We start from the raw sequence: 57,671 nt of genomic DNA, 5'->3' as shown, positions 1-57,671 counted from the left end.
ATTACCGTGCCAAACGAAAGCAAGGTGTTTCGATCGGTATTGCTATTGCACGTTCGTTTGCGAGTATTGTGGCGCATGCCGTCGTTGTTGATAAGCAAAAAGTTGGCGTTAAGATTAAACATGTGTATTCTGTGATTGATTGCGGATTCCCATTGAATCCGGATAATATCAAAGCGCAAGTAGAAAGTAATATCGTATATGGTTTATCCGCCGCGGTTTGTAATCAAATTACTCGGACGCACGGGAAAACAGATCAAAGCAATTTTCATGAGTACACCGTTTTGCGTCAAGGTGAAATTCCGGCCTCAACGATTTTCGTGATGCCAAGTCAGGATGAACCGGGCGGGGTAGGAGAACCGGGTTTGCCTCCAATCGCGCCGGCATTATGTAATGCAGTTTTCCTAGCAACGGGTAAACGCGTTCGTACGTTGCCATTTGATTTAAGTTCGATTTAAATGGTAGGTATTATTCTGGCTGCAGGGGCCTCATCTCGATTAGGGGAAGCGAAACAATTATTGGTTTATCAGGGCCAAAGCCTGTTAGAGCGATCTATCCGCTTGGCATTTTCTGTGTGTCAAGAAGTTTTAGTTTGTCTTGGGGCTGAGGTGGATCAATCCATTCAGATTGTGGAGAATTTGAAAAATGAATTTCCCTCTTTGTCGTATGTTCAGGTAGAAGATTGGGAAAAGGGGATGGGAGAGACGCTAGCGGTAGGATTGAAAGCAGTTGATATGAATCGTGATGTATTAGTTTTATTATGCGACTTGCCTTTTCTGACGAATGCGCATTTAAGGAACTTGACTTCGTTGGCAAATCCCAACAGAGCTATTGTCGCGTCATTTCAAGGAGTTAATTCGCCTCCCGTTTTAATTCCCAAGGCATTACGACCTTTATTCACGCATTGGAGTGGAGATCAAGGTTTGGGTAAATTTTGGCGCCAAAATCCCATGTTATGTGAAATCGTTCACTTCTCCGATAAGTTCAGGGATGTCGATGTTCCGGAGGATCGGAAATATTGGGGGATATGAGGATTAGTCGTTGGACGTTAGACGTTAGACTGTAGAGACGCGATACCTCGCGATTATTTTATAGCCCTAGGCTTCAGCCTAGGGTTTTGGGGTTATTTTATAGCCCTAGGCTTCAGCCTAGGGTTTGGGGGTTATAAATGTTCATTGCGTCCCTACATTTTTGATTTTTACCGATTATTTTTTTCGGCTCTCTTCGCGAAATTTATTACCTTTGTCGCTTCTTGCGTCGATGCAACAACATTTCTTAATTAACATATAAGCGTGGAATCTAACGAAAGCCTACCAACCGTAGAAACAGCCAAAAAATTGGGATTATTGCCTGAAGAATATGATCGTATTCAGGAGATTTTAGGTCGTAAACCGAATTTTACGGAGTTGTCTATTTTCTCTGTCATGTGGTCTGAACACTGCAGTTACAAAAACTCGATTGTTTGGTTGAAGACTTTACCAAAAGATTCACCACGTATGTTGGCTAAAGCCGGCGAAGAAAACGCAGGTTTAGTGGACTTAGGTGATGGTTTAGGTTGCGCTTTCAAAATTGAATCTCACAATCACCCTTCGGCATTAGAACCCTATCAAGGTGCGGCAACAGGAGTAGGTGGTATCAACCGTGATATTTTCACGATGGGCGCACGGCCGATCGCACAGTTGAATTCTTTGCGTTTTGGTAACATCGATTTGGCCAAAACGAAATGGTTGGTTAAAGGAGTTGTGAAGGGTATTGGGGATTATGGGAATGCTTTTGGTATCCCAACAGTGGGTGGCGAGGTGCAATTTGATGATTGCTACAACGTAAATCCTTTGGTCAATGCCTTTTCTGCAGGTATTTTAAAAGTAGGAACGCAAGCTTCCGCTATCTCTTATGGTGTAGGTAACCCGGTGTTTATCGTGGGGTCTGCGACTGGAAAAGACGGAATTGGTGGTGCAAGTTTTGCATCAGAAGATATTACAGCTAAATCATCGGAGAAATTACCAGCGGTTCAAGTTGGGGATCCTTTCCAAGAGAAATTATTATTAGAAGCTTCATTGGAAATCATCGAAGCGGGTTGTGTGATTGGTATTCAAGACATGGGTGCGGCAGGTATTATCTGTTCCACTTCTGAAATGTCTGCCAAAGGAGAGCACGGAATGATCATCGATCTTTCGAAAGTTCCTACACGCCAGGCGAACATGAAGCCATTTGAGATATTATTATCGGAGTCGCAAGAACGTATGTTGATCGTCGTAGAAAAAGGACGTGAAGCGGAGGCGAAGAAGATTTTCGATAAGTGGGATTTGAATTGTGAGCAAATTGGTACAGTAACAGATACCAAACGTTTGGAATTCTATCAAGATGGCGTTTTAGTAGCCGATGTTCCTGCGGATGATTTGGTATTGGGCGGAGGCGCACCGGTATATCACCGCGAATACAAGGAGCCTGCTTACTTCCAAGAGTTCAAGAAATTTGATATTAATTCAGTACAAGATATTCCAGCGGCAGAATTGCCAAAGGCTTTCGATTTCTTAATGAATCACCCGAACATCGCTTCGAAGAAGTGGGTGGCGGAGCAATATGATTCATCAATCGGTCGGGCGAATCGCAACACGAATGCGCCTTCGGATGCAGGTGTTGTAAAAGTACATGGTTCAGACAAGTCGATCGTGATTACGGTAGATTGTAATTCTCGCTATGTAAACGCAGATCCGGAAGAGGGTTGTGCAATGGCAGTTGCGGAGGCGGCGCGTAACATTGTTTGTTCGGGTGGTACGCCGGTGGCAATTACCAACTGCCTTAATTTTGGTAATCCATACGTTCCAGAAGTATACTGGCAATTCGTAGGAGCGATCAAAGGAATGAAAAAGGCTTGTGAGGCGTTTGAAACGCCGGTAACAGGTGGTAACGTGAGTTTCTACAATCAATCATCAGATGAAGGTCCGGTATTCCCAACGCCTACAATCGGTATGTTGGGTATCTTGGAGAAACCAGAAAACAAGATGACCTTGGATTTCAAGGCTGAAGGAGATTTAGTGTATTTGGTAGGAGAGTCTGTCAATGACATCGCTTCTTCTGAGTTCTTATATTCTTACCGCAAAGTGAAGGCTTCGCCAGCTCCGCATTTTGATTTGCCTACAGAGCAATTGGTTCAAAAAGGTATTTTGGGCTTAATCGAAGGTAAATTAATTCAATCAGCGCATGATGTGTCTGACGGTGGTGTCTTGGTTACGTTAGCTGAATCTGCTTTCCCACGTGGTTTAGGTTTCGAGGTGAAATCTGATTCAGGCATTCGTCAAGATGCGATGTGGTTTGGTGAGGCACAATCACGTGTGATTGTATCTGTTGCTCCAGCGAAGCAAGCTGCTTTCGAAGCACATTTAGCTGGTTTAGGTGTTAAGTCGACCCAATTAGGTACGGTTAAGGGTACAGATATGGTAGTTGATGGTCAGGTTGTAAGTTCTTTGGCGAAAGCTTCTGGTTCTTATTTCACGGCTTTAGAAACTGCCTTAACAAAATAATTCAAGATGAGCCGCTATGCACTGCAATTCGCTTATGATGGCGGCTCATTTCATGGATATCAGATCCAACCGAATGCACACAGCGTGCAGGCGGAATTAGAGGAAAAATTAAGTCTTTTATTGGGGGAAACAGTTGCGATCACAGGAAGCGGTCGGACCGATACAGGTGTACATGCTTCGCATCAAATCGCCCATTTTGATACATCGGTCTCTATCGATGATAATCTTATCTACCGCTTAAATCGCATGCTTTCGCCCGCTTTAACGGCACAAGCCATCTATGCGGTGGCAGATGATTTTCACGCCCGTTTTGATGCAACTTCGCGTACGTATGAATACCGAATCACGCGGCATAAGGATCCATTTTTGCGTGATTTTGCGTATTGGTATGAGGCGGATTTGGATCTGAAGGCCATGAATGAAGCGGCTCAATTACTCTTGTCTCACACGGATTTCCAGTGTTTTTCCAAAGTAAAAACGGAAGTAAATACCTTTGAATGCACCATTATGCGTGCTTTTTGGGAAGAGCAAGGGGATCATTTAATCTTTACAATTGAGGGTAATCGTTTCCTACGCGGGATGGTGCGTGCGGTCGTTGGGACGCTGATGGAAATCGGGATGGGGAAATGGACGGCGGCCGATTTACAGCGCATATTAGCCTCTAAAAGCCGACAAGAAGCTGGTCGGGCGGTGCCTGCCCATGGTTTGCATCTCGTGAAAGTGACTTATCCGGAGGCTAGTTTTGGTGCCAGATGTTCATAATGACATCCATTAAGCTAGCTGCCGATTTAATCTGAATGCTTTTGGGTTTGTAGTTCAAGCCTTTTAAGTTGTATTTCGAAATCCAAATTTCTTTGAAACCCAATTTCTCTGCCTCAGCGATGCGTTGATCGATGCGCGTTACGGAACGTAATTCGCCACCTAGGCCCACTTCCGCCGCGAAGCATTTGGAGGAATCAATGATTTTGTCTTCATAAGAGGAAACGACAGAAAGACAGGTTGCCAAATCCAAAGCGGGATCATCTACTCGAATTCCACCGGTAATATTCAAGAATACATCTTGTGAACTCAGTTTATATCCGCCACGCTTTTCAATCACAGCGAGTAGCATATTTAAGCGTTTCCCGTCGTATCCATTGGCGGTCCGTTGGGCCGTTCCGTAGGATGTGGTCGAAACTAATGATTGAATTTCAACCAATAGAGGGCGGTTACCTTCCATCAATGTCCCGATCGCGACGCCCGAAGCCGGTTCGTCTCGCTGGGATAATAGGATTTCAGATGGATTCGTTACGGCGCGTAAGCCGGAGCCCAGCATTTCGTAAATGCCTAATTCTGACGTGCTTCCAAAACGATTCTTTGTCGTGCGTAGGATACGGTAGATCATGTGTCGGTCACCTTCAAACTGCAATACGGTATCCACCAAGTGTTCGAGGACTTTCGGTCCGGCGATAGATCCTTCTTTGGTGATATGGCCAACTAGAAAAATAGGGGTGTTCGATTCTTTGGCAAAACGCATTAATTCCAAGGCACATTCGCGAATCTGTGATACTGACCCTGGGCCGGATTCGATTTGATCAGAGAAAAGTGTCTGAATGGAATCGACAATGATTAGCTCGGGTTCAAGATCCACCAAATGCTTGAAAATCGCCTGGGTATTCGTTTCCGTCAAGATATATAAGCTATCTGATTTTTTTTCCAGCCGGTCGGCGCGCAGTTTAATCTGTTGTTCAGATTCCTCACCTGTCACATAAAGGACTTTTGTTTCCGTTAAAGACAAAGCCACTTGCAACAACAAGGTTGATTTCCCGATGCCCGGTTCTCCGCCGATTAACACGAGGCTTCCCGGAACGATGCCGCCACCTAGGACCCGACTGAATTCCGTATCATTGCAGGCGATTTTTGGTAGGCTTTCGAAGTCTACGTCTTGTAATAATTTCGGTTGGGGTTTGCTTCTTGCCTGTGACGGGCTTTTCCAAACTTCCGCTGGGTGGGAGCTTACCTCGACTAATTCTTCAACAAAGGTATTCCACTCATTGCAAGATGGACACTTGCCTAACCATTTAGGCGCTTGATGCCCACAAGATTGACAGAAAAAGGAAGTTTTAGCTTTAGCCACAGGTACATTTTATTAAGCTTCAAAAATACGCTTTTCGTTTGTTTTTTCTTTTTTTTCGGTTGAAAAAGGATAATTTTACTGTTTCATTGTAAAATCCCTCAGAATCTATGCGCAAGCTTTTTCGTTTTATTCTCCTCGTTGGATGTTTGAGTAGTATCACCTCAGGTGTTTCGGCTCAATTTTTAATGCCCGCACGTAAGATCACAGGAAACTTTTTCCGACTAGGAATTAAGGGTGGTGTAACCATGGCGTCTTTAAAAACGGATAACTTGACCTATAATGGAATGAGTGATTTTGTTGTTGAAAATCTGAATGGGAAATCTGGATACACCGGCGGTGTTTACATGCGTTTGGGAAGAAAGTTATTCGTTGAGCCAGAACTTTTGGTTTCCTATAAAAATGGGTCTTTTGATATTTTAAAGACTATTTCTACTCAACGAGTACAGTTTGATGTGCATTACACAAGTTTGGACGTTCCGATTATGTTGGGCTACCGATTAGGACCTTTGCATGTGATGGCTGGTCCAGTTGCGTCTTACAGCATGAATTCAAATAATACGATTGCTGAGGCCTTAGGTACTAATTTGGGGAGTTTGCAAGCTGCGACAACCAAGGCTTATATTTCATATACGGCGGGAGCTGGAATCGATTTATTAGGTTTAACGCTCGATGTGCGTTATGAAGGAAATGTGACCGATTTGTCTAAGACGGTCCCTTTGCCTCAAGGAGTGAATTTTTCTCAAAAGGCGTCCTTATGGCATGCCACGTTAGGGATCAAAATATTATAATTTTTTATGAACGAACAGATACAAGCGATTCAAGCGGAAGTTGAATCATTTTTGATTAGCAATGAGGCTGAATTAGAGCAATTTCGAATTGCTTATGTGGGAAGAAAAGGCCGTTTGGCGGCATTGTTTGATGGGTTGAAAGATGTTCCTGCGGAGAATCGTCGGGAAGTGGGTCAAGCCTTAAATGCCTTGAAGCAATTGGCGGAAGGAAAGTTTGTTTTGGCACAAGAGGCCTTTGCTGATAGCGATTCATCTGTAAAAGTTCCGGATGATTTGACTTTAATAGATCCTGTCCAACATGGTTCAATGCACCCCTTAACGATTGTTCGTGCACGTATTTTGGAGATTTTTAACCGGATGGGTTTCTCTGTTTCTGACGGTCCTGAAATCGAAACCGATTTTTACAATTTTACAGCCTTGAATTTTCCACCAAATCACCCAGCACGTGAAATGCAGGATACTTTTTTCATCGAAAAAGGGAAGGGTGAAATTCAAGATGATGTCCTATTGCGTACGCATACGTCCAACGTCCAAGTGCGTTTGATGCAATACCAAAAGCCTCCTATTCGTTCGATTATGCCAGGCCGTGTTTTTCGTAATGAAGCTATTTCAGCGCGTGCACACTGCTTGTTTCACCAAGTAGAAGGTCTTTATGTGGATGAAGAGGTAAGTTTCAAGGACTTAAAAGATAGTTTATATCATTTCGCGAAAGAGATGTTTGGAAAGGATACCAAAGTTCGTTTCCGGCCATCTTATTTCCCTTTCACAGAGCCAAGCGCTGAGATGGACATTACGTGTTTGCTTTGCAAAGGCGATGGCTGTAATGTGTGTAAACAAGCGGGTTGGGTGGAAATTGGTGGTGCCGGAATGGTGGATCCCAATGTCCTTGAAAACGTAGGCATTGATTCGAAGAAATATTCAGGATTTGCCTTTGGTATGGGAATTGAGCGGATTACAATGCTTAAATACCAAATCAAAGACCTTCGTTTATTTACGGAAAATGACGTTCGTTTCTTACGCCAATTTAATTAACAAGAATTAACCTGACGGATTGATTCCAATCCCTTTTATTTGAGTTTTAATTTCAAACTATGCAGCATTTTCAACGCAATAATAACCTCGTCGGTTGGATTGTTTTTCTCATTTCACTTGTCACGTATACTTTAACGGTTGAACCTACCGCATCTTTTTGGGATTGTGGGGAATTCATCGCTTGTGCCTACAAATTACAAGTTCCACACCCTCCAGGGGCTCCGCTTTTCTTGTTGATTGGTCGGATGTTTTCATTCCTTGCCTTAGGTGATGTGACGCGTGTGGCCTTCTGGATTAACATGATGTCGGTTGTTTCGAGTGCTTTCACAATCTTGTTCATGCATTGGACGATTGTGATGATTGGTCGGAAAGTCTTGAACAAACCTTTTGCTGAATTATCAAAATCAGAAAGTGGCATCTTATTGCTTTCGGGTGCCGTAGGATCCTTGGTTTACGCTTTTTCAGATACATTCTGGTTCTCAGCTGTGGAAGCAGAGGTGTATGCGATGTCATCATTCTTTACTGCGATAGTCGTTTGGGCTGCGTTTAAATGGGAATTGGTGGAAGATGAGGCAAAGGCGAATCGTTGGATTCTATTCATCGCGTATTTGGTAGGTTTATCGATCGGTGTCCATTTATTGAACTTGGTTACTTTGCCTGCCTTGGCCTTATTGTGGTATTTTAAGAAGGAGGACAAGCCTACTTACAAAGGTGGTTTCATTGCGGTCATGGCTGGTTTATTCATATTAGGAATTATCAATTCGGGTATTATTCCAGGCTTGCCATCGGTGGCATTCTGGTTTGAATTGCAGTTCGTGAACAACTTAGGAATGGGTTATGGTTCTGGGGCAATTTTCTTCTTGATTTGCCTTTTAGCGGCTGTGGTTTTTGGTATACGTTATTCGTATACGCACAGCAAATTGTTGTTGAACATGGCCCTGTTTTCGTTTGTGTTTTTGTTGATTGGGTATTCGACTTATACGGTTGCCTTGGTACGTTCGGGGTATAATCCACCGATCAATGAGAATGATCCGAGTAACATTTTGAACTTCTTGAAATACTTAAAGCGTGAGCAATATGGTTCTCGTTCTTTGTTGTACGGTCCTGTTTATACGGCTCAAATCGAGGATTTTAAGAAAGGGGAGGATGTTTACAAGATGAAGGATGGTAAATATGTGGTTTATACGAATAAGCCGGAATATGTTTATCAGAAGGACCAACAAATGTTATTGCCACGTGTTTGGAGTAATTCAGGATCGCATGTGCAGATGTATCAAGATATGTTGGGCATTCCTGCAGGTCAAAAACCGAGCTTTGGAGATAACCTCCGTTTCATGTTTACGCATCAGTTGGGCAACATGTACACGCGTTACCTATTATGGAACTTTATCGGTCGGGAAAATGACTTAGAAGGTGCCTATGCGATTTCAAATCCTTTTGAGGATACGTCCAAATTGCCCGATGTATTAAAGAACAACAAGGCGCGTAACAATTACTATTATTTGCCAATCATCTTGGTGCTTTTAGGCTTCTATTTGTTGTATCGAAAGGATGAGAAGGACTTTTTGGTGACCATTATGATGTTTGTATTGTCGGGAGTTGCCTTAGCGGTATATTTAAACTCTCCACCGGCAGAGCCTCGTGAGCGTGATTATATTTATGTGGGATCTTTCTATTTCTTAGCGATTTGGGCGGGATTGGGTGTCATGCAATTAGCGGAATGGTTAACGAAATTGATCAAATCGCCGCAGGTTCGTTGGGGTTTATTAGGCGTTTTAAGTTTCTCGGCGCCGGCTATTTTGGCCCAACAAAACTGGGATGATCACGATCGTAGCGGTCGGTACCACCAAATCGATTTTGCGAAGAATCTATTGAATTCTTGTGCACCGAATGCCATTTTGTTTACGGGTGGTGATAATGATACCTTCCCATTGTGGTATGTGCAAGAGGTAGAGGGATTCCGTACAGATGTCCGTGTTTGTAATTTGTCTTTATTAGGGACGGATTGGTACATCGACCAAATGAAGCGCAAGACTTACGAGTCGGAGGCTTTACCGATTGCCTTGAAGAAGGATCAGTTCTTGGAAGGTGTGAATGATCAAATCATGTACAACGAGAGTCCGAACATTGCAGCGATGTCATTGCCTGATTTCTTGGATTTGTTGCATCGTGATAGTCCGTCGATTCAGGCGCAAACGCAAGGTGGTGAAATGATTAATACGTTCCCATCTGATTCTTTAATCATACCGGTGAATGTAGCCCAGGTGGCGAATTCAGCTTGGTTCCCGAAAGAATTTGTAGGCTTTTTGTCAAATCAATTGGCATGGAAATTACCTGCGAAAAACATTTTCAAGGGGGAATTAATCCAATTGGAAATTATCTCGAACAACGCGCAGCAGGGCTGGAAGCGTCCGATTTACTTCGCTTCGACATTGCCAGGTGATCAGTATTTAGGCTTAAAGGAAAGCATGCAGTTGGAAGGTTATGCGTACCGATTAATGCCATTTAAGATTTCGGGTGCCAAAGATGGTTTTGTGAATTCAAAAATCATGGCTGATAACATGTTGAACAAGATGTATTGGCGCGGTTTGAATGATGAAAAAATCTATTACCATGGAGACTTTTACATGGGTATTCCAAGCGTGACATTACGTTTGAGCACGTATCGTTTGGCGGATCAATTGATTCGTGAGGGAAATATTCCATTGGCTAAGAAAGTGCTTAATCACTTGGATCAGGTGATGCCAGATAAAGTTATTCCATACGATCAATTCTCTGCGAGCATGGTGAGTTTGTTGATTGAAGTAGGGGATACATCAAAAGCTTTAGCTGTAGCCAAAACGATGATGGATCGTAATGATAAAGCTTTAGATTATTATTTATCGGGTGGTATTCGTTCGCATGACCGCGATATTCAGATTGCTTTGTATGAGATGAATATTATCGCGGCTTCTTTATCAGAATCAAAGATTCCAGCCAATCAGTATCAGTCGATTGTAGCTAAGTTTGAGAAATGGCAGAACAGGTTGAAGTAAGAGGTGAGAGGTAAGAGTGAAGATGTATTTTATTTAGCCCTGGGAGAAATTCCGGGGCTTTTTTTTTGGCAAACCTTGTAGGATTGCCAAAGTTTGAGGCGAGATATCACCGATTCCCTAGGCTAAAGCCTAGGGTTAAAATCAAAGGGAATAAAAAAGGGGCTCAGAAATTCTGAACCCCCAATTCTTACTTCTTAACTCTTCACTCTTAACTCTTAACTCTTAACTCTTAACTCTTAACTCTTAACTCTTAACTCTTAACTCTTAACTCTTCACTCTTCACTCATCTACGAAAACATATCCCTCACCTTATGAAAGAACCCTTTCTCCGATTTCCCTGGCTGCGGTGCAAAGTTTTCCGAATCACGCAATTTTTCTAATAATTCACGTTCTTCCTTGTTGACTTGTTTAGGCGTCCAGATGTTGACATGAACTAATTGATCACCGATCGAATAGCCATTCAATTCTTTGATACCTTTACCTTTTAAACGTAAGATTTTTCCTCCCTGTGTGCCGGCTTCGAGCGTGATTTTCGCTTTTCCACCGATGGTTGGGACTTCCACCGAAGTTCCCAATGCCGCGTCCACAAAACTCACGTATAAATCGTAAATGACATTGTTTCCATCGCGATGTAATACTTCATGTGCTTCTTCCTCAATGACGATTAACAGGTCGCCCGCTACGCCACCGCGTGGGGGAACGTTTCCTTTGCCCGACATCGACAATTGCATATCGTTCGAAACACCTGCTGGGATTTTGATTGGGATGATTTCCTCTTCTAATACACGTCCCTCTCCGAAACACGCGTCACATTTAGCTCCTACACTCTTACCCTCACCCGAACAAGTAGGGCAGGTAGAGGAAGTGACCATTTGGCCCAACATGGTTTGTTGGACACGTTTTACCTGACCTGATCCCTGGCAAGTGCTACAAGTCTTTAAATCCGTTCCGTTTTTCGAACCATTGCCCGAACAAACTTTACACGCCACATGGCGCTTTACCTTGATTTTCTTTTCTACGCCGTTGGCGATTTCTTCCAAGTTTAATTTCAACTTGATGCGCAAATCGGTTCCTTTCCGCTGACGACGTCCGCCTCGACCTCCTCCACCAAAGAAACTTCCAAATGGACTATCATCCCCGCCGCCGAAAATATCTCCGAACTGAGAGAAAATATCGTCCATGTTCATGCCTTGGCCACCGAATCCACCACCAGCTGCTCCGCCCATGCCCGCATGACCGAAACGATCATACTGCGCCTTCTTTTGGCTATTGCTTAATACCTCGTAGGCTTCCGCCGCTTCTTTGAACTTCTCCTCAGATTCTTTGTCGTCCGGGTTCTTATCCGGATGGTATTTAACGGCCAACTTCCGGTAAGCCTTTTTGATTTCGTCTTCGCTTGCCGACTTTGCTACGCCTAAAACCTCGTAATAATCTCTTTTTTGAGCCATTGTTTGATTAATTTCCTACCACCACTTTTGCAAAGCGAATGACTTTTTCGTTTAATGTATATCCTTTTTCCAATACGTCTAATACCTTGCCTTTATCCTCCTCAGAAGGTGCTGGGTATTGCGTGATGCAATCATGAAAATCGGCATTGAAAACCTCTCCCAAAGCTGGCAATTCTTTCAATCCCTTGCTTTGAAGCGTGTTTAAAATCCCTTTAAATATCAACTGAATTCCTTCTGAAATCTCTCCCTCAGGCGCATTCGCTAAGGCACGCTCGTAATTATCGATGCTAGGCAACAAATCCGTGATTAAACCGGACGCGGCCGTTTGCAATAATTCGATACGTTCTTTGGCTTTATTTTTTCTGAAATTCTCGAAATCTGCATATAAAAGCAGGTATTTCTTTTTCATTTCTTCCAACTCGTCCGGCGCCGCCTGCTCTTCAGATGTTGAATCCGCTGTCTGCGCTTCCGCTGTTGGATCTATCTTCGTTTCGTCTACTTCCGGCTGTTCGTTTTCTTTCTTTTTCATAAGGCAAAATTAATACGGATTTTGGCTAAGCAAATCATAGACCAAAAACTATTTTCTGACAGTTTGGCATTAATTCCCACACCTTCGTAATTTTATGGCACATGAATCAGACAGCTTCGACCCATTCTCAAGTCATTAAGCGATTAGCCCAACAACACGGCTTTGCTTTTTGTGGCATATCAAAGGCTGATTTTTTAGAGGCTGAAGCCCCGAATTTGGAGAACTGGTTAAACCAGCACATGCATGGGGAAATGGGCTATATGGCGAACCATTTCGATAAACGTTTAGATCCTCGTTTGTTGGTTGATGGCGCCCAAACGGTTGTTTCTTTGGTCTATAATTATTTTCCACCTACTCATTTTCAACCTTTGTCGGATTCGTTTAAGGTTTCCAAATACGCTTTTGGTGAAGATTATCACCGCGTAATTAAGGACAAAATGCAGGTGCTTTGGGATGATTTGCAAAATGAATTGGGCGAAATAAATGGGCGGATGTTCGTCGACTCAGCGCCGGTGCTGGAAAAGGCTTGGGCAAAAATGTCAGGCATTGGTTGGGTAGGGAAAAATGCCAACCTGATTATTCCTAAACAGGGGAGTTTCTACTTCATTGCCGAGTTAATCATCGATTTACCTGCTGAACCGGATGGTCCTATTCGGGATTTTTGTGGAACCTGCACGCGCTGCATCGATGCCTGTCCCACGGAAGCGATCACGCCCTATGTGGTCGATGGATCGAAATGCATCTCGTATTTCACGATTGAATTAAAAGAAAACCTACCTATCGAATTAAATAAAGGCTTTGAGGACTGGATTTTTGGTTGTGATATCTGTCAGGATGTTTGTCCATGGAACCGACATGCCAAATCCCATGCAGAGTCGCGTTTTGAGCCTTTGCCTGAAATGCTTGGATTGACCCAACGTGACTGGGAGGATATGTCGGAGGAATTGTTCAAAAACCTATTTCGCTATTCAGCGATCAGTCGGACGAAATTAGGCGGCATTCGCCGCAACATCTCCCACGCAAAAAAAATGAGGCCATGAATATCATGACCCCTTTTTGCAAATTAAACCCTAAAGTGATTTTCTTGGGATGAATTGTAGCGCGAGTTCATGGCTACCCTTATCGTTTTCGTTAATGAGTTGAGCGGCCATTTCGCCCATCCGAATCGGCTGATTCGATAAGACGGAAATGCCTCCCACCAATATTTCTTTGAAATGCGAATCATTGAATGCAATGAGTCCCACTTGCTTTCCTATATCTAACTTGTTTGCTTCTGCGTATTTGATGGCCCGAACCAAATCCCGATCGTCTAGCGTGAAATAAATCACACCTGCACGAACATCTTCCGTTTCGAGGCCATCTAATACTTGGAAATCCAATCCATGGGTTTCGCAGAATTCACTACATCCATTAATCAGCGCCGGGTCGAAATAATCCTCCTCCGAAACAACCAAATTAAATGAATGGTACTTATTAAACAGGTTTAGTTGGTTTTCTAATAAAGCGATTAATTGCTCTTTCGGTTGCGTCACGATACTCGCGTGTGCATGCGAAATGCTATTAAAGTTTTGGTCCAATAAAATCAATCGGTCACCCGAAATCTTCTTTAGACATTTGATATTCTCCTCCTCTTCCTCAATCAAATGCGGCATAATCACATAGTAGTGGTAATTGCCCAATTGCTGAGACATGATCTCCTGAAATTGACTCGTTTTGTATTGATAGGTGTATATGTCGACCATCACGTTTTTCCCCAAGGATTCACAGAAAGAATCAAACACGACTTTGTTGGTATTTGTAATCTTACCTACCAAAAACAAAACTTTGGTTTTCGTTTTGACTTTCGCGTCTGAAATGAAATAACCCTTCCGGAAAATGGAGGTGATAACACCCATTTTGTGCAATTCCGTATAAGCGCGTTCTACGGTATCACGCGATAAATAACATTCTTCCGATGCCTCATTGATCGAAGGCAATCTTTCCCCTGGTTTCAATTCACCCATCTCGATGTCGCGCAACAACGAATTGATGAGTTGTTGGTATTTTGGCAACTTATTGTCGGCATTCTTCGCCGAAAATGAAATAAATGTCTTAACCATTTGCTTACAAGAATTAAACGGATTGCTTCGATGTTCAAAGCTTGACACAAATCTACAGGCTGGTTCATGGAAGAATTGGGACAAATCTTACAAATACATGGATATATCTTGCAAAAGGGGCCAAATGAAATGCTTGTGCAAGGATTTTATTCGGGTTAGCCCACATAAATCCGCAAGGACTCTATGAATATTTTTCTATTTTAGCTATTCGAAATGAAATATCAGCTTATCCGTTTCTTGTTATTGCTTAGTCTGAGCCTTCCAGGTTTCAGTCAGGTAACGCAGCGTTTTGAACGTTTGAGTACGGTTTCCGGGCTATCACAGAGTACGATATATAAAATCATTCAGGACCGACGGGGATTTTTGTGGTTCGCCACAGCGGATGGTTTGAATCGATATGATGGGCATTCCTTTGTTATATATCGGCATGATCCGGGGGATGCGAACGCCTTAAGTGGCAGTGATATTTCGACACTTTTGGAAGATCAAGAAGGAAATTTATGGGTTGCTGCGCGTAGTTCCGGATTGAATAAAATTAATCTAAAGACTGGGAAAATTACACGATTTTCGCATGGGCCGAAAGGCATCGATTTCTCTTCCTTGACGATTTCTTCTTTATTGGCCGTAGGGAAGAATCGGATATATGCCTCTGTCAATGGATTGGGTTTGTTGGTGTTTGATTCACAAAAAAATGTCTTTTTGCCCAAAGAATCTGAACTGAAAAATCCCTTACTCAAAGAAATTGTTAGATTGTACAAGCATTCGAATGGCTCGATTTGGATGGGGACTAGAACGGGCCAATTAATATCTTTTGTAAGCAATCATAATTATATTCCGTTTGATTTTTCCGGAAAAAGCAATGCCACAAATTTTCGGGTTCGTGCATTGTTTGAAGCTCAAAATGGGGATTTGTTAATTGGGACCGAAGGCAAAGGTTTATTCCGATTTAATCCGCAAAACCAGCAATTTCAAAATGTTTTCTACCAGGCAAGCGAACCGCTTAGTCGGCAAAATATCATCACATCGCTAGTACGTGATGCGCTGGGTAATCTTTGGATTGGGACAGATAATGGGGTTTATACATTAACGGGGGAGGATTTTAAACATGCCAAACACATTCCTTCGAATCCGGATCCTGATTTAGGGATTAGTTCGTTTTCTGTCATGAGTATGTTCACAGATTCCAATCGGAATACGTGGATAGGTACCTGGGAAGCTGGTTTGAATATCAGTTTTTTTCAGAAGTCACGCTTTTCTGTGTTACGCTATAAGCCCAATACGTTTCAAGGTTTATTAAGCAATAAAGTCACTTCACTGAGTGCTGGTGAAGATCGGGGTGTGTGGGTCGGGAGTAATGTGGGCTTGTCTTATTTTGAACATAAGGCGGGTAAGGTGGAGCACATGATCAATCAGGCGGTGGTGAATAAGCTTAATGTCACATCCGGATTTGATGTGAATTTACTTCAAGCGATGCCGGATGGTTCTGTTTGGGTATGTGCCTGGGGTAAGGGCTTGTTTCATTTTACTCCGCCGAATGATTTGAAGTCCTATCCATATCGTTTGGATGAAACGGGCATGAAATGGACTAGTTTGTTGATGGATCAAAACCGACTGCTATTGGGTTCGCAGGCCAAAGGGATTTTCGCTTTTGATTTGATAAAAAAGAACTTTTACAATCCTTTTGGCGAATTCAGTTCTCAGGAACTGAAAAACAAAAATATTAATACGATACTAAAGAGTTCGAATAGTCAAATTTGGGTGGGGACAACCATGCATGGGGTGTTTATTTATGATTTAAACAGCCACAAATTGCAGCATTTGGTTCGGACAAATTCGTCAAATAGTTTAAAATACAATCATATTACGTGCATTAAAGAAGATCGCCAACAACGCATTTGGGTACTAACAAATGGGGGGGGATTGCATTTGTATCAAGGGGAAGGAAAAGGGTTTCGGGTATTCACGGTGGCGGATGGTTTAGGGAGCAATACGCTGCGAGGGATGGAGGAAGATAAAAAAGGCGATTTATGGTTTACCACGAATGGGGGAATTTCCAAAATGGATGCCAACACTTTTAAATTCGTTAATTATGATGATGCCGATGGACTTCAAGGAAAGGAATTTATCATTACTGCGCATGCGAAAAATAAACAAGGTTGGTTGTTTTTTGGTGGGGTTAATGGTTTGAACTATTTAAAATCGGATAGCTTACGGATGCGTTTAGACGTTCCAAATGTCTTCCTAACAGGCTTGAAAATATTTAATAAAACGGTTCAGGTGGGCGAGGAGAATTCACCTTTGACGGAGGATTTGCCAGATTTGAAGACCTTGGTTTTGCAACCCGATCAATCCGTATTTAGCTTGGATTTTGTGGCTTTGGAATACCAAAGACCTAAAAACAACCGATATGCCTATTATTTAGAAGGCTTTGATAAGGAATGGAATTTTGTGGGGACGCAACGGACGGCGACATATACCAACTTAAGTCCAGGTTCTTACACCTTCAAGGTGAAGGCTACGAATTCCGATGGCGTCTGGGGTGAAAATCCGGTGGAATTACGGATTGAAGTTTTGCCACCTTGGTATCGTACTTGGTGGGCTTATTTGTTGTATTTTATTGGATTTTCAGCTGTTGTGTATGGTTTCATGCGGGAAATTCAGATCCGTGAAGCCTTTAAAACTGATATACGTTTGAAGGAAATTGAGAAGGAACGTATTCGGGAATTGGAGCAAATTAAGACATCGTTTTTTACGAACATTTCGCATGAGTTGCGAACGCCATTGACGCTCATTATTAGCCCAATAGAGAAGTATTTCTTGAAAAATACAACGATGCCTAAGGAGCAGGTAGGTAGATTGCAATCCATTCATCAGAATGCGCAGAAATTATTACGCTTGATCAATCAATTGCTTGATTTGTCGAAGATTGAGGCTGGGAAACAGCATCCAGTCATTGCGAAACATGACATGATTTCGCAGTTGGTTCATATTTTACAGGGATTTGAGAGTTATGCACAGCAAAAACAGATTACGTTGAAATACAACTTTCCTGTGGAAGCGCTATGGGTATATTACGATTCCGATATCTTAGAAAAGTGTTTGAGTAATCTATTGTCCAACGCCTTTAAACATACGCCGGAAGATGGTAAAATCGGTGTTGAATTGGAATTGGAACAGGTTTTTGTTGGCACGGCATCGCATGTTCGTAAAGTGACTTTGCGGGTAATGGATACCGGTCGGGGTATTTCGGAAGCGCATTTGCCACATGTCTTTGATCGTTTTTATCAAATCCCGGATGCCGTTCAGGTGGTAGGTACAGGAGTCGGTTTATCCTTATGTAAGGAATTGATGTTGTTGCATCGTGGCGATATTCAGGTCAAAAGTAAATTGGGTGAAGGAAGTGCTTTTATCCTGCATTTTCCGGTAGAATTGGAAGCTTTTGATCAGTCTTGGGTGCAAGCGTCCGTCCAACAAAAAGCTCCTGTGCAAGAATTACCTAGCCTATCCGCAATTGAGCAAGAAAAGCCCATCTTATTGGTCGTGGATGACCATGCAGAAATGCGTGAATTCATTGGGGGGATTTTTGACTCCCGTTTCCAGGTTATTTATGCGGATCGGGGCGAGGATGGTTTGGAAAAGGCAAATACTTATTTGCCAGATTTAGTGATTACCGACTGGATGATGCCTGGTATGAGCGGGATTAATTTATGTCGGGCCCTACGTCAAAACGCAAAAACCAATCATATTCCGATCGTAATTTTGACATCGAAAAGCTCTCAAGAAAGCCAAATCGAAGGTATGCAATCTGGTGCGGATGACTTTGTTAGTAAGCCATTTAACGCTGATATCCTTGAAATACGGGTTAATACCTTGTTGGAAGCCAAAGATCGCCTTCGCAAAAATTGGCAGAAACAAATGATCCAACAGGAATTAAGCGAAGGTAAAATGCCTATTTTTGAGGATGCATTTTTGGTGAAAGCAACCCAACTCATCATTGATCATTTAAGTGATCCCGAATTTGATGTCGAAGACCTTGAAAAAGGCCTTGATATGAGTAAAATGCAGTTATATCGGAAGTTGAAAAATCTAACTTCCCTTGCCGGAAACGAGTTTATTCGTTCGATACGTTTGCAACAGGCTAAAGTTTTATTAGAAGCTGGTAGTTTGAATATTTCCGAAGTAGCTTACCAAGTTGGGTTTAATGATCCCGCCTATTTTACACGCGCATTTAAAAAACAATATGGCCGAACGCCAAAATCCTTTATCAACCATGAAAAAAATTAGTGTTCTCGTTCTGATTATTTGTGCCTCTTGGGGCTTTTTAGCGCATAAAACCTTGCAGCAGATTTCGATCTATCAATTACCCGATGAATTGGCTGGCTATTTTTATGCGAATCAGGAATACTTAGTCCAACAATCCATTCGCCCGGATGTAAGACGCAAGGATGATAAACAAGAAGATGCGAAGCATTATTTAGATATGGATGCACCGATTTTTGGTTCTGATTATAAGACATCAATCCCACATGATTTCAACAAAGCCATAGCTAAATATGGCTTGGATAGTTTGCGCAAAGAGGGATTAGTTCCCTGGGAAGTGGTTCGAGTATATGGTCGTTTAGTAGAGGCGTTTAAAACAGGAAAAAGGGATTCAGTATTGTTTTATGCGGCGGATTTAGGTCATTATGTGGCTGATGCACACGTACCTTTGCATACGACGCGTAATCATGATGGGCAGTTGACCGGCCAAAAAGGCATGCATGTACTTTGGGAAAGTTTGGTACCTGAAGCGCAATTACAGGGATATGCCTTGAATCAAGTAGCTGGCGTTCAGTACATTGCTAAGCCTCAGGATTTCATCTTTCAAATTTTATTGGAATCACATGCGATGTTACCAGCTATGTTTGTTGCAGAAAAAGAAGTGCGCGCGTCTTTGGGCGAGGAGGGATCTTTTGAGATGGTGGAAAAATACGGTCGGAAGCAGCGTTATTATACCAAAGCCTTTATTCAAGCCTATGGTGCGAAATTAGGCGCTTCAATTCCGGATCGTATGCTTTTAGCATCTTCGCGTGTTGCCTCGTTTTGGTACTCGGCATGGAAAGATGCGGGTTCGCCGGCCTGGGTGAAACAAGATGTACAGGTGGTGAATGCCTTGAATCAAGAGAAGGTGATTTGGAAGAAAAATGAATTGATTAGCGCGGGACGTTTGATTTCCTTGCAAAATAAACGCGCGGAATAACATGGTTAAGGTTTTGTTGCTTTCGGATACGCATAGCTATTTGGATCCTCGTTTAGATGAACATTTGAAGGAATGTGACCAAATATGGCATGGGGGCGATTGGGGTTCGGTTGAATTAGCCGATAAATTAGCGGCTTACGGAAAGCCCATTGCAGGGGTTTATGGGAACATCGATGACCGGACGATTCGCAACATGTATCCCAAAATCAAGCGTTTTCGGGTGGAGGATGTGACTGTTGCGATGACGCACATCGCAGGCGCCCCTTCAAATTACAAACCGGATGCATTGGAGGTATTTTCCATGGGATTACCCATGATTTTCGTCTGTGGGCATTCGCACATCTTACAAGTTAAACGTGATGCGAAGCGTAATAATATGCTTTTTTTGAATCCAGGGGCGGCGGGCCAACATGGCTTTCACCCGGAACAAACGGCACTCCGATTTAAGATTGATGGTTGCCGGATATTTGACATGGAAGTCATTCAAATGCCGCGGATAAAGGTAAAATTAACGCCTGAGGAAGCAAAACTGCTATGACCCCGGCAGCGTGATTCCACGCCGCTGCGTTCTTCAATTTACGCGTTATTCACTTCAAAAGACTGATAATTTTCAAACACCGAGCCTTTCTGATACGATTTCAGAATCCATCCACCCCCCACAACATCGTTTCCTTCATAGAAAACAGCTGCTTGGCCGGGCGCAATGCCACTTACGGCATCATGGAAGTCGACCTTAATTTTATCAGCAAACTGATGAATAATCGCATCTGTTCCGGCATCTTTATAGCGAACCTTCGTTAAGGTTTCCAATCCTTCTGAAGGAATCTCGGCGTATTTCTGCATATTTAACTGGCCTACCCACATACCCGTCCGATTCAAATCCTCGATTTGACCAATGACCACCTCATTCGTTTCCTTGCGGATTTCAATTACATAAGCTGGGAATCCAAATGCCTTACCCAAGCCTTTTCGTTGGCCTACTGTATAAAATGGATAGCCCTCATGCTTCCCAATAACCTTTCCGGCAACATCCACGAAATTTCCGCCGGCTACTTGTTCCTCCAATTCCGGCAAGCGACGCTTCAAGAACCCACGGTAATCATTGTCGGGGACGAAACAGATTTCATAGCTCTCCGACTTATTTACTAAATCCACAAAACCTCGTTCCGTTGCCATCTCACGAATACGCGCTTTGGTTAATCCACCCAAAGGCAAAATGGTCCGTGCTAAACTCGATTGCGAAACGCCCCAAAGGACATAACTCTGATCTTTTAAAGTGTCTACACCTTTGGAAATTACGTAACGGCCGTTTTCTTGACGAATCTGTGCATAGTGGCCCGTTGCGATGAATTCACAGCCTAATTGGTCGGCGCGACGAAGCAATGCGTCCCATTTGATATGCGTATTGCACATGACGCAGGGGTTGGGTGTCCGACCGTCCACGTATTCTTGCGTGAAATAGTCAATCACTGAATCACCGAATTCCTCACGAATGTCTAATATATAATGTGGGAAGCCCAACGATACCGCAATGTGGCGGGCATCATTGATGGAATCCAAGGAACAACAACCTGTTTCCTTTTTATCACCCCCTGAGCTAGCATAGTCCCAGGTTTTCATGGTCATCCCGATGACCTCATATCCTTGTTCGTGTAACAAAACAGCTGCGACCGAGCTGTCGATTCCGCCGCTCATAGCGACCAATACTCTTCCTTTTGATTCCATATTCTATTACAGGTTCAAGGCCTGCCGAAAATTTCCTGCAAGTTAGGATATATTTTCCTGAAAGCGTAGTTTTGTTCTCGCGTCTAAGCATGAAATAACCCTATGTTAAAAACACAAGTTAAAGTTTCGTCGATTACCAATTTGTCAGATGCGCGCTACTGCGCAGGCATGGGGGTCGATTTATTAGGTTTTCCTATTCAAGAAATTTCCCTCGAAAAATTTACTGAAATTCGAAATTGGTTAGCCGGTGTTGAGATTGTAGGCGAGTTTTCTACGCACGATGCTGAAGAGATTAAGGCCAAAGTAGCTGAATATCAACCTGATTATCTGGAAATCGATACCAAGGTGAATTTAGTCGCGATTCAAGATATTGCGATTCCTAAAATTTTACGCGTAAACATCGATACGGATAATTTGCCAGCCGTTTTTGCAGCATCGGCTCCGTATGTGACGCAATTCTTATTGGTTGGCGATAGTCCAAATTCCTTGGATGGCATGGAAGGTTCCGTGGAGATTTGGTCGGCACAATACCCGATTATTGTGGGGCTTGAAATCCCAGAGGCAGATTTAGATGAATGGATTGATCAAAGTTCCATCAAGGGAATTGGCCTGGTGGCAGGCGATGAAGATCGTCCGGGATTTCGGGATTTTACCGATTTAATGAATATCTTAGAGAAATTAGAAACAGAATAAACGATGTTCCAAAAGATTCAACAGTATTATTCGCTTATTAAATCCAAGCTTAATCAAGGGCTTTTTTTCCTTTGGAGCTTGTTATTAATGGGTGTTCAAAAGCTTTTGGGGCAGAAGCAATATGGCCGTTTAGAGGCTGTTTGCAATCAATCTATTGCTTATTACGATTCCCAACGCGCAAAACTACAAGCTTATTATGATGCGCGTGTCGATAAAAATTCTCCCTATTATAAACCGATTGTCCGCTTATGGCGTATTGCGGGTAAAACGGTTTTGTATGTCTTGGTCTATTTATTTGTGATTGAGACGAATATCTTTTGGTTGACCGGCCAAATGCCAAGTGTCGACGACCTTCAAAATCCAAAATTATCCCAAGCGTCCGAAATTTATTCAGCGGATGGAGTGCTGTTAGGCAAGTATTTCGCGGAGAATCGCACGCCGATTCGTGATTATAAATTGATTTCACCTTATTTAGTAAAGGCCTTGGTCGCAACGGAAGATTCTCGTTTTTACGAGCATACGGGGATTGACTTTCAGGCTTGGGCAGGTGTTGCTGTGGGCATTGTAAAAGGTGGAGATCGTGGGGGTGGGAGTACAATTTCCCAACAACTTGCTAAGAACTTATTCAAAACGCGTACGAAAAAAAGCTTTACGAAAACGGGGCTTTTGGGCTATATTCCGGGTTTGAATAAATTGATTTACAAGACCAAAGAATGGGTTACAGCAATCAAATTAGAGCGTTTTTATACGAAGGATGAGATTATTCTTTGGTATTTGAATACGGTGGATTATGGAAATAATGCCTATGGGATTAAAGTGGCGGCAAAGACCTATTTCAATACCTCACCGGATAGTCTGAATATTCAGGAGGCTGCTATTTTGGTAGGTTTACAGAAAGCAACGACGACTTACAATCCGAAGCGATATGATGGAAAGCCTTTGGCAGAAAATAAGGCTTGGAAGCGTCGGAATGTGGTTTTATCTCAAATGGTTAAAGCGGGATATTTGAAGCAAAATGAATATGATTCTTTAGCTCCATTACCTATCGTTTTACATGAGAACCAAGAATCACCGTACGATGGCACGGGAAATTATTTCAAAGTTGCCGTGGCGAAATTCATTCAGGATTGGGCGAAGGCGAATGACATGGAAATTGATTTGTATCGGGATGGTTTAAAAATCACGACGACAATCGATTCGCGTTTACAAATGCATGCCGAAGAGGCTGTGGAGCAGGGAATGCGTAGCACCCAAAAATCATTTGATAATCACTGGACGGGTCAAAATCCATGGGTGGATGAAACGGGAAAAGAGATTCCAGGTTTCATCGATTCGGTTGCAAAACGGACTGAATATTACAAGGCTTTGGTTCGTCGTTATCCGAATAATCCAGATTCGGTTTGGTATCAAATGAAGCATGTGAAGCGGAAAATGTGGGTTTATTCACGTAATACGCTCGGGGAAGAGGAACAAACTATGAGTGCGATTGATTCGATTAATTATTATAAGCGATTCCTTCAAGCAGGTATGATGACCATGGATCCATACACGGGCCACATTAAAGCCTGGGTGGGCGGTTTGGACTTTAAATACTTCAAATACGATCACGTTAAGCAAAGTAAACGACAAGCTGGATCTACCTTTAAGCCATTTGTTTATACGGCTGCGATAGATGGTCCGCGGGATTTGTCACCATGTTTTACGGTTGAAGATTCGCCTTATTCCTTGGAGATTGAGGAGAATGGGGAGAAAAAGATTTGGTCGCCACACAATGCAGATGGTACCTTTTCGTATAGTTTAATGCCATTGAAGCGGGCATTAGCCAAGTCGGTGAATACAGTCACCGCGCGTTTAACCAATGAATTTGTTGGCCCTGATACCGTTGCTTATTATGCTAAAAAGATGGGGATTAAAAGTCCTTTGAAACCTGTGGCATCCATTGGTTTAGGTTCGATCGACGTATCGCTGTATGAGATGATTGGGGCATATTCAGCTTTTGTGAATGAAGGGATTCATGTGGAGCCAATGATCATAACGGAGATTAAGGATCAAAATGGCAAGGTATTAGTCAACTTTGAGCCACAAGCTGAACGGGTAATCAAAAAGGAATCAGCCCAATTGATGCGCTATATGTTGGAAGGTGTCATTCACGAAGGTGGAACGGCAAGTTCCTTATTGTGGGGTGATGGCGCCGTCTTATTGCCAGAAGGTAATAATCGTTATGCGCATAATTTTGCAGGTAAAACGGGTACGACATCTAATCACTCAGATGGTTGGTTCATCGGAATGACCCAAAACCTCATTTCAGGCGTCTGGGTTGGTGGCGATGATCGCTCGATTCACTTCCGATCGGGTGCATTGGGTGAGGGGTCAAAAACAGCCATGCCAATTTACAAACGCTTTATGATCAAGGTGGTCAATGATCCTTTGTTGGCCATGTACAAACCAACGCCTTTTGATAAATTAGATAAACGCGTGGTGAAGAAAGATTTCGATTGTGGAGGAGGAACGAGCATTTTGCCGGATTCCTTGCAGGTATCGGATTCTGAGTTAGATTCATTGAATGCCTTGATGGGGGAACCTGAAACGCAATCGGATTCGAGTACCTCATCCCCTAATTAGTATGAATAAAGAGCAAATTGAAGCCTATTTCCGTGGTCTACAGGATCGGATTTGTGCGGGAATCGAAGCAGCGGATGGAACAGGTAAATTCCGTGAGGATCTTTGGTCGCGTCCTGAAGGGGGTGGCGGTAGAACCCGACTGATCGAAGGAGGTTCTATCTTAGAAAAAGCGGGTGTGAATTTCTCAGCTGTTTCGGGGCCATTACATCCTAAGATGGTCACGAGTTTGAATGTAACGGAGGAGGTTGAATTCTTCGCAACAGGCGTTTCGATCGTGATGCATCCGATCAATGCTTGGGTTCCGATCATCCACATGAATGTGCGTTATTTTGAATTGAGCAATGGTCAATCGTGGTTTGGTGGTGGCATTGATTTAACGCCTCATATCATTATTCCAGAACAGGCGAAATGGTTTCACCAACAAGTGAAGGCATCATGTGATGGTTTTGGTCCTGATGTTTATGCCAAATACAAGACATGGGCGGATGATTATTTCTTCAACACACACCGCAATGAAACGCGCGGTATTGGGGGAATTTTCTTTGATTATTTGAAAGAAGACAAAGCTAAAACCTTTGATTTTGTGAAGTCGGTAGGAGAATCTTTTGTTCCTATTTACAGCCATTTGATGAAGGAAAACGCATCCAAGGCGGTTTCTGAGCAGGAGCGTAATTTCCAATTATTGCGTCGGGGTCGTTATGTGGAATTCAATCTTGTTCACGATCGCGGGACGAAATTTGGATTGGAAACGAATGGTCGGACGGAATCGATCTTAATGAGCTTGCCACCTTTGGCGGCTTGGGAATATATGTATGATGCCTCGGGGTATCCGGAAGGCCAACAAACCTTAGATTTACTGAAAAAGGGAATTGATTGGTTGGCATAAAAAAAGGTGAGGATTTTGTTCCTCACCTTTTTTGTTTATTTCGATTCTTCCCAGACTATCTCGAGTCCTTTGGGAGTCATGAGGAGCACGCGAGTAGGTGACGGCAATAAAACCAAACGGGCTGCTGCCGCTGGGTCTTCGATCCACTCTACTTCGACACCTTCTTTTTTGCTGATTTCGACTTCTCCGTCCGCTGTTTCTACAAATTTCTTTGCTAAATAGGCCGTAGGCAATAATACATCTGATTCTGGGCAATGTTTCAAGTGAACTTTTTCAAGGATTTCCTCTAATTGGTCACCATATTTCTCATTGAAATCATCTTCTAAATCATGTAGCAATTCCTCTACGTCATCGTAATTTTCGTCGGAATAAGACAATTTACTCAATTTCAATCGTTGCTCTAAAATGGCAATCATCGCCTCGTCAATCGTATTCATGCGGATATGTTAATTTTTTGCTTAGCAAAGATAGGAGTTTTAGTCAAAAGGCGTGGCTCTTTGAAGCCCCGATTTTTGAAAAATATTACCTTGTTGGATATAAAGTCCACTTTCAAAATTATTCGAATACAATTGACCCGTTCCCAAACCTTGCGGTAATGGATTGTCGAACTCCGCTGTAAATTGCGCAATCGCTTGCAGGCCTATGTTTGATTCCAAGGCAGATGTAATCCACCAAGCGATTCCCTGTGCTTCAGCAGCTGCGATCCAAAGCCTTGTTGCGTGGAAACCGCCCAATAAACTAGGTTTTAGAATGATGTAAGGTGGTTTTATTGCGTTGAGTAATTCTTCCCGATTTTCCACACCGATCAACTCCTCATCCAAAGCAATGGGCAAGATGTTTTGGGCACATAAATCATGCATCGCTTCCCATTGGCCAGCGCGAATTGGTTGTTCGATCGAATGTAAGTCAAATTGAGCTAGACGTTCCAATTTTTCAGTAGCTTCTGGAACGGAAAAGGCGCCATTGGCATCTACACGAATGCTTAAATCAGTTGAGTTGTAGCGAGCACGTATTTCTCGAAGTATCTCGATTTCTTGGTCAAAATCGATGGCGCCAATTTTCAGTTTGAGGCAATTATAGCCTGCTGCTAATTTGGCATCAATTTGTTCGCGCATGAACGAAGGATTTCCCATCCAGATTAATCCATTGATAGGTATAGGTGCTTCCTGAGTAGAAAAGAAATTGTTGAAATATTGCCCAAGTCCACCTTGCATCCAATCCAAAATGGCCATTTCTATAGCCATCCGCAAGGAGGGGAATGAGAAGGGGATGTTTTCCAGATACGCTGGAATTTCCGCGATGGTTCGGGGTAATTCAGGTAATTGATTAATAATCTTTTGAAATGAAGCCGAGCAATCTTCTTCAAATTCCGGACTTAAGCCGCGCAGTGGACCTGCTTCTCCGATACCCGTACGTCCATCTTGTTCGATGCGAATAAAGTAACTCGTCTTCTGTGTTAGAACACCTCGTGATGTTCCTGCTTCGAAATGGAAATTGAGTGTATGGGATTTCAATTGAATCATGCCCGCAAGTTATTATTTTCTATTGATTTGTTTATTTAGTAGTTTTAAGGAATGATTAAACGCTTGCTTTTTTATTTATTATCGGAGTTATATGGCCTGATTACTTCCTGCCGGAATTGGTTGTATGATCACAAGTATTTCGAAAGCAAGCATGTAGATCAACCGAAAACTCTCGTTATCGGTAACCTCGCAGTAGGTGGCACAGGAAAGAGCCCATTTGTGGCTTATTTAGTTCAGCATTGGCCGTTTCAGGAACGTTTGGGTGTTTTAAGTCGGGGTTACGGCCGTAAAACCAAAGGCTTTCGTATAGTTGAATCTAGCTCCAAAGCATCTGAAGTGGGTGATGAACCTTTGGCTTATAAACAACTCATGCCGGAAATCACCGTAGCCGTTTGTGAAAAACGAGTTGTGGGGGTAGAAAAATTGCAACAGGATATAGATACCTTGTTTTTAGATGATGCTTTTCAACATCGCGCGATTCAAGGGGATGTGAATTTACTGTGCACGACTTACGATAAGCCTTTTTTTACGGATAAATTAATGCCTTTGGGGAGATTGCGTGAGTCGATTGCGGGCGTTCATCGCGCGCAGGCAATCATCGTAAATCGTTGTCCGGCCACTTTAGCTGAGGCGAAACAAACGGCTTTTGAATCCTTTGGTTTGCCTGTATTTTACACGCGTGTGAGCTATGGAAACCCAATAGGACCTAATTCTTTAGTGATCAAAAAATGGCACCTCGTGGCAGGAATTGCCGATCCGATGCCTTTTTTCAAACAGGCCAAAAGTTTAGGCGATATCGTTAATCAGGAGTCTTACGCTGATCATTATGCCTTTCAAACGGCCGATTTTCAGTATTGGGAATACATCGCGAAGCAATGCCAAGACGATACGGGCATCTTGACGACGCACAAGGATTTTATGCGTTTTCAAGAACATTTGGCGGATTATCCACATTTGGCAGCACACTTATATTACTTACCCATGCAAATGGAATTTGTGTCACATGAAGCGGAATTTTGGACTTGGTTAAAGCAAAGCCTTAAGCGCTAAACATTATTTAATTACCTTTGCGCTGTGAAAATGCGGTCGATTTACCCTCTTATTGTTTTTCTGTTGCTAGCCTTGCAGGGGTTTAGTCAAATTACCAATGGGCAAATGGGTGCTTATGATCCTGCCAATGCCGGTTTCCCGGATCCGAAAACACAGAAGCAAGGTGGCCAACAAACTTCTAATAAATCGGGCAGAGCTGCCTTGGATGATTCGACCAAACAAATCTATGGCCCGCAAACCGTGCATTATTTCTTGGAATCTGATGCTGTAAATAGTGAAGTGGTTCAACGCCGCATTGATACAACGTTGACGCTATTACATCGCTATTTATATCAAGAACGGGATGGCTTTTTATCCACGAATTTAGGAAATCAAGGAACAGCTTATCGGGATATTTTCACCAAGGCTCCTAAGGTTATTGGTACCCAAATGGGCTATAATGCCTATGTGCCTTATGCTTTTCAGGCAGATCAAATCCGTTATTATCAAACTAAATCGCCATTTTCTGAAGTTACCTACAATTTGGGAGCAGGAGGGCAGACCAATCTCAATTTTGCCTTTGCTCGAAACGTGGATTCCTTGTGGAATGTAGGGGTAGAAATCCAACGATTGGTTGCCGATAAGAATTTAACAGATGCCGCGTTTAAATCGGGGGATCAAAGTTTAACCGGCCAGTGGGGCGTTTTATTGCATACCAATTTTACTTCTCGGAATAAGCGGTATCGCTTATTGGGTCACATCAATTATTTTGACCAAGGAACAAATGACCAAGGGGGAATTAAGTTAACGACGGGTCAAACACCTGCCGCCGCATTGAAATACATTGATAACACAGCTTTATTGACAGAATCAAAAACGCAGTCCAACGACCAGTTTCTGAAATTGCACCTTTACCATGAGTTTGTTGGATTTAAAGGTTTGCAATTATTTCAACGTTTAGATGTGGAAACGCGGAAGGTGAAATACAGGGATTTGGCTTTTCAGACGAATTTAGCTTCTGGGTTTTATCCTCGAACTTATATCAATTACATTCAAGCGCCAGCGAGTGATTCGCTTTACAATGAAAATCAATGGCGCTCATATAGCCACCAAACGGGTATTAAGGGGATTTACCGCCAGTTTACCTACCGGGCCCATGTCAAACAGCGCTATTGGTCGGTCTATAATCCCTTAAACACGACGACCTTAGATAAATTAGAAAATTATGTGTGTTTGTGGTTACGCCAACAAGTAGGTAAAAACCTTGATTTTCAGGCAGAAGGGGAGTATTTAATTGGGTCAGATTATTTGATGAAGGCTTCGTTGAGTTCGCCATGGTTTTGGGCAAATTACCAACGAACTTCCGTGAGTCCTACATTGGTAAATCAATGGATGTATAATACATCGTATCGTTGGAAGAATGATTTTGCCAACATTGAGTTCGATCAATTGGCCGGGGGGATTGAGGTTAATACAAAGCATTTTTATTTGAAGCCATCGGTGACTATTCAGCGCATTGGTTCTTGGGTGTATTATGATAGTCTTGCGACGGCAACACAAGCTCGCGAAGCCATTGCCGTTTTTCGTACATCACTTGCTTTGGGGGGTAATTTTGGTCGCTTCGAATGGCAATCGAATGTACACGCAAATACGCAAACGGGGCCTAATGTCATGCGTATGCCGAATTTAGTCGCAAATGCGAATTTAGCCTTGAATGTTCAATACAAGAAATTGCTTTATATGCAGTTTGGGATTGATGTGATAGGGCAGTCGGCGTATTATGGAGATACGTACCAACCGGCCATACAACAATATCACCTACAAAATCGCTATGAATTACCGGCCTTTGTGCAGGTTGATCCTTATGTTTCTTTGCGAATTAATCGGGTTCGTTTGTTCTTCAAAATGGCGAATGCGACGCAAGGATTATTGACCGATAATTATTATTCGGCATATCTGTATCCTGCTATGAGCAGAGGCTTTGCTTATGGGGTAAAGTGGCTTTTATTTGATTAATTTTTGATAAGTTTGTAGGGTATTCAAAAACCTATCAAACATGAAAATGTCGAGTCGCCGTGCATGGTTAAAAGGGATGACATTAGCCGCCCTGGGAACCGTTGCCTATTATGATTTGTCGGCCAAATCCAAACCCATTTCACTTTCATTAAGTCTTGCAGAGGAAGATGTTCTCAATCGCTGGATTGGTGGCATTATCCCTGAATCTTCGGTTCCAGGAGCTGTCAGTTTAGGCGTTCCTACGTTCGTTAAAACGATGTTGAAAGATTGTTATGAGCCCAAAGCTCAGCAAACTTTTCGTGCAGTTTTGGGTCAAATTCCAAGTTTATACAAAGGAGATTGGTCGCAAGCGAGTGGTCCTGCATTGGAAGCGTTCTTGTTTGAATTAGAACAAGGAAAACATGGTGTCGATGCGCAAAAAGCAATGTCGACCTTGAAGGGTTTGACAATTCAAGGCTATGTGACGACTGAATATGTCATGATAAATCATTTAAATTATCAGATGGCGCCCGGATTTTGGAATCCTTGCGTGCCGGTTAACAAATAAGCGATGGAAATTTTAAAACATGCAGAGAAGCGTACCTATGGTGCGATTGTAATCGGTTCGGGAATAGCAGGTGGATGGGCTGCCAAAGAATTTTGTGACAAAGGAATTAAAACCTTGGTGCTGGAAAGAGGCCGCAAGGTGACACATAATGAGGATTATCCTACGACGTTGATGAGTCCATGGGAATTTGAACATCGGGGGCGATTAACCCAAGAAGAAATCGCTGCCAATCCCGTCGTGAGTAAATGCTATGCTTTCCGCGAAGATGCGAAGCATTTCATGGTTAAGGACGCGGAACATCCTTACGAACAAGATAAACCCTTCGATTGGATTCGGGGCTATCAAGTTGGTGGCAAGTCCTTGCTTTGGGCGCGCCAAACCCAACGCTGGTCCCAATTGGATTTTGATGGTCCTGCCCGTGATGGTTTCGCGACGCCATGGCCTATTAATTACAAGGACATTGATCCTTGGTATTCCTACGTCGAACATTTTGCTGGAATTTCAGGAAATAAAGATGGCTTGGATTCTTTGCCAGATGGCGATTTCTTGCCGGCCTATGAATTAACCTGTGTGGAAAAACATTTCCAAACGGAAATGAAAAAGCATTATAACGACCGACATGTGATTGTGGCGCGTTGTGCACATTTGTCGGAGCCACGTGAAATCCACTACCAACAAGGCCGTGGCCGTTGCATGAGTCGGAACTTATGTCAGCGTGGTTGCCCGTATGGAGGTTATTTCAGTTCAAATGCCTCTACTTTGCCTTGGGCAGCGAAAACGGGTAATATGACTTTGCGTCCAGATTCGATTGTGGAATCCATCATTTATGATGAGCAAAAGGCTCGGGCTATTGGTGTTCGAGTGATCGATGCACATACGAATGAAATGGTTGAATATTACGCTAAAGTCATTTTTGTAACAGCCGCAGCTTTGAATACGAATGCTATTTTATTGAATTCGAAATCCCATCGTTTCCCGAATGGTTTAGGGAATGATAGCGGAGTATTAGGGAAATACGTGGCCTTTCATAATTACCGGGCCTCGCTTTCTGCGGAATACGAAGGCTATTTAGATACGAAAACGGAAGGTTCTCGACCTACTTCGGGTTATGTGCCACGTTTCCGTAATTTGTATAAGCAGGAGACGAATTTTTTACGTGGTTATGCGGCGGGCATGAGCGCGGGAAGAGGAACACATGCCGACCAAAATTCGGTGGGTGAGAGTTTGAAACATTCGCTTTTGAATCCGAAATTGAATACTAATTGGTATGCAGGTTCTCACATGATGGGAGAAACCATTCCGAAGGAAAGCAATCAAGTTCGTTTGGACCCCGTGAAAAAAGATGCCCATGGATTGCCAATTATGCATATGGATGTTTCTTACGATGACAATGATGATAAAATGGTACAAGATTTTATCGATCAGTTTTCTGAGATGTATCACAAAGCAGGATTTAAGAATATTCGAACACGAGATACGAAACAAGCACCAGGATTAGATATCCATGAAATGGGTGGCGTTCGTATGGGGGCTGATCCGAAGAATTCGATGTTGAATAAGTGGAATCAATTACACGCGGTGAAAAACGTATTTGTTACTGATGGGGCTTGTATGACTTCAACATCAACGCAAAATCCGTCATTGACTTATATGGCTTTGACGGCGCGTGCGGTGGATTATGCCGTGAAAGAAATGAAAAAGGGGAATTTATAGGTAATGAAGACATTTTTAAGGAAGACGGCCGAGCATTTGTGGGCACAACATAGCATTGAAGAAATGCAGGAGATTGCGGTGGTAATGCCCTCACAGCGTGGTGTACTTTACCTTAAAAAAGAATTAGCCTATTTAAGTGATCGGCCGTTTTTAGCGCCCGACTTCATGACTATTGAGGAATTTGCCCTCAAAATGACGGATTCGACCCTCATTGATCCCATTGAATTATTGTTTGAAGCCTATCATTGCTTTAAAGAAGTAGATCCTTCGGTCGATTTCGACCGATTTATGGGCTGGGGGCAGATGATGTTGAAGGATTTTGATACACTGGACATGTATTTGGTCGAGCCTTATCAGATCTTTTCCTTTCTATCTGAAGTGAAGTCTTTGGAGCGTTGGGGCGCAGAATATGGTGAGGCGGATACTGGGAAATATATTACCCAACATACCAAGGCCTATTTCAAATTGTATGACCATTTATTAGAAGTTTATGGCCGTTTGCAAGCTCGACTAAAAGACCGAGGATTAGCTTATCGAGGCATGGCCTATCGGGATTTAGCAGCTCGATTAGCCGCAAATGGAACTACAGCGAAGCAATACAAAAAAATCTATTTTGTGGGCTTTAATGCCTTGTCCAAAGGGGAGGAGGAGATTATTCGTGCCCTTTTGAAACAAGATGTTGCTGAAACACTTTGGGATGCGGATGAATATTATGTGAAGAATTCATTTCACCGAGCGGGTAATTGGCTTCGTAATTATGTTGATGCGGGATCGAATAAGTATTTAGCAAAATCTAATTTCCAATGGATGGAGCAGCATTTTGCAAAAGATGCGAAAGAAGTCGAAGTTTTAGGCGTTGCTAATCCCAGTGCGCAGGTTTTTGTGGCGATGGAATTGATTCGACAATGGCAGTCAGAAAATGGTGCGGAGGAACAAGTGGCTTTGGTGTTAGGAGATGAAAGTCTTTTGGATCAGGTATTATTGTTTGTGGGGGAATTTAAGGATCGATTGAATATTACGATGGGTTATTCATTGAAGAAAACACCCGTATTTTCATTCATTACCTTATTGGGTGAAATTCATAAACGTTCAGATGCGTCGCGTATTCCTGTGAGTCAATTTCGCAATTTGATGCAACATGCTTTCATGCAATATTACATCGACGGGCGTTCGAAAAAGGCATCTAAAGACTTAAATCGTGCTTGGCAGGCCTTGGCTGGTCAACATGATTTATATGTTTCCATGGAGGCTATTCGTGCATTGGAATCGCTCCCAGCTTTAAAATCCTTGTTATCAGGAACGAGTTTCCCGGAAATTTTAAGTCTAACGTCCGAAGCCTTTGAACAAATATTAAAGGAAATGCCCAAACAAGATTGGGGTGCAGATGCGCAGGCTTTGGTGCAGGCTCGTCGGGTGATTGATAATTTATCTGATGTCATTCATTTAGTGGATGAGGTCTCGATCAAGATTGGTTTTAAGTTGTTGTTGAATTTAGTCCAACAGCAGAAATTGACCTTTGAGGTAGCCGAACAGAAGAATCGGACCTTACATGTGATGGGACTTTTGGAGACGCGGACTTTGGATTTTGATCGGGTGATTGTATTGTCTTTGAATGAGGGGAGTTTGCCAGGTACTCGGAAACGGGAAAGTCTGATTCCGATGGACATTGCGCAGATGAATACCTTTGATTTGCCTACGTTTACCCAAGCGGATGCGGTGACATCATACCACTTTCATCGATTATTACAAAGGCCAAAACAGATCGAATTGATCTATGTTCAACCCTCGGAAAAATCGAGCGTTAAGGAAATGAGTCGGTTTATCAAGCAATTGCGTTTGGATTGGGTGAAACAAAATCCTGCTTTAACGTGGACAGAGCCTTCCGTGAGTTTTGATTTAGCTGAAAATGCACCAACAAATGAAGTTCACCGTATTGAAAAATCGTATGAAGTCATTCAGCAATTGAAAGCCAAATTAGAAACACGCGGATTATCTCCGTCTGCCATGGCCCAATTTGCCAATTGTAGTTTGCAATACTATTATAGCTATGTGTTGGACTTGCGGAAAGAGAAGCAGTATGAGGATGAATTGGGAGCTGATGTGTTTGGTACGTGGGTGCATAAAGTTTTAGAGAATGTAGATAAAGCCATTTTAGCATCGCATGACGGCTGGGTAGACCAGGCGGATGTGGCAGCTCGGATTGAAAGTTTGGATGATTTGTTGAATCAAGCCATGGTAGAAATTCAAGATCGAGAGGGTGTTTTTGAGATGGAAAAAGGTTTCAATTTCGTATTGAAAGAAGTGGCCAAAACCATTTTAACGAGTTATTATCAGTCGGAATCCATTGGGAATACGGGGCGTGTCCAATTGCTTGACACCGAGATGGATCTAAATACCTTGGTTCCCGTGAGTTTTGAAGGAGCTGACTTTTCGGTGAAGTTGAAGGGGCGTGTCGACCGATTGGATCGGGTGGATGGCGTGTATCGCATCATTGATTACAAAACGGGAAAAGTTGAAACAAAGGATTTGACGGTTGGCGACCAGGGATTAGCCGCGGCATTGGTTTCGGAGGATTTGAAGGGCAAATTATTGCAGTTGTGGTTATATAAATTTTTGTTGGCTGATGCGGTTCGTGCGCAAACGAACCCTTTGTTTGCAGGATTAGATTGGAAAAATATATTGATTGAGCCAGGAATAATTTCTTTCCGCAACTTAGGTGCTGGCGTATTATCTGTGCCAAAATTGGGTTTATGGTTTGAAGAAGGTCAAAACATGGAAGGATTCATTTCGGATTCTATGAAATTGATTCAGGCTTGGGTGGACAAGATCTTGGATCGATCGAAGCCCTTTGAGAAAACATCTGATGTGGAATCATGCCAATTTTGCGACTTCAAGGTAATTTGCCATCGGGAGATTTAAGTGTTATTTTTGTGTTTTAAAAGACAAAACATGACATTTCAAGAAATCAACGAACGTATTCATGCACTAGCTTCCCAAAAGGGCGGACAGGGTGTTTCTTTCAAATTTGCATTTCCTTCAGGCATCATTGTGGTTAATTCTGATGGCACAGTGACCAACGAAAACGTGGATGCTGATTGTACGATCGCTTCAACTGAGGAGAATTTCACAGCTTTATTAAAGGGTGAATTAAATCCTATGATGGCCGTGATGACTGGAAAAGTGAAAATTTCTGGAGATATGTCGGTAGCGATGAAGCTTCAAAACTTGCTATAATGTTATTTCAAGACACGATTGTGGCATTGGCAACCCCAGCTGGGGTAGGAGCCATTGGGGTAATCCGCTTGTCGGGTCCTGATGCGATTCCTCTTGTCAATGCTGTATTTAAGCCCAAAGACTTAACGAAACAGGCTTCTCATACGATACATTATGGTCGGATAGAAGATGCCGGTCGGGTATATGACGAGGTGGTGGTGAGTTTATACATTGCCCCGAAGAGTTATACCAAAGAAGATGTGGTCGAGATTTCGTGTCATGGATCTCCGTTTATTCAGGAGAGTATTATTCAATTGTTTGTAGAGAAGGGTGCGCGTTTGGCGCGTGCGGGGGAGTTTACCCAAAGGGCATTCATGCATGGTGCCTTCGATTTGGCGCAAGCGGAAGCGGTGGCAGATGTTATTGCGGCAGATTCAGCGGTGGCACAAGCGGCGGCTTTGCATCAATTGCGCGGGGGCTTTTCGAATGAATTAGCTGCCTTGCGGGAGCAATTGATTCATTTTGCGTCATTGATTGAATTGGAATTGGATTTCGGTGAGGAGGATGTTGAATTTGCGGACCGGAAGGATTTAGAGGATTTGGTGAACCAATTATTGGTGGCTATTCGTCCTTTAGTTGCGAGTTTCCGAGCAGGAAATGCGATTAAAAATGGTGTGGCGACAGTAATTGTGGGTAAACCCAATGCTGGTAAATCCACATTATTGAATGCTTTACTGAACGAAGAACGAGCGATTGTTTCAGATATAGCGGGAACGACGCGTGATAGTTTGGAGGATTCGTGGGTATTGGGTGGGATTAAGTTTCGTCTGATTGATACGGCAGGTTTGCGCGAGACGGAAGATGTGATTGAGGCAATGGGCGTGGAGCGAACGCAGGCTTGGGTGAAGAAGGCTCAGGTGGTGATTTATATGGCGGATGCAACGACGGAAACGGCGGCATCTATTCAGACTGGGGTAGAAGCCTTGGGAGCGATTGATATTCCGGTTATCCAGATTTTAAATAAGAAGGATCAGGTTTCATCTGAAACATTAGATGCCTTTACAAAAGAAATACCTTCGTTGATCTGTCTTTCGGCAAAAAACAAGGTAGGCTTGGCCGATTTAGAAAAAGCATTGCTCGATGTGGTGGGCTTGGATCAGGTGAGTACGGGAGGTACATTGGTAACTAATCTACGTCATTACCAACATTTACTTCAAACGCAAGAGACCTTGGAATCTGTTTTACGAGGATTGCAAACGGGATTGACGGGTGATTTGATTGCGCAGGACCTTCGGTATGCCTTACATGATTTAGGGGAGATTACGGGGCAAATATCGAATGATGATTTGTTGAAGAATATCTTTGGGAAGTTCTGTATCGGGAAATAAATAGGATTCTAATCAAACGAAAAATGCCATCGTCAGCTGAGGATGGCATTTTTTTATTCTTTCATTAATTAAACTAAGGTTTTTTTGTGATTATTTCTATGACGCCATTGGCGCCATTTTTTCCATATTTTTCATTGGCTTTTTCGCCTTTGAGGACATTCATTGACTCTATTGTTTGGGGATTGATTTTATTTAAATCAAGGTCTTTAACAATGGTACCATCTATTACGATTAAAGCTTTGATTTTTTCACTAGGAACAGAAACGAATGCGACACTATCCGCTTTCACAGATATGGGTTTTCCGTTTACTTTAGTTCCGTTAGAGACTTTTTGTGCAGTTACCGTAACCACTTTGCCATTGATCGTACTCTTGAATTCAAAATTGTTGGAATCAACCGAGATGACTTTTACGAATTTTGATGGATTTTCTGGTGGTGATGGTGGGCTTGGAACTGATGCGGGTGGTGGTGGAGGTGGCATGTCGCGTGTGGCAACGGCAAATACTTTCTTACCCGTTTTAGGATCTGAAAATATGGTAGAATCCGGTTGGATACTTACAAGAAAGTCTGTTTTAGCAGCTTTCTTAGCTTTTTTTGCTTGCGCTTGGATTTGAATGCTGCACAAGATTAATGCGCATGCTGCCATAGGTAAAACTGCTACGCGTCTTAAATAGGCAAATTTGGGATTTTTTGAGGTCGTTAATAACATAATTCTACGTTTTAGAGATGAGTAATAAAAGGAATGACTAGGGTTTAAAAATTCGTTTCCATAATGTGCTTGCAGTAGCATTTTGGCAAAATCTTGAATATCGCCGTTTTGAATTGCTTCGCGGTCGGCAATGAATTCATGGATATTTTGGAGCTCTTTGCTAATGAGCCAATGAAAGGGATTGAACCAGGCGATGGATGCGGCCAATTGGCAAAATAACCTATCGTAAGTATGCTTTTGCTTGATATGGGCCAATTCATGTTGGAATATCTTCTGCCCATGTTCACTCGACAATTCAATAGATTGCTTCCAAAACAAGAGATTCAAGAAGGAAAATGGAGCATTTTCTAGGTTGGTCTCTACGATTTCGATTCCCTGATTGGATCTAACGGGATGCGCTCGTTTGATTTGGTAGATTTTATAAATGCCCAAAGCTAAATAGGCCAATAATGTCAACGAGATACCTGCTGCAATAAATAGCCCGATTTGATTCCAATCGGTTTGTTCCACTTTTGGTTGAATTTGGATCGAATTCAGGTAAATCATGGATTGGCTGATGCTGGCTGCTTGTTCTTCGCTCACCGACAAGAAATCAAATTTGACAAATGGGCCGAAAAGACTGAGTAGGAGTGATGCCAACAAGTAAAAGCGGTTGTATTGATGCATCAACGTGTTTTTAAGAAACGCGGTGTAGTATCCAAAACAAATGCCTGAAAGGGCAATTGACTTGAGTGCATAGATGAAAATAGCTGAACTAGTCATTTTGTTTTGCTTTTAGTTGTTCGATTAAGTTCTCTAAATCTTCGATGGACATTTGGTTTTTATCCACTAAAAAGGAAACGACATTAGAGTAAGATCCTTCGAAAAAGGATTCGGTTAGACCAGCCATTCGTTGGCCTGAGTAAACTTCTTTGCTAATCAGCGCGGAATACAAATTGTTCCGATTGGGATTTGAGATTTGAACAAACTCCTTCTCCACAAGAATTTTTAATAGGGTGGCGATGGTGTTGGAATGTGCCTTGGGTTCGGGGAGTAGCTCGATGATGTCTTTCAGAAAACCACCCTCAGGTAGGTTCCAAATAACCTGCATAATTTGTTCTTCCGCTTGCGTGAGTTTTTTCATATTTTTTCTTTTGCTTGGGTCAAATGTATAACTAAAAATTTAGTTACAAAATTATTTTAACTAAATTTTTAGTTAAAAATGCAAGCGAAGAAAATTATGATTGAGAATTTCAGTTTATGGGTTTACTTTTTGATAGACTTCAAATAAAGCATCTACTTGGAGAAATGGCTCGCCATATTTAAGTTTCGCCATTGAAATTTGATTCCGAACATCAAATGTTTTAGCAAGTTTGTATTCTTTTTGCATAAGTTCGGGAATCTCTTTTTTTATTTCGGTAGCTTCTCCAGCTCTTAATACCAACCACTCTGGCTTGAGGTAATTAATTACTGCGGAATATTTTTCAGTTTTGAGTGTTTTCCTGGTTTTTACTACTTCAGGAGATGACATACCAGGAAAATCATAGGTTTTGAGGTTCGAATAAAAGCCAATATATCCCAAACACTCCATAAATACTCGATCCTTGGGTTTCGAATTTGCTTTTAACCAAAGACCGATTTGTTTCCTATTTCCCAATTCAACAATCTTTTGTTGGTATTTAATCATTCGCATTCCCAAATAAAAATTACTAAACATGAAAATACAAATCCCTATTAAACTGGCTATGGATGCATATTTCATGATTTTGAATCGTTCATTCGTAAAAAATGCTTCATATATGTCGTTTGCAATTAGGGTTAATATGATTAAAGATGGTGTTATTACGGAAGGTAAATACCAAGGTGACGGTCCTTGTCCTGATACAATATTTAAGTATAGCACCATGAGTAGGCTTGCAATTGAAAGTGCTCTTGCAATTTTGTTTGTGCCAGGAATTAACCAATAGAAAAGCGTTATAAAACTCAATATTTGAGCAATGGGTTTAAAGAGTCCCCAACCTCCAAAATTAACAGCGTAAGCAGGTAAGAATAGATTAGGGGAGCCATTAAAGTTCCGACAATAATTTATAAATGTGTCAATGAGATAGTCGAAGGAGTAAACTTTTGATTTGGCTATGATGGTATGTGGAATAGGGGTTCCATAATAATTATCCGTAATGATTAACCAGGGGCTAAATAAAAGAAAGGCAAAGCCAATCGCCTTAAAAATGTGAAATAAATTCTGACGCGTAAATCTTGTGCTATTATTAACGTTAAATATTACAAATCCTAAAATGAGTATACTAGCATAAATAAAACCATCAGGTCTGGTGAACATGATTCCTGAAAAGCAAATGGCATATCTCCAAGTTTCTGTAAGTGGGAATGAAATCAGCAAATAGATTAATAGGATTTCAAAAAATACCATGAATGCAGATTCCATGCCATTAATTGAATTATCTACTATGAGGAAGCTAAATGCAAAGAAAAATAATGTTATAAAGTAGAAAAACGTGGGGTATTGCAGCTTTTGGATGATTTTAAATAAAATGATACTCGTTGATGAGAGCACAATTGAGCAAACAATTCGATAAATCCAAATCGTAAAATCGTCTGATTGATTTAAAAATATATACTTGATGAATGCAGGGAAAAGTGTACCGATGGGAGAAGTATATGTCATCGTATATTCACCGATGTTATAAACTAAGCCATTTCCCAAAGCTAGATTTTTGGAAGCGCGATAAGTAATATACCAATCCTCCCAGCGATGATCAGTGACTATTGCAAAAAGTAGGCAGATACTAAATAATAATAAGATCCCGAATATTATGTTTCTATTCATAATTATTTGAAAAATTAAAGCCTTTTGTATAAATAAAATACGGCATCAAAGTCTAAATAAGGTTGGCCATATTTGATTTTAGCATGTGCGACATCAAGTCGCTTATCAAAAATTTTAACCAAGTGATATTGCTTTGATAAAAGATTAGGCACCTGTTTGTTGATATTCTCAATTTCAATAGGTCTAATCGAAATCCAAGTGGGTTTAAGTTCTTGAATCAAAAATCCATATTGATTTGTTTTTAATTTTTTTCTAGTTGCTACCATTTCTGGAGAGGACATTCCTGGAAAATCAAATGTTTTTAGTTCCGAGTAAAATCCAATGTATCCAAGGCATTCCATGAAAATGGTATCATGGGCGCTTTTGTGTTTATTGAGCCAAAGTCCTATTTCTTTTCTATTTCCAAATTCAATAATACGTTGCTGAGCCCGAATCATTCGCATGGCGAAATAGAAATTAGCGCCTAAAATGCCGAGAAACACTATTGGGAATAAATAAAAAGTTCTTGTTGGGATTAGACTTTTCAAATCAGAAAAAATGAAAATCCAAATGATAATCGAAGGGCCAGCAACTGCGGGTAAATACCAGGGAGCAGGACCTTGACCCGATACGATATTTAAATATAAAATCATCGCCAAGGTGGAAAATGAAAGTGATCTAGCAATAGTATTCCCCTTCCAATTAACCCAATAAAACAATGAAACTAGGCTCATTCCGCGTGCAAAAAGTCCAAATAATCCCCATCCACCGAAATTTTCACCATAGGGTGCTAAATAGATATCTGATGATCCTTTGAAGTTTTTGGCATAATTTATAAATGAATTGATAAAATATTCAATGTTATAGGTGCGCGATTTGGCAATGATGGTATGTGGCACTGGAGTACCATAATAGTACCATGTCCATAAAAACCAGGGTGTAAAAATGATAGAAGCAATAAATATGGAATAAAGAAGATTCGTTAAATTTTGCTTTGTTATTTGTGTACTGGGAAGTGTAGAAAAAATGCTAAAGCCTAATAAAATTGCACCTGCATAGATGAAACCATCAGGCCTACTGAACATGATAAAAGCAAAAATTATACCAAGTTTTGTCGGGTAATTTTGGGGTTTTGTAATAAGTAAATAAATTAAATAACATTCAAAAAACACCATAAATGCAGATTCCATCCCATTTATCGTATTATCGATAATGATAAAACTCAATGATAATAATAGGATGCCTAAGAAATAGAATAGTCGATTTAGTTTAAAAAATTCTATAATTCGAAATAATGGAAAAGAGCAGAGGGCAAGAACTATTGAACATATAATTCGATAGGCCCACATTGTTGCATCGTCAGAGTAATCAAGCAATAAATATTTTATCAAAGCGGGTATAAGCGTGCCAATGGGTGAGGTATAAGTCATTACCCTTTCCCCAATGTTGAAAACAAGGCCATTTCCCATTGCTAAATTTTTCGAAGCTCTAAAAGTGATATACCAATCCTCCCAACGATGATCTGTGACAAAAGCAAATACCATGCAAACAGCAAAAAGATAGATACTACCTAGTAGAATTTTACGGTTCATGTTGGTTTTGCTTTTAAAGAAGTTCGATTTATTAACAAAATTAATGATAATAAAATGAATCTAAAATAAAATAGAATTGAGTATTGATATAATATAACCTGTTTTTGATGTATAGCTTTGTATTAGGTAAGTCAATTTAGCATGATTTTTATTTGAAATATTGCTTAGCCTTATTCTTGTAGATGTTGATTTATTACCTACCGATAAAAACTTTGAACTCAAATGAAAATCTAGTCCATATTTGATGTGTCATCCTTATGTTGTAGTATACAATGAGATTATATTTGATTTACATATTCTTTTCAACTGCTAAATCCTTTTTCGATATGAAAAATCTCCATCACTCCAGCTTAATTATAGTGTTTTCATTAACATTATTCGGTTGCACTGAGCATTTTTTAGAGAATTCGGAAATTGCAAAACAGAAAGATCCTGATGTTATTATCGATCAGGTTAATGCGTTAGCTTCTAAGACGACACCAGTTCTTGAAGATGCTTATATTATTGTTTATAAGGATAGCACGGAAGCGACAGATGTTGAAGCTGATGTTAATGAATTGGAGTTAACAGAGAGCGTCAAGACAAAACATGTTTACAATAAAGTATTCAACGGATATTCGGCCATTTTGTCCCCTTCGGCTTTGGAAAAAGTAAAAAAGAATCCTAAAGTTGATTACATTGAAAAAGATCAGATTATTCGTCTTAATACGCAAATATCGAATCCTACTTGGGGCTTAGACCGTATCGATCAGCCTAATTTGCCATTGAGTACTACTTATACTTACTTCTCGTCAGGTGCTGGCGTGGATGCTTACATTATTGATACGGGGATTTTAGTGAATCATACCGATTTCGGAACGAGAGCAGTTGGCGGTTTTTCATCGATTGGAGCTGATACAAATTGGATAGATCAAAATGGGCATGGAACTCACGTGGCAGGAACTGTTGGAGGAGATATTTATGGAGTTGCTAAAGGAGTTAAACTAATTGCAGTCCGTGTTTTAGATGCATCCGGTTCAGGTACTACCTCGGGCGTAATTGCCGGAATCAACTGGGCGATTAATCACCATAAGGCAAATCCTGCTGTTGCTAATATGTCCTTGGGTGGCGGGGCTTCCTCAGCACTCGATTTGGCAGTTTCTAACGCCATCAAAGATGGAATTGTCATGTGTGTGGCAGCCGGAAACAATTCTGCAGATGCTGGAAGATTTTCTCCTGCGCGTGTTACATCTGCTATTACGGTAGGGGCAACGGGAGCTTATCCTTCATTAGGTTTAAATTATGATGCCATGGCTTCCTATTCCAATTATGGTTCGGTAGTTGATATATTTGCACCGGGAACTTCGATTTTATCGGATTGGATAAAGTCAACTAGTTCAACTGCTCTTTCAAGTGGTACATCGATGGCGACTCCCCATGTGACAGGTGTTGCGGCATTATTTTTGGCTCAAAATCCTACTTCTTTACCTTCACAAGTTCAGACGTATATCAAAAGTTCTGCATCGAAAAATAAGATTTCGGGTTTAAAAGGGAACACGGTTAATTCTTTGTTGTATACCAATTACTAATCTCAATTTTCTTCAAAAAATAGATAACTTGCCTGCCTATGCAGGGGAAATTTGTTACTATTCGATTTTTGAATTTTACGGGCTTTCAAGCCAAACGTCATGCTTTTGCTGAAATGGGGCGTTCGCTCGTGCAATGCTGGTCGGCACCTGGTTTATTATTCGCTAAACACTTAGGCACCGGAGCTGGAAATGGGTTTTCTATCCTTCCCAATTTTGGTTTATATGCTTGGTTGGGCGTTTGGGAATCACCCCAAAAAGCTGAGGCGTTTTTTCTTACGGATGCCCGTTGGCTTCAGTTAGCCCAACAATCAAATTCAATTTCCGGTTGGGATGCTATCCCCTTAAAAGGTAAAGGAACCTGGAATGGCAAGCAGCCATTCGATTTTTCGGATTCCATTCCTGCATGGGATGGGCCTGTTGCCGTTATTACACGGGCAAGTATTCGTTGGCATAAATCCTTATTATTCTGGTGGAATGTGCCTTCAGCCAGTAAGCATCTGGAAGGCAAGCAAGGATTAACATATGCCAAAGGCGTAGGGGAGTTTCCACTGCTAGAACAAGCAACTTTTTCTTTATGGGAATCTTCATCCAATTTAGATCAATTTGCCTATCAAAGTAAGGAGCATGCACCGATGATTAAGAAGACGAGGCAGTATGACTGGTATAGCGAGGAGATGTTTGTTAGGATGGGGGTGGTTAATCAGTGGTCAGTGGTCAGTGGTCAGTGGTCTGAAGTCATTGGGCAGTAAAAATTAAAGTCCGAAATAATACTTTTAAAAGAATTACTCCGGACTCTATGACTTTATGGTTTTAATTACAAAAGTTCTGTCGCCAGATATCTGGATTACTGACCACTGACTACAGACCACTGACCACTGACCACTGTTTACCTTATCGCTTCCACCCCCCTAGTCTTCGTTCTTATCCTAATCGCATCTTGTACATCGTAGATGAAGATTTTGCCATCACCTACATTTCCTTCGGAGGCATTATCCAAGATGACATCGATACATTTTTCCAAATTCTCATCACTAACCACACAGATAATCATCACTTTGGGCAATAATATCATCGACTTTTCAGTCCCACGATAAATTTCCGAATAACCTTGTTGGAGCCCAGCCCCACGAACAGGAACAACCGTCATACACGGAATATCAGCATCGATTAAGCCTTTTTGAATAGCTTTTAATTTCGATGGTTTTACTATGGCTTCTACCTTTTTCATATCGTTTTTATTTAGCTATTATTCAAATGTTGTATATGCTTCAACTCCAAATTCCACCGCATCAATACCCGCAGACTCCGCTTTATGACTCAAACGAATTCCCATGGTTTTTTTCAAGGCCATGAAGATTACATAAGTTAGCACAAATGAAAATACAGAAATAACGGTCACACCGATTAACTGCGTGATGAATTGCGCGCTTTCTCCTGTGATGAATAATCCATTCTTTTGAGAGAATAAACCTACAGCTATCGTTCCAAAGAAACCATTCACCCCATGCACAGCTACTGCACCTACGGGATCGTCTACCTTCATTTTGTCTACGACCACAACTGCTATATCAACAATCGTACCAGCGATGAAACCGATGATTAATGCCGAATCAGGACTAACAACATTACATCCAGCGGTAATAGCTACAAGTCCAGCAAGGACACCGTTGATGACCATTGTAATATCAACCTTCTTGTAGCGCATGAAAGTGTAAAGCATTGTTGCGATACCACCTGCTGCTGAAGCTAAGAATGTATTTGTAGCTACGGAACCAATTAAATCCCATTTGCCCACGGCCCCTAAAGTTGATCCTGGATTAAAACCAAACCAGCCAAACCAAAGGATGAATGCACCTACTGCTGATAATGTTAAATTATGACCCGGAATGGCATTCGCAGTTCCGTCTTCGTTGTATTTTCCTAAGCGAGGTCCCAAAACAATGGCTCCCGCTAAAGCTGCAAAGCCTCCCATGGCATGAATAGCTGCAGATCCAGCGAAGTCATTAAAGCCTCGTAAGGCTAGCCAACCGTTTGGATTCCATACCCAATTCGCTGCTAGTGGATACATAACCGCACTAAAAATGGCAACATAGATGGCATAAGACCACATCTTCATCCGCTCGGCGACACCACCTGAAACGATCGAAATGGCTGCAACAGCAAATCCCATTTGGATAAACCAAAAAAGCGAATTGGAAATCGTCAATCCCAAACCTAAGTCACTTTGGATAATTCCCGTATCGAAGGCCCAATAACCGTTGGATTTACCATAGGCAATGCCGAAGCCTACTAAATAAAAGGCGACCCCGCCAAACATAATGTCAATCATGACTTTGGCGATAATACTCACGGCGTTTTTCGAACGGACAAATCCAGCCTCAAGCAAGGCAAATCCTCCTTCCATTTGAAAAATTAGTGCTGCACATAAGGCAACCCAAACCGTATCAATTGCGTGTGTTAATTCCGCTTGCTGAGCAGCAAGGGTAGCAGATTCATTCATGGTTTTGTTATTAGTATATAATGCTTATTAGATGCAAAAGTAAAAAACGATTTGGAATTTATCGCAATTAACTTGAACTTTAATCTATCATATAAACCTATTCAACATGCTTAAAAGAATTAGTTTTTTGGGCCTCACTTGTTTGATGTCCGTGGGTGTTTTCGCTCAAAATCCCTCTATAATCCCCATTCCTTCCAAAGCTGTTTATGGCAAAGGAGCTTACAACTTGAATAAATCCATCATTATCGCTGGACCTAAGAATGAAGCTTTGGCCTCAACTTATGCAAATCTGACTGATAAGTTGACGCGTATTGCAGGCAAAAAAGTTCAATGGTTATACGATCAAAGTTCCGTAGCTTCCTTAGCTGCCATTCGGTTCAAATTGAATGCCAATCCAGACGCTTCCTTAGGAAACGAAGGCTATCAATTAGTTTCTGACGTAAAAGGGGTACAGATTACGGCTAATAAGCCTGCGGGTTTGTTTTATGGTATTCAAACCTTGATGCAATTATTGCCAAAAGAAATTGAATCATCTCAGGCTGTTACGGGTGTCAATTGGAAAGTTCCTTATGCCCAAATTACAGATAATCCTCGTTTTGCTTGGCGTGGAATGATGTTGGATGTAGCCCGACATTTCTTTACCAAAGACGAAGTGAAACGTTTCATTGATGAAATGGTCGCTTATAAATACAACGTTTTGCACTGGCATTTGACGGATGACGAAGGATGGCGTTTGGAAATTAAATCCTTGCCAAATTTGACGAAAAAAGGTGCTTGGAATGTGAAAAAAGAAGGTCATTTTACGAGCTTTTCGAAACCACTTCCGGATGAACCTCGCACGTATGGCGGTTTTTATACCCAAGAAGATATCAAAGAAATTATCAAATACGGTCAAGAGCGTTTTGTTAATATCATGCCCGAAATTGATGTGCCTGGTCACTCGATGGCTGCGATTGCATCCTATCCAGAACTTTCTTGTACACCTGAGGCCGTGAATTACCAAGTGATTTCTGGTGAGCCTTTCATCGATTGGTCGCACGGACATCCAGAGGCATTGCAAGATAATACGCTTTGTCCTGCCAATGAGAAGGTTTATACGTTCTTAGAAAAGGTCATGGGTGAAGTATCGCAATTATTCCCCTTCGAATATATCCACATGGGTGGCGATGAGTGTCCTAAAAACTATTGGGATAAAAATCCACAAATTTTAGCGATGCGTAAGGAATTAGGACTTAAGAATTCGCAAGAAGTACAAGCGCATTTTGTTCGCCTCTTAGAAAAAATTATTTCCTCAAAAGGTAAACGCATGATGGGTTGGGATGAAATCCTCGAAGGGGGTGGACTTCCGAAAAACACAGCTGTGATGTCATGGCGTGGAATGGATGGTGGCATTCAAGCTGCTAAAGATGGACATGAAGTGGTGATGACTCCTAATAATCATGTGTATATCGACTTGATGCAAGGCGATAAAGCCATCGAACCTCCGGTTTATAAAACGGTTCGTTTACGCGACTCATATGCATTTAATCCGGTTCCAGCGGGTGTGGATGCCAAATTGGTTAAAGGTGGACAAGCAAATCTTTGGTCGGAGCAATTATTCAATTACCGACATTTACAGTACATGACTTATCCACGTTCTTTCGCGGTTGCTGAGGCTTTGTGGTCGGAACCCGCGAACCGCAACTGGGATAATTTCGTGGGTCGCGTGGAAGCTCACATGGCACGTTTTGATGTAGCACAGAAAAAATATGCGCCGAGTATGTATGAGCCGATCATCGATGTGAAACGCAATGCAAATGGGGAGTTGACAGTTCTATTAAGCACCGAAATTTCAGGACTAACAATTCATTACAGTTTTGATCATTCGTTCCCAGATCAATTTTATCCGGAAGCGAAAGGTTCGGTTGTGGTACCTAAAGATGCGACCGTTATGAAAATTGTCACATACCGAGGAAACAAAGCCATGGGAAGAACGATTGATTTGACTGTTGCTGATATGATTAAACGAGCGAAATAAGGATGAAAAAGTTACTCGTTTTATTATTATTTGCTTTTGTCGCTCAAGCGCAAAGCTCTTTTGAAAAAAAGTCTTTTGAAACAAAAGAGGGTCAGGTATTACCTTATCAAATCCTTTTACCAAAGGACTATAAGCCCGGAAAGAAATACCCTTTGCTGGTCGTATTGCATGGTGCAGGGGAGCGGGGGACCGACAATGAAGCCCAAATGAAATATGGCAAAAACGTATTTATGGATTCGTTGAATCGGATTAATTTTCCAGCGATTGTGATTTTCCCACAATGTCCGAAAGAATCCTATTGGTCATCTGTGAAAATTAATCGGTCTACGGTTCCTACGACGTTTATTTTTGATTATTCTGCACTGATCAATTGGCCTTTGCAGGCTGTCATTGATTTGGTGAAATCCATCAAACATGATAAAAAACGTACCTACATCATGGGTCTCTCCATGGGTGGAATGGGTACGATGGAAGCGGTTTCGCGTAATCCCAAGATGTTTGCTGCCGCTTCCCCGATTTGCGGTGGAGCGGATTTAAGCTATGTGGCTAAATATGCCAAACGCGTTCCTTTATGGGTTCACCACGGCGATGCAGATATTGTCGTTCCGGTTCGTCATTCGCGCGAATTAGTGAAAGCGGTTCAAGATCAAGGAGTTGATATTCGTTATACCGAATATCCAGGTGTCAATCACAACTCTTGGGAAAATGCTTTCAAGCAGCCGGATTTACTTTCATGGATTTTCAGTCATCGTAAATGATTTTAAATCTTTTATTATTTGTTTTATCGTATTTGCCCATCGGGGTGCCCAATATATCGGGTGCCTCGACGGCTTCTACGACGAATTATCTTTCGGTCAAAAAAGGCTATGTCATGTCCTACAACGGGGCAGAAGGTCGGGCAAATTGGGTCGGTTGGACGTTGCGCGCTTCAGATGTGGGGCCTGTTGATCGTTCAGAAAGGTTCCGACAAGACGATGGTTTTCCACGCGGATTCAAGATTGTAGATGAAAAAGATTACAGGGAATCGGGTTATGATCGGGGGCATTTATGCAATTCTGAAGATCGTACTGCCTCAGAATACTTGAATGAGGAGACATTTTTGATGTCCAATATGATTCCTCAAACGAAGGAATTAAACCGAGGCCCCTTTAAATTTCTAGAAGCTTATTGTCGGAAATTAGCTATTAAAAAAGGACAAAATCTATTGATTTATGCGGGAGGAATTGGTTCTAAAGGCCGGTTGGCTTCTGGCGTCATTGTCCCGATGTATTGTTGGAAAGCTGTTTACACACCCACAGATGTCTTTTATGTTGTTTTCCCCAATGAACATGAGATTAATAAGAATTGGAAGACCTATTTAGTCAGTAAGGATAAGTTGGAGAAAATGACGGGATATCAATTCCCCTAGCTACTTTTGGCAAACCGCCACTAGCTACCTTTGGCAAACCTGTTTTGAGGATTGCCAAAGGTAAGGGAGAAAAAGTAATTCAAGAGCCATAAAACTGATAAAAAAGAAGCCCGGCTAAACCGGGCTTTTCTTATTTCAACATATATTCTGCTAGCTTCTTTGCTGCCAGGAAATTCTCGTATTCCAGCGGCGTTCTCCGGTTGTTCGTATATTCATTGTACAACCATGGGTCCCCTAATGCAAAAACCTTTCCTTTTCCTACCTGAGCCACTGCCATAACTGGATAGCCTTGTAAGGTCGCAATGGATTTCGCAGTTCCTGATAATTTCAAGGTTGTAATCTCTTTGATGTAAACCTTTTTGATCGGATTGAATATGGGATTCCCAGGCTCAATTAACACCGTTCCTTGTTCCCAGTTTCTTCCTTGAACGAAGTTTAAATTAGGCGCAACGAATTCAATACCAAAGCGACGGGCCAAAATATTGAATTGTGGAATTTCGCAATTTGTCGTATCGTTGGCCAATAAAATTAAGTTTCCGCCTGCCTTCACCCATGCCTCGATTTCGTCCGCAGCTTTGGCATTCATGTAATTCGGCTTAGCCGTTTCTTTCGGAGAATCTGGGTCAACAATAATGTAAACAGACGCGTTTTTCAAGTTTTCACGGGTAGGGGATGCGCCCAAGGTGTCCAGGGTAGCGCCCAATTGCTCAAATTGAATGCCCCATAAATGAAATCCTGAATCTTTACGATCCTCCCATGTGTAATGAAACCTTTGGCCATTCTTCGTCTCATGGTTGAAGAAATAATCCAATACCACTTTTTTGCCTTTGCCTACAGGCAATTCTTTGGCAATTTCCATTTCTAAAGAGGCCAAAATAAACGGCCCAACTCCTTTTAGATCATCTTGACGCAAAGGTTCGCTCAAATAATATTCATAGGATCCGTCGCGGTAGGGTGTGCCGCCTAAACCGCCCACGCTTACTGTTTTCTCTAAATGAATATAACCTGCGGCATCTGTTGTGATGAAGTTTTTCAAAGCTCCAGCATAAGCTTTTTGTGCGGCTGCTAAGTATGATGCGGGTAAATAGCCTTTGCGCGCTCCTTTGGCAAAAGCATAAATAAACATATTCGATGCAGATGCTTCTAAATAGTTGCCTTTCCGACCAGGGAAATTGGGTACTTGATACCAAAGTCCTGAAGCTGGATCTTGAATCTTCAGCAGAGCTGCTGATAAATTCTGTAATTGCTTTATCAAAATCTTGCGTCCTGGATGATTGACTGGCATGTAATCCAATACATCGACAATTGCCATCTCATACCAACCCATCGAACGGCCCCAGAAATTAGGGGAGTGTCCCGTCTTTTTATCTGCCCAAGGTTGCGCACGCGCTTGGTCATAGGCATGAATCAATAATCCAGTTTTGGCGTCTAAAGCGCCTTTGTACATGAGTTCGAATTGTTTTACGATGTCCGACCAATTATCCTCACCCGTGATGCTGGAATATTCGGCATAAAAGGGCTCCAACATATATAAACCGTCTAACCACATTTGGTTCGGATAACGTTGCTTATGCCAAAATCCACCATCCGCATCGCGTGGCTGCGCAGCAATCTGGGCACGTAATTTGTCGGCGGCATTTTTGTAACGCACATCGCCTAATTCTTGATACAAATACAATAACATACGACCCGTCGTGATGTTATCGGAATTGAATTCATTGAAATGGTAGGTGCGAATATTGCCCTGCTCATCCACGAAGCTATCGATGTTCTTCTTGATGTAATTAAAATACTTCGCGTCTCCGGTTCGTTGGTACATCTTTTCCAAAGCCTTGAGAATTAAGCCTTGTTCATAATCCCAACCGGCAGGTTTCCCAACCTTGACGGCGATGGAATCCGCATGCGTGTGCATGATGCTGGCCGACATCCTTTCTGAATAGTTTTGGCCTTTCAAAACAAATCCCCCTACGAGTAGGAGGATTGAGAAAATTGATTTTTTCATATTATCGTAGTGCTGTAATTTCTGCAAAATCCATGTCGGTGTAATCCTTGTTTTCACCCGCCATGCCCCAAATAAAAGAATAATTCTTTGTACCAGCTCCACTGTGAATTGACCACGGTGGTGAAATAATTGCCTGGTGATTGTGTACCCAAATGTGCTTGGTTTCATTCGTTTCGCCCATTAAATGCAATACCGCATGTTCAGGAGCAACATCGAAATATAGATAGGCTTCCATCCGACGATCATGTACGTGCGCTGGCATCGTATTCCAGACAGAGCCCGGTTCCAAAATGGTTAATCCCATCACTAATTGACAAGATTGAATGCCTTCATTATGAATATACTTGTAAATCGTCCGGTGATTAGATGTTTCTAAGCTACCCAAAACGACCGTCTGAACTTGCTCTTTGTCGAGTTTGGCACAAGGGAAAACCGCATGCGCCGGAGCTGATAAAATGTAGAATTGAGCCGGATTTTCGCTGGATTCAGAACGGAAACTCACTTCTTTGGTTCCTCTGCCCACATATACAGCGCCTAATTTGTCAATCGTAAAATCTACTCCATCTGCAGTAACGGTACCTTTGCCACCTACATTGATCACGCCCAATTCGCGGCGCTCTAAAAAGTATTCTGCACGTAATTTTTCAGGATTAGGCAAATGAAGCGTGTTAATCACGGGCATAGCTCCACCGATGATCATGCGATCATAAATCGTATAGGTTAAATTGATGTGATCCGCAGTGAAAATACGCTCAATTAAGAAATTATCTCTGATCTCTTGATTCGTAAAAGTGGAGACTTCCTTACGGCTCGCCTCAAATCGATAGTCCATTCGTTATGTTTTTTATTTGAAAGCGCCATTACGCCTAATTCTACTGTATATTTACACGTTTTATGCCAAAAGAGTTCCCAAATAGTCTCGCACATTTCCTGCTTTCCATCGGTTTTCAATCGATAGGAGAAGCTTTGTGGCTCCATGAAGCATCTAAGGTACGCGTAAAAGCGATGCCAGGAGACAGTCAGGAAGGAGATATTTGTATTTGGGAGGATCAGTGGGTGACAAGCCAGTTAGCGATAGAAAAGCAACTCATCGCACGCGTGAAGCCTTTACGATCTGTTTTTGCCCGCGATACGCGAATAGTTCCTATCGACGCGACAGTGGCTCGCGATTTTTTGGACAAAGAACACGTGAAGGGTTTTTTGAAAGGTTCACTTTATTTAGGATGTATCGTTCCACCGCACCGTGTTTTTCGCGGGATTGAAAGCTCTTATAACTTTGAAGGAAATCCTTTATTAGCGGTGGCTGTTTTTGGTAAATCGATTACAATGAATGAGCCTGGATTAGCTGGCTGTTTATCGGGTGAACTCATTGAAATTGCCACCTTATCTAGCATCCGACTTGTAGGTGGATTAACTAAATTTCTTCAAGCCTATAAAGATCTAAATCCAGAATTGCATAATGTAATGACCTATGTGGATAAGGAATGGAACACAGGAAAGGGGTTTATGGCCGTTGGTTTTGAAAAAGTTGGTGACACGGAACCAATTCGATTTGGGACTACGCGAATAAATAAGGGTAATTTGAAATTGCGCTTTGTCTATGGAAAATAAGGTCTTGGTTCTTTTGGGGCCTACGGCTAGTGGGAAGACTTCTTTAGCCGTTGCACTGGCGAATAAACTGGATGGGGAGATTGTATCCGCAGATTCCCGACAAATTTACCAAGGCATGGATATCGGAACAGGAAAGGATTTAGCCGAATATAGAAACGTGCCTTATCATTTGATCGACAATCATCAAATTGGTGATGTATATTCTGTAGCGCATTTTCAAAAAGAAGCGCTTGATGCGATTCAAGAAATTGCTTCCCGTGGCAAATTGCCGATTGTCTGTGGGGGTACAGGACTTTATTTAGAGTCTTTGATTAATCAATTTCAGTTTTCGCACATGCCGGATTTTTTAGAAGAATCCTTGTCATATGATTTGGATTTTCAGGTTTTTGGCTTGAATCCTGCTTTAGAAGTTCGTCGGGAACGAATCTCAAATCGTTTACATCAACGCTTGAAGGAAGGTTTGGTAGAAGAAGTTCAAGCATTATTGGGGCACGGTATTTCGCAGGATGCACTCACTTGGATGGGATTAGAATATAAATGGGCCGTTAATTTTTTGAACGGAGAGATCTCTAGGGATCGATTTGAGCAAGGGCTGGAAGTGGCGATTCACCAGTTTGCCAAACGTCAGATGACCTATTTTCGCAAGATGGAGAAAGCTGGAATTAACATTACTTGGATTCCGGATGCCCTTGATTTTCAGGGGAAAAGCGATTTTGTGATAAAAAATCTGTAATTTTTTTGTGGACACACTTGTAAAATGTCCGAAAAGCACTTATTTTTGCAATCTCATTACGAGACAGAGAGTTGGCAGAGTGGTCGATTGCGGCAGTCTTGAAAACTGTTGACTGTTACAGGTCCGGGGGTTCGAATCCCTCACTCTCTACGGAAAGCGAAACGCAAGTTTCGCTTTTTTTGTTTCTAGCAATTTTGGCTAAATTCGAATATGAAATTATACCTGGTTCCTACGCCCATTGGCAATTTAGAAGACATCACCTTGCGTGCGATTCGTATTTTGGGCGAAGTAGATGCCATTTTAGCAGAAGATACCCGGACATCAGGTTCCTTATTAAAGCACCTAAATATATCCAAACCGCTCTATGCCCACCATGCGCACAATGAACATGCGGGCGTTGCCGGAATTGTTAAATTATTAAAAGAAGGGAAGTCTTTAGCGCTGATTTCGGATGCGGGAACTCCGGGGATTTCAGATCCTGGATTTTTATTGGTCAAAGCTTGTGTCGAGCAGGGAATCGAAGTGGAAACGCTTCCGGGTGCGACGGCTGTGATTCCAGCTTTAGTTAATTCAGGTTTCCCCATTGATCGTTTTGTTTTTGAGGGATTTTTGCCGCATAAAAAAGGCCGACAAACCCGATGGAAAGCCATCGCGGAAGAGGAGCGGACAACGGTTTTATATGAATCACCGCATCGATTGGTGAAGGCTTTAGAGCAAATGGTTGAGTTTGTGGGTGCTGAAAGATCTGTCATGGTTGCTCGAGAATTAAGTAAGATGCACGAACAAATGGTTCGTGGGACGGCGGAAGAGGTTTTAGCCTATTTTACGGCCCATCCGGATAAAGTTCGGGGAGAAATTGTCATTGTCATTGCCGGGAAATAACATGAAAAAGTTGCTGTTTTTGTTGTTGGTATCTTTTGGTTTACAGGCTCAATTAAGCCCACAGGCAGAAGTTTCCTTGATTACAATCGCTCCAGGAAAGGATCTGTATTCCGTTTTTGGGCATTCATCCATTTGGATTCAAGATCCGGCCAATGGCATCGATCGGGTATATAGTTATGGAACCTTTGATTTTGATACAGAATATTTCTATTGGAAATTTTTGAAGGGAACTTTGCCCTATACGATTTCGGTCAATTCCATGCAAACCATTTTGGATTATTATGGTTCAGTAGAACATCGGACGGTGAATATGCAGGTTTTGCACTTGAGTCTATCAGAAAAGAATTTAATTTTTAATCGATTGGAAACCAATCTCTTGCCTGAAAATCGGGAGTATTCTTACAAGTTCTTTTACGATAATTGTGCCACGCGCATTCGAGATCAGGTGGAAGCGGTTTCAGGAAAAGCTTATGCTTGGGATGCCTATAAGCAGATTCAAGGTAAATCTTATCGAGATTGGATGAATGTCTATTTGAATGCCAACTCTTGGGAAGCACTTGGGATGAATTTAGCTTTAGGTGTTCCTGCCAATGTGACTGCGTCAGCTTCTCAGTCTTGTTATTTGCCAGATAATTTTTTCGAAGCCACGAGATTAGCTCGACGTGGTGGGCAGCCTATCGCCGATGAACCTTTGGCATTATATCAGGCTCCTGCATCAACGGAAGCAGGTTTTGATTGGTTTGGGCCATTTACTCTTTTGACTTTGTTGAGTTTAATTGCCCTATTTTTCTCTTGGAAATCACCACGAGGAACTTATGCATTTGACGTGGTTTTGTATACCGTTTATGGCTTATTAGGCTTGTTTTTATTTTTCTTGGCTGTGGGTACCGACCACATCGTCATGGGTTGGAATCCAGCTTCTTTGGTATTGTTCCCGTTGCAATTTCCTTTGGTCTTTTGGTTTGCCAAAAATCCAGCCTGGAAACGATATAATCAGGTGATGGCCTTATTAGCTTGCGTAGGATTTTTCTGGTGCTTGACGGAATCATGGACACTGGTTTTCCCCTTGTTACCTATTCTAATTCGCACAATTTCTTTGGCTGTACGTTTAAAAGCGGTGAATAACGGATAGAGACCTTCCTAGGTATTGATTACCTTTGTTTTTTACTTCATCAAATTATGCTCAAAAAGATCTACATTTTCTTGTTGATCAGTACAAGTGTCACTGCCCAAAACGTCTTTTCACCCGCTGAGAAGCCTGTTGAATATCATCCGTTACACGTGGATGAATTTCTAAAGGCGGACGGTCATTTAGATGAAGCTATTTGGAAAAAGGCCGCAGTAACCTATTTAGATTACCAAGTTGAGCCCTTTCAAGGCAACAAAGCAAGTTTTAAAACTGAGGTTCGTATCGTCTATAATCATCAGTATTTGTACGTAGGAGCCATATTGCATGATACGATTGGTCGGAATAAATTTCGTGCTCCCAATCTAAAACGTGATTACGAATATTCGGAAAATGATCTTTTTGGCATAGCTCTAGATGGTTTTCAAGATAAACGAAATGCCTTGGTATTGCAGTCAAACGCCTATGGAGCCCAAAGAGATTTATTGTCCTTTGACGACCGACAATTTGATATCAACTGGGATGGTTTATATCGTGTGCGAACGCATCGAAGTGATACAGCTTGGGTAGCCGAGTTTGCGATTCCATGGCAAACATTACGTTATCCCAAATCTCAAAAAGATCAAGCGCAAGACTGGGGAATCAACTTTTTTCGGGTTCGCAGGTCGAGTAACGAAACGACAGTTTGGTCTCCACATCCGCGTTCGATGAGTGCTTTGCGTATGGATTATGCGGGAAAATTGATGGGAATTGTTCCTCCACCGCCCAAGGCGACCAATATTCGATTTATTCCTTATTTGCTAGGCAATTCGCACAAAGACAATGACGGCTCACATAATCAATGGAAATTAGGTGGAGAGGTTAAATGGGCGATAAGTCCCACTTCTGTGATGGATTTTACGTTCAATACGGATTTTGCGCAGGCTGATGTTGACCGACAAGTCAATAATATTTCAAGATTTTCCGTATTCTTTCCTGAGAGGAGACAATTCTTTCTTGAAAACGCTTCCTTATTTTCGGCAGGTTTAGCGCCTATGGATCAGGTGATTGGGGGATCGATGTATATTCAGCCGTTTTTTAGTCGGTCGATCGGACTAGACGCACAAGCGCAAGCTATTCCCATTATTGCTGGTTCTCGCTTCGTTTATCGTTCTGAGAAACGAAACGTGGGGGCGATGCTTATTCGTCAAGGCGAAGGGGATGGAGATCCATTTACGAATTTTGGGGTAGCTAGATATTCAGAGAATCTCGGAAATAATAGTCGGATTGGAGGAGTTTTGACATCAAAAATTTCACCGACCAACCAGCAAACAACGAGCTCTATCGACGGTTTTGTTCGATTCAATGATGTGTTATCATTCAGTGGCATGGTTTCCACGACACAAGAGTCCCAAACGGGTCAAACCGGTTTGGCAGAATATGCCCAGTTCTATTACAAGGGGAATTTTACAACGGCCTATTGGACGCACACCGTTGTAACAGATCAATACAAACCTGCGATGGGTTTTGTTTCGCGGAGTAATATTATGTCAAATTCGCAAGGCTTTGAATTTAACAT

46 protein-coding genes and 1 tRNA gene (2 of these 47 only partly in view) are annotated in these 57,671 nt (G+C 41.9%); 32 read left to right on the top strand and 15 right to left on the bottom strand.

Annotated elements, in window-relative coordinates; translation table 11 throughout:
- The 4 genes from SKC38_RS07280 to truA form a co-directional block, all read left to right on the top strand.
- Positions 1 to 455: the final stretch of a xanthine dehydrogenase family protein molybdopterin-binding subunit gene (locus SKC38_RS07280; protein WP_377976455.1), read on the top strand. 1,741 nt of this gene lie to the left of the window's left edge; the window shows 455 of its 2,196 coding nt (coding positions 1,742–2,196); the start codon falls outside the window, past its left edge; its stop codon occupies positions 453 to 455.
- Positions 456 to 1,028, top strand: a complete 573-nt coding sequence (locus SKC38_RS07275) for a nucleotidyltransferase family protein (protein WP_377976453.1) — start codon at positions 456 to 458, stop codon at positions 1,026 to 1,028.
- 261 nt (positions 1,029 to 1,289) lie between these two features.
- The gene (purL, locus tag SKC38_RS07270; protein ID WP_377976451.1) at positions 1,290 to 3,521 is read left to right on the top strand and encodes a phosphoribosylformylglycinamidine synthase subunit PurL; all 2,232 of its coding nucleotides are present in this window, start codon (positions 1,290 to 1,292) and stop codon (positions 3,519 to 3,521) included.
- Positions 3,522 to 3,527: 6 nt separating this feature from the next.
- A complete protein-coding gene (truA, locus tag SKC38_RS07265) occupies positions 3,528 to 4,283 on the top strand; it encodes a tRNA pseudouridine(38-40) synthase TruA (protein ID WP_377976449.1) in 756 nt (251 codons plus the stop codon).
- On the opposite strand, the gene radA is transcribed toward truA, so the two are convergent.
- Positions 4,258 to 5,637 carry a DNA repair protein RadA gene (radA, locus tag SKC38_RS07260; RefSeq protein ID WP_377976447.1) on the bottom strand — a complete coding sequence of 460 codons (1,380 nt, stop codon included), beginning with the start codon at positions 5,635 to 5,637 and terminating at the stop codon, positions 4,258 to 4,260. The two genes, truA and radA, sit on opposite strands and share 26 nt — an antisense overlap.
- Positions 5,638 to 5,744: 107 nt before the next feature.
- Between radA and SKC38_RS07255 the strand changes: the two genes are divergently transcribed.
- Genes SKC38_RS07255 through SKC38_RS07245 form a run of 3 tightly spaced genes read left to right on the top strand, consistent with a single transcriptional unit; the run spans position 5,745 to position 10,492 of the window.
- Complete coding sequence (locus tag SKC38_RS07255; RefSeq protein WP_377976445.1) at positions 5,745 to 6,425, top strand: porin family protein; 681 nt, start codon at positions 5,745 to 5,747, stop codon at positions 6,423 to 6,425.
- A 6-nt stretch (positions 6,426 to 6,431) separates the two neighbouring features.
- Complete coding sequence (gene pheS / locus SKC38_RS07250) at positions 6,432 to 7,457, top strand: phenylalanine--tRNA ligase subunit alpha (RefSeq protein WP_377976443.1); 1,026 nt, start codon at positions 6,432 to 6,434, stop codon at positions 7,455 to 7,457.
- 59 nt (positions 7,458 to 7,516) lie between these two features.
- Positions 7,517 to 10,492, top strand: coding sequence for a glycosyltransferase family 117 protein (locus tag SKC38_RS07245; RefSeq protein ID WP_377976441.1), 2,976 nt, complete (start codon positions 7,517 to 7,519; stop codon positions 10,490 to 10,492).
- A gap of 287 nt (positions 10,493 to 10,779) precedes the next feature.
- Here the strand turns inward: SKC38_RS07245 and dnaJ are convergent, their stop codons facing one another.
- Together dnaJ and SKC38_RS07235 are read right to left on the bottom strand one after the other, a co-directional pair.
- Positions 10,780 to 11,940 carry a molecular chaperone DnaJ gene (dnaJ, locus tag SKC38_RS07240; RefSeq protein ID WP_377976439.1) on the bottom strand — a complete coding sequence of 387 codons (1,161 nt, stop codon included), beginning with the start codon at positions 11,938 to 11,940 and terminating at the stop codon, positions 10,780 to 10,782.
- Positions 11,941 to 11,947: 7 nt separating this feature from the next.
- A complete protein-coding gene (locus SKC38_RS07235; RefSeq protein ID WP_377976438.1) occupies positions 11,948 to 12,469 on the bottom strand; it encodes a nucleotide exchange factor GrpE in 522 nt (173 codons plus the stop codon).
- Between the two features lie 101 nt (positions 12,470 to 12,570).
- Here SKC38_RS07235 and queG point away from each other — a divergent pair, with 101 nt between their 5' ends.
- Positions 12,571 to 13,509 carry a tRNA epoxyqueuosine(34) reductase QueG gene (gene queG / locus SKC38_RS07230; protein WP_377976436.1) on the top strand — a complete coding sequence of 313 codons (939 nt, stop codon included), beginning with the start codon at positions 12,571 to 12,573 and terminating at the stop codon, positions 13,507 to 13,509.
- 30 nt (positions 13,510 to 13,539) lie between these two features.
- On the opposite strand, the gene SKC38_RS07225 is transcribed toward queG, so the two are convergent.
- Positions 13,540 to 14,568, bottom strand: a complete 1,029-nt coding sequence (locus tag SKC38_RS07225; protein WP_377976434.1) for a GntR family transcriptional regulator — start codon at positions 14,566 to 14,568, stop codon at positions 13,540 to 13,542.
- 213 nt (positions 14,569 to 14,781) lie between these two features.
- Between SKC38_RS07225 and SKC38_RS07220 the strand changes: the two genes are divergently transcribed.
- The 3 genes from SKC38_RS07220 to SKC38_RS07210 are packed head-to-tail and all read left to right on the top strand — an operon-like array spanning position 14,782 to position 20,345.
- Positions 14,782 to 18,852 carry a hybrid sensor histidine kinase/response regulator transcription factor gene (locus tag SKC38_RS07220; protein WP_377976432.1) on the top strand — a complete coding sequence of 1,357 codons (4,071 nt, stop codon included), beginning with the start codon at positions 14,782 to 14,784 and terminating at the stop codon, positions 18,850 to 18,852.
- On the top strand, positions 18,839 to 19,807 hold the full coding sequence (locus tag SKC38_RS07215) for a zinc dependent phospholipase C family protein (RefSeq protein ID WP_377976430.1): 969 nt from the start codon (positions 18,839 to 18,841) through the stop codon (positions 19,805 to 19,807). The genes SKC38_RS07220 and SKC38_RS07215 overlap by 14 nt, the downstream gene beginning before the upstream one ends.
- A gap of 1 nt (position 19,808) precedes the next feature.
- Positions 19,809 to 20,345, top strand: coding sequence for a metallophosphoesterase family protein (locus tag SKC38_RS07210; protein WP_377976429.1), 537 nt, complete (start codon positions 19,809 to 19,811; stop codon positions 20,343 to 20,345).
- Positions 20,346 to 20,383: 38 nt separating this feature from the next.
- Here the strand turns inward: SKC38_RS07210 and mnmA are convergent, their stop codons facing one another.
- Positions 20,384 to 21,532, bottom strand: coding sequence for a tRNA 2-thiouridine(34) synthase MnmA (gene mnmA, locus SKC38_RS07205; protein WP_377976427.1), 1,149 nt, complete (start codon positions 21,530 to 21,532; stop codon positions 20,384 to 20,386).
- A gap of 102 nt (positions 21,533 to 21,634) precedes the next feature.
- Between mnmA and SKC38_RS07200 the strand changes: the two genes are divergently transcribed.
- The 3 genes from SKC38_RS07200 to hemF are packed head-to-tail and all read left to right on the top strand — an operon-like array spanning position 21,635 to position 25,733.
- The gene (locus SKC38_RS07200) at positions 21,635 to 22,225 is read left to right on the top strand and encodes an N-(5'-phosphoribosyl)anthranilate isomerase (RefSeq protein WP_377976425.1); all 591 of its coding nucleotides are present in this window, start codon (positions 21,635 to 21,637) and stop codon (positions 22,223 to 22,225) included.
- 3 nt (positions 22,226 to 22,228) lie between these two features.
- The gene (locus SKC38_RS07195) at positions 22,229 to 24,847 is read left to right on the top strand and encodes a transglycosylase domain-containing protein (protein ID WP_377976424.1); all 2,619 of its coding nucleotides are present in this window, start codon (positions 22,229 to 22,231) and stop codon (positions 24,845 to 24,847) included.
- Position 24,848: 1 nt separating this feature from the next.
- Positions 24,849 to 25,733 carry an oxygen-dependent coproporphyrinogen oxidase gene (hemF, locus tag SKC38_RS07190; protein ID WP_377976422.1) on the top strand — a complete coding sequence of 295 codons (885 nt, stop codon included), beginning with the start codon at positions 24,849 to 24,851 and terminating at the stop codon, positions 25,731 to 25,733.
- Positions 25,734 to 25,768: 35 nt separating this feature from the next.
- Here the strand turns inward: hemF and SKC38_RS07185 are convergent, their stop codons facing one another.
- Both SKC38_RS07185 and SKC38_RS07180 read right to left on the bottom strand, forming a co-directional pair.
- Positions 25,769 to 26,170, bottom strand: coding sequence for a hypothetical protein (locus tag SKC38_RS07185; protein WP_377976420.1), 402 nt, complete (start codon positions 26,168 to 26,170; stop codon positions 25,769 to 25,771).
- A gap of 39 nt (positions 26,171 to 26,209) precedes the next feature.
- On the bottom strand, positions 26,210 to 27,256 hold the full coding sequence (locus tag SKC38_RS07180; protein WP_377976418.1) for an o-succinylbenzoate synthase: 1,047 nt from the start codon (positions 27,254 to 27,256) through the stop codon (positions 26,210 to 26,212).
- 51 nt (positions 27,257 to 27,307) lie between these two features.
- On the opposite strand from SKC38_RS07180, the gene lpxK reads away from it, so the two are divergent.
- Genes lpxK through mnmE form a run of 7 tightly spaced genes read left to right on the top strand, consistent with a single transcriptional unit; the run spans position 27,308 to position 37,162 of the window.
- On the top strand, positions 27,308 to 28,306 hold the full coding sequence (lpxK, locus tag SKC38_RS07175; RefSeq protein ID WP_377976416.1) for a tetraacyldisaccharide 4'-kinase: 999 nt from the start codon (positions 27,308 to 27,310) through the stop codon (positions 28,304 to 28,306).
- A 30-nt stretch (positions 28,307 to 28,336) separates the two neighbouring features.
- A complete protein-coding gene (locus SKC38_RS07170; RefSeq protein WP_377976414.1) occupies positions 28,337 to 30,301 on the top strand; it encodes a putative porin in 1,965 nt (654 codons plus the stop codon).
- 40 nt (positions 30,302 to 30,341) lie between these two features.
- Positions 30,342 to 30,848 (top strand): gluconate 2-dehydrogenase subunit 3 family protein, encoded by a 507-nt coding sequence (locus SKC38_RS07165; protein WP_377976412.1) that lies wholly within the window; start codon positions 30,342 to 30,344, stop codon positions 30,846 to 30,848.
- 3 nt (positions 30,849 to 30,851) lie between these two features.
- A complete protein-coding gene (locus SKC38_RS07160) occupies positions 30,852 to 32,561 on the top strand; it encodes a GMC oxidoreductase (protein ID WP_377976410.1) in 1,710 nt (569 codons plus the stop codon).
- Between the two features lie 3 nt (positions 32,562 to 32,564).
- Positions 32,565 to 35,480 (top strand): PD-(D/E)XK nuclease family protein, encoded by a 2,916-nt coding sequence (locus SKC38_RS07155; RefSeq protein WP_377976408.1) that lies wholly within the window; start codon positions 32,565 to 32,567, stop codon positions 35,478 to 35,480.
- A gap of 30 nt (positions 35,481 to 35,510) precedes the next feature.
- A complete protein-coding gene (locus SKC38_RS07150) occupies positions 35,511 to 35,795 on the top strand; it encodes an SCP2 sterol-binding domain-containing protein (protein WP_377976406.1) in 285 nt (94 codons plus the stop codon).
- Complete coding sequence (gene mnmE / locus SKC38_RS07145; protein ID WP_377976404.1) at positions 35,795 to 37,162, top strand: tRNA uridine-5-carboxymethylaminomethyl(34) synthesis GTPase MnmE; 1,368 nt, start codon at positions 35,795 to 35,797, stop codon at positions 37,160 to 37,162. Before SKC38_RS07150 ends, mnmE begins: the two co-directional genes overlap by 1 nt.
- Positions 37,163 to 37,235: 73 nt before the next feature.
- Here mnmE and SKC38_RS07140 read toward each other — a convergent pair whose 3' ends face one another.
- From SKC38_RS07140 to SKC38_RS07125, 4 genes are all read right to left on the bottom strand, one after another.
- Positions 37,236 to 38,633, bottom strand: a complete 1,398-nt coding sequence (locus SKC38_RS07140; RefSeq protein WP_377976403.1) for a M56 family metallopeptidase — start codon at positions 38,631 to 38,633, stop codon at positions 37,236 to 37,238.
- Positions 38,626 to 38,994, bottom strand: coding sequence for a BlaI/MecI/CopY family transcriptional regulator (locus tag SKC38_RS07135; protein WP_377976401.1), 369 nt, complete (start codon positions 38,992 to 38,994; stop codon positions 38,626 to 38,628). The genes SKC38_RS07140 and SKC38_RS07135 overlap by 8 nt, the downstream gene beginning before the upstream one ends.
- A 114-nt stretch (positions 38,995 to 39,108) precedes the next feature.
- Positions 39,109 to 40,695, bottom strand: a complete 1,587-nt coding sequence (locus SKC38_RS07130) for a glycosyltransferase family protein (RefSeq protein WP_377976399.1) — start codon at positions 40,693 to 40,695, stop codon at positions 39,109 to 39,111.
- A gap of 14 nt (positions 40,696 to 40,709) precedes the next feature.
- Positions 40,710 to 42,266 (bottom strand): glycosyltransferase family protein, encoded by a 1,557-nt coding sequence (locus tag SKC38_RS07125; protein WP_377976397.1) that lies wholly within the window; start codon positions 42,264 to 42,266, stop codon positions 40,710 to 40,712.
- A 326-nt stretch (positions 42,267 to 42,592) separates the two neighbouring features.
- Here SKC38_RS07125 and SKC38_RS07120 point away from each other — a divergent pair, with 326 nt between their 5' ends.
- Both SKC38_RS07120 and SKC38_RS07115 read left to right on the top strand, forming a co-directional pair.
- On the top strand, positions 42,593 to 43,834 hold the full coding sequence (locus tag SKC38_RS07120) for a S8 family peptidase (protein WP_377976395.1): 1,242 nt from the start codon (positions 42,593 to 42,595) through the stop codon (positions 43,832 to 43,834).
- 38 nt (positions 43,835 to 43,872) lie between these two features.
- On the top strand, positions 43,873 to 44,583 hold the full coding sequence (locus SKC38_RS07115) for a spheroidene monooxygenase (RefSeq protein ID WP_377976393.1): 711 nt from the start codon (positions 43,873 to 43,875) through the stop codon (positions 44,581 to 44,583).
- A gap of 137 nt (positions 44,584 to 44,720) precedes the next feature.
- Here SKC38_RS07115 and SKC38_RS07110 read toward each other — a convergent pair whose 3' ends face one another.
- Positions 44,721 to 45,062: a P-II family nitrogen regulator gene (locus SKC38_RS07110; protein WP_377976391.1), complete on the bottom strand. Its 342-nt coding sequence runs from the start codon at positions 45,060 to 45,062 to the stop codon at positions 44,721 to 44,723.
- Between the two features lie 18 nt (positions 45,063 to 45,080).
- Positions 45,081 to 46,334, bottom strand: a complete 1,254-nt coding sequence (locus SKC38_RS07105; protein WP_377976389.1) for an ammonium transporter — start codon at positions 46,332 to 46,334, stop codon at positions 45,081 to 45,083.
- A 106-nt stretch (positions 46,335 to 46,440) separates the two neighbouring features.
- On the opposite strand from SKC38_RS07105, the gene SKC38_RS07100 reads away from it, so the two are divergent.
- The 3 genes from SKC38_RS07100 to SKC38_RS07090 are packed head-to-tail and all read left to right on the top strand — an operon-like array spanning position 46,441 to position 49,759.
- Positions 46,441 to 48,351 (top strand): beta-N-acetylhexosaminidase, encoded by a 1,911-nt coding sequence (locus SKC38_RS07100; protein WP_377976388.1) that lies wholly within the window; start codon positions 46,441 to 46,443, stop codon positions 48,349 to 48,351.
- 2 nt (positions 48,352 to 48,353) lie between these two features.
- Positions 48,354 to 49,109, top strand: a complete 756-nt coding sequence (locus tag SKC38_RS07095; protein WP_377976386.1) for a carboxylesterase family protein — start codon at positions 48,354 to 48,356, stop codon at positions 49,107 to 49,109.
- On the top strand, positions 49,106 to 49,759 hold the full coding sequence (locus tag SKC38_RS07090; RefSeq protein WP_377976384.1) for a DNA/RNA non-specific endonuclease: 654 nt from the start codon (positions 49,106 to 49,108) through the stop codon (positions 49,757 to 49,759). The genes SKC38_RS07095 and SKC38_RS07090 overlap by 4 nt, the downstream gene beginning before the upstream one ends.
- 130 nt (positions 49,760 to 49,889) lie before the next feature.
- On the opposite strand, the gene SKC38_RS07085 is transcribed toward SKC38_RS07090, so the two are convergent.
- Both SKC38_RS07085 and kduI read right to left on the bottom strand, forming a co-directional pair.
- Positions 49,890 to 51,761, bottom strand: coding sequence for a glycoside hydrolase family 88 protein (locus SKC38_RS07085; protein ID WP_377976382.1), 1,872 nt, complete (start codon positions 51,759 to 51,761; stop codon positions 49,890 to 49,892).
- A 1-nt stretch (position 51,762) separates the two neighbouring features.
- Positions 51,763 to 52,593: a 5-dehydro-4-deoxy-D-glucuronate isomerase gene (gene kduI, locus SKC38_RS07080; RefSeq protein WP_377976380.1), complete on the bottom strand. Its 831-nt coding sequence runs from the start codon at positions 52,591 to 52,593 to the stop codon at positions 51,763 to 51,765.
- 62 nt (positions 52,594 to 52,655) lie between these two features.
- Here kduI and SKC38_RS07075 point away from each other — a divergent pair, with 62 nt between their 5' ends.
- The 6 genes from SKC38_RS07075 to SKC38_RS07050 form a co-directional block, all read left to right on the top strand.
- A complete protein-coding gene (locus SKC38_RS07075) occupies positions 52,656 to 53,372 on the top strand; it encodes a hypothetical protein (RefSeq protein WP_377976378.1) in 717 nt (238 codons plus the stop codon).
- Complete coding sequence (locus tag SKC38_RS07070; protein WP_377976376.1) at positions 53,362 to 54,105, top strand: tRNA (adenosine(37)-N6)-dimethylallyltransferase; 744 nt, start codon at positions 53,362 to 53,364, stop codon at positions 54,103 to 54,105. The genes SKC38_RS07075 and SKC38_RS07070 overlap by 11 nt, the downstream gene beginning before the upstream one ends.
- Before the next feature lie 65 nt (positions 54,106 to 54,170).
- A tRNA-Ser gene (locus tag SKC38_RS07065) sits at positions 54,171 to 54,255 on the top strand.
- Between the two features lie 60 nt (positions 54,256 to 54,315).
- A complete protein-coding gene (gene rsmI, locus SKC38_RS07060) occupies positions 54,316 to 54,987 on the top strand; it encodes a 16S rRNA (cytidine(1402)-2'-O)-methyltransferase (protein WP_377976374.1) in 672 nt (223 codons plus the stop codon).
- A 1-nt stretch (position 54,988) separates the two neighbouring features.
- Positions 54,989 to 56,119 (top strand): Lnb N-terminal periplasmic domain-containing protein, encoded by a 1,131-nt coding sequence (locus tag SKC38_RS07055; RefSeq protein ID WP_377976372.1) that lies wholly within the window; start codon positions 54,989 to 54,991, stop codon positions 56,117 to 56,119.
- Between the two features lie 47 nt (positions 56,120 to 56,166).
- On the top strand, positions 56,167 to 57,671 hold the 5' portion of the coding sequence (locus SKC38_RS07050) for a DUF5916 domain-containing protein (protein WP_377976370.1). Its footprint extends 679 nt past the window's final position; the window shows 1,505 of its 2,184 coding nt (coding positions 1–1,505); the start codon lies at positions 56,167 to 56,169; its stop codon lies beyond the right edge, outside the window.

This window comes from Aquirufa echingensis, assembly GCF_042714525.1.
Lineage (GTDB): Bacteria > Bacteroidota > Bacteroidia > Cytophagales > Spirosomataceae > Aquirufa > Aquirufa echingensis.
Note: the sequence above shows the minus strand (reverse complement) of the source record. Positions and strands in the feature narration are given on the sequence as shown.

Coding starts and splice junctions, on each gene's coding strand:
- SKC38_RS07275 (WP_377976453.1), top strand. CDS start 456: ATGGTAGGTATTATTCTGGCTGCAGGGGCCTCATCTCGATTAGGGGAA.
- SKC38_RS07225 (WP_377976434.1), bottom strand. CDS start 14,568: ATGGTTAAGACATTTATTTCATTTTCGGCGAAGAATGCCGACAATAAG.
- SKC38_RS07110 (WP_377976391.1), bottom strand. CDS start 45,062: ATGAAAAAGGTAGAAGCCATAGTAAAACCATCGAAATTAAAAGCTATT.
- SKC38_RS07170 (WP_377976414.1), top strand. CDS start 28,337: ATGCGGTCGATTTACCCTCTTATTGTTTTTCTGTTGCTAGCCTTGCAG.
- SKC38_RS07120 (WP_377976395.1), top strand. CDS start 42,593: ATGAAAAATCTCCATCACTCCAGCTTAATTATAGTGTTTTCATTAACA.
- hemF (WP_377976422.1), top strand. CDS start 24,849: ATGAATAAAGAGCAAATTGAAGCCTATTTCCGTGGTCTACAGGATCGG.
- SKC38_RS07245 (WP_377976441.1), top strand. CDS start 7,517: ATGCAGCATTTTCAACGCAATAATAACCTCGTCGGTTGGATTGTTTTT.
- SKC38_RS07095 (WP_377976386.1), top strand. CDS start 48,354: ATGAAAAAGTTACTCGTTTTATTATTATTTGCTTTTGTCGCTCAAGCG.
- SKC38_RS07070 (WP_377976376.1), top strand. CDS start 53,362: ATGGAAAATAAGGTCTTGGTTCTTTTGGGGCCTACGGCTAGTGGGAAG.
- SKC38_RS07210 (WP_377976429.1), top strand. CDS start 19,809: ATGGTTAAGGTTTTGTTGCTTTCGGATACGCATAGCTATTTGGATCCT.
- SKC38_RS07195 (WP_377976424.1), top strand. CDS start 22,229: ATGTTCCAAAAGATTCAACAGTATTATTCGCTTATTAAATCCAAGCTT.
- lpxK (WP_377976416.1), top strand. CDS start 27,308: ATGATTAAACGCTTGCTTTTTTATTTATTATCGGAGTTATATGGCCTG.
- SKC38_RS07155 (WP_377976408.1), top strand. CDS start 32,565: ATGAAGACATTTTTAAGGAAGACGGCCGAGCATTTGTGGGCACAACAT.
- SKC38_RS07235 (WP_377976438.1), bottom strand. CDS start 12,469: ATGAAAAAGAAAGAAAACGAACAGCCGGAAGTAGACGAAACGAAGATA.
- SKC38_RS07215 (WP_377976430.1), top strand. CDS start 18,839: ATGAAAAAAATTAGTGTTCTCGTTCTGATTATTTGTGCCTCTTGGGGC.
- SKC38_RS07180 (WP_377976418.1), bottom strand. CDS start 27,256: ATGATTCAATTGAAATCCCATACACTCAATTTCCATTTCGAAGCAGGA.
- SKC38_RS07220 (WP_377976432.1), top strand. CDS start 14,782: ATGAAATATCAGCTTATCCGTTTCTTGTTATTGCTTAGTCTGAGCCTT.
- SKC38_RS07160 (WP_377976410.1), top strand. CDS start 30,852: ATGGAAATTTTAAAACATGCAGAGAAGCGTACCTATGGTGCGATTGTA.
- SKC38_RS07135 (WP_377976401.1), bottom strand. CDS start 38,994: ATGAAAAAACTCACGCAAGCGGAAGAACAAATTATGCAGGTTATTTGG.
- rsmI (WP_377976374.1), top strand. CDS start 54,316: ATGAAATTATACCTGGTTCCTACGCCCATTGGCAATTTAGAAGACATC.
- kduI (WP_377976380.1), bottom strand. CDS start 52,593: ATGGACTATCGATTTGAGGCGAGCCGTAAGGAAGTCTCCACTTTTACG.
- SKC38_RS07165 (WP_377976412.1), top strand. CDS start 30,342: ATGAAAATGTCGAGTCGCCGTGCATGGTTAAAAGGGATGACATTAGCC.
- truA (WP_377976449.1), top strand. CDS start 3,528: ATGAGCCGCTATGCACTGCAATTCGCTTATGATGGCGGCTCATTTCAT.
- SKC38_RS07055 (WP_377976372.1), top strand. CDS start 54,989: ATGAAAAAGTTGCTGTTTTTGTTGTTGGTATCTTTTGGTTTACAGGCT.
- SKC38_RS07150 (WP_377976406.1), top strand. CDS start 35,511: ATGACATTTCAAGAAATCAACGAACGTATTCATGCACTAGCTTCCCAA.
- pheS (WP_377976443.1), top strand. CDS start 6,432: ATGAACGAACAGATACAAGCGATTCAAGCGGAAGTTGAATCATTTTTG.
- SKC38_RS07085 (WP_377976382.1), bottom strand. CDS start 51,761: ATGAAAAAATCAATTTTCTCAATCCTCCTACTCGTAGGGGGATTTGTT.
- SKC38_RS07185 (WP_377976420.1), bottom strand. CDS start 26,170: ATGAATACGATTGACGAGGCGATGATTGCCATTTTAGAGCAACGATTG.
- SKC38_RS07140 (WP_377976403.1), bottom strand. CDS start 38,633: ATGACTAGTTCAGCTATTTTCATCTATGCACTCAAGTCAATTGCCCTT.
- SKC38_RS07200 (WP_377976425.1), top strand. CDS start 21,635: ATGTTAAAAACACAAGTTAAAGTTTCGTCGATTACCAATTTGTCAGAT.
- mnmA (WP_377976427.1), bottom strand. CDS start 21,532: ATGGAATCAAAAGGAAGAGTATTGGTCGCTATGAGCGGCGGAATCGAC.
- SKC38_RS07105 (WP_377976389.1), bottom strand. CDS start 46,334: ATGAATGAATCTGCTACCCTTGCTGCTCAGCAAGCGGAATTAACACAC.
- SKC38_RS07130 (WP_377976399.1), bottom strand. CDS start 40,695: ATGAATAGAAACATAATATTCGGGATCTTATTATTATTTAGTATCTGC.
- mnmE (WP_377976404.1), top strand. CDS start 35,795: ATGTTATTTCAAGACACGATTGTGGCATTGGCAACCCCAGCTGGGGTA.
- SKC38_RS07090 (WP_377976384.1), top strand. CDS start 49,106: ATGATTTTAAATCTTTTATTATTTGTTTTATCGTATTTGCCCATCGGG.
- SKC38_RS07075 (WP_377976378.1), top strand. CDS start 52,656: ATGCCAAAAGAGTTCCCAAATAGTCTCGCACATTTCCTGCTTTCCATC.
- SKC38_RS07125 (WP_377976397.1), bottom strand. CDS start 42,266: ATGAACCGTAAAATTCTACTAGGTAGTATCTATCTTTTTGCTGTTTGC.
- queG (WP_377976436.1), top strand. CDS start 12,571: ATGAATCAGACAGCTTCGACCCATTCTCAAGTCATTAAGCGATTAGCC.
- SKC38_RS07115 (WP_377976393.1), top strand. CDS start 43,873: ATGCAGGGGAAATTTGTTACTATTCGATTTTTGAATTTTACGGGCTTT.
- SKC38_RS07100 (WP_377976388.1), top strand. CDS start 46,441: ATGCTTAAAAGAATTAGTTTTTTGGGCCTCACTTGTTTGATGTCCGTG.
- dnaJ (WP_377976439.1), bottom strand. CDS start 11,940: ATGGCTCAAAAAAGAGATTATTACGAGGTTTTAGGCGTAGCAAAGTCG.
- SKC38_RS07255 (WP_377976445.1), top strand. CDS start 5,745: ATGCGCAAGCTTTTTCGTTTTATTCTCCTCGTTGGATGTTTGAGTAGT.